At 68.8% G+C, this 44,917-nt stretch carries 43 protein-coding genes and 1 riboswitch; of the genes, 22 read left to right on the top strand and 21 right to left on the bottom strand.

Features of this window, described 5'->3' with window-relative positions; translation table 11 throughout:
- Nucleotides 1-143: 143 nt before the first annotated feature.
- Together B0E41_RS09400 and B0E41_RS09395 are read right to left on the bottom strand one after the other, a co-directional pair.
- A complete protein-coding gene (locus B0E41_RS09400) occupies nt 144-938 on the bottom strand; it encodes an MBL fold metallo-hydrolase (RefSeq protein ID WP_077330825.1) in 795 nt (264 codons plus the stop codon).
- A 17-nt stretch (nt 939-955) separates the two neighbouring features.
- Nucleotides 956-1,912: a helix-turn-helix domain-containing protein gene (locus B0E41_RS09395; protein ID WP_077330824.1), complete on the bottom strand. Its 957-nt coding sequence runs from the start codon at nt 1,910-1,912 to the stop codon at nt 956-958.
- 129 nt (nt 1,913-2,041) lie between these two features.
- On the opposite strand from B0E41_RS09395, the gene tynA reads away from it, so the two are divergent.
- From tynA to add, 5 genes are all read left to right on the top strand, one after another.
- Entirely contained in the window at nt 2,042-4,318 is a 2,277-nt protein-coding gene (tynA, locus tag B0E41_RS09390; RefSeq protein WP_077330823.1) for a primary-amine oxidase, read from the top strand.
- Nucleotides 4,319-4,421: 103 nt separating this feature from the next.
- Nucleotides 4,422-4,973, top strand: coding sequence for a glycine zipper 2TM domain-containing protein (locus B0E41_RS09385; RefSeq protein ID WP_077330822.1), 552 nt, complete (start codon nt 4,422-4,424; stop codon nt 4,971-4,973).
- A 210-nt stretch (nt 4,974-5,183) separates the two neighbouring features.
- A complete protein-coding gene (locus B0E41_RS09380; RefSeq protein ID WP_077330821.1) occupies nt 5,184-7,478 on the top strand; it encodes a hypothetical protein in 2,295 nt (764 codons plus the stop codon).
- A 114-nt stretch (nt 7,479-7,592) separates the two neighbouring features.
- A complete protein-coding gene (locus B0E41_RS09375) occupies nt 7,593-8,273 on the top strand; it encodes a DUF4286 family protein (protein ID WP_077330820.1) in 681 nt (226 codons plus the stop codon).
- A gap of 124 nt (nt 8,274-8,397) precedes the next feature.
- On the top strand, nt 8,398-9,405 hold the full coding sequence (gene add, locus B0E41_RS09370; protein WP_077330819.1) for an adenosine deaminase: 1,008 nt from the start codon (nt 8,398-8,400) through the stop codon (nt 9,403-9,405).
- Nucleotides 9,406-9,421: 16 nt separating this feature from the next.
- On the opposite strand, the gene B0E41_RS09365 is transcribed toward add, so the two are convergent.
- The 8 genes from B0E41_RS09365 to B0E41_RS09330 all read right to left on the bottom strand — a co-directional run bounded on the left by B0E41_RS09365 (nt 9,422) and on the right by B0E41_RS09330 (nt 16,302).
- Nucleotides 9,422-10,186, bottom strand: a complete 765-nt coding sequence (locus B0E41_RS09365) for a hypothetical protein (protein WP_077330818.1) — start codon at nt 10,184-10,186, stop codon at nt 9,422-9,424.
- Complete coding sequence (locus B0E41_RS09360; RefSeq protein ID WP_077330817.1) at nt 10,183-10,839, bottom strand: isochorismatase family cysteine hydrolase; 657 nt, start codon at nt 10,837-10,839, stop codon at nt 10,183-10,185. The genes B0E41_RS09365 and B0E41_RS09360 overlap by 4 nt, the downstream gene beginning before the upstream one ends.
- Nucleotides 10,840-10,852: 13 nt before the next feature.
- Nucleotides 10,853-11,644 carry a creatininase gene (locus B0E41_RS09355; protein WP_077330816.1) on the bottom strand — a complete coding sequence of 264 codons (792 nt, stop codon included), beginning with the start codon at nt 11,642-11,644 and terminating at the stop codon, nt 10,853-10,855.
- Between the two features lie 13 nt (nt 11,645-11,657).
- Nucleotides 11,658-12,608 carry a DMT family transporter gene (locus B0E41_RS09350; RefSeq protein ID WP_077330815.1) on the bottom strand — a complete coding sequence of 317 codons (951 nt, stop codon included), beginning with the start codon at nt 12,606-12,608 and terminating at the stop codon, nt 11,658-11,660.
- The gene (locus B0E41_RS09345) at nt 12,605-13,369 is read right to left on the bottom strand and encodes a 3-oxoacyl-ACP reductase family protein (protein WP_077330814.1); all 765 of its coding nucleotides are present in this window, start codon (nt 13,367-13,369) and stop codon (nt 12,605-12,607) included. Before B0E41_RS09345 ends, B0E41_RS09350 begins: the two co-directional genes overlap by 4 nt.
- Nucleotides 13,370-13,374: 5 nt before the next feature.
- On the bottom strand, nt 13,375-14,175 hold the full coding sequence (locus B0E41_RS09340) for an SDR family oxidoreductase (protein ID WP_077330813.1): 801 nt from the start codon (nt 14,173-14,175) through the stop codon (nt 13,375-13,377).
- A gap of 1 nt (nt 14,176) precedes the next feature.
- Nucleotides 14,177-15,187 carry a fatty acid desaturase gene (locus B0E41_RS09335; protein WP_077330812.1) on the bottom strand — a complete coding sequence of 337 codons (1,011 nt, stop codon included), beginning with the start codon at nt 15,185-15,187 and terminating at the stop codon, nt 14,177-14,179.
- A gap of 86 nt (nt 15,188-15,273) precedes the next feature.
- Nucleotides 15,274-16,302 carry an ABC transporter substrate-binding protein gene (locus tag B0E41_RS09330; protein WP_077330811.1) on the bottom strand — a complete coding sequence of 343 codons (1,029 nt, stop codon included), beginning with the start codon at nt 16,300-16,302 and terminating at the stop codon, nt 15,274-15,276.
- 52 nt (nt 16,303-16,354) lie between these two features.
- Nucleotides 16,355-16,457, bottom strand: a riboswitch (guanidine-I (ykkC/yxkD leader).
- Nucleotides 16,458-16,749: 292 nt separating this feature from the next.
- Between B0E41_RS09330 and otnI the strand changes: the two genes are divergently transcribed.
- Together otnI and B0E41_RS09320 are read left to right on the top strand one after the other, a co-directional pair.
- Nucleotides 16,750-17,559, top strand: a complete 810-nt coding sequence (gene otnI / locus B0E41_RS09325) for a 2-oxo-tetronate isomerase (protein WP_077330810.1) — start codon at nt 16,750-16,752, stop codon at nt 17,557-17,559.
- 120 nt (nt 17,560-17,679) lie between these two features.
- A complete protein-coding gene (locus B0E41_RS09320; RefSeq protein WP_077330809.1) occupies nt 17,680-19,005 on the top strand; it encodes an NAD(P)-binding protein in 1,326 nt (441 codons plus the stop codon).
- 61 nt (nt 19,006-19,066) lie between these two features.
- On the opposite strand, the gene B0E41_RS09315 is transcribed toward B0E41_RS09320, so the two are convergent.
- The gene (locus B0E41_RS09315; RefSeq protein WP_253194729.1) at nt 19,067-20,572 is read right to left on the bottom strand and encodes a hypothetical protein; all 1,506 of its coding nucleotides are present in this window, start codon (nt 20,570-20,572) and stop codon (nt 19,067-19,069) included.
- A 2-nt stretch (nt 20,573-20,574) separates the two neighbouring features.
- Nucleotides 20,575-21,861, bottom strand: coding sequence for an SPFH domain-containing protein (locus B0E41_RS09310; protein WP_077330808.1), 1,287 nt, complete (start codon nt 21,859-21,861; stop codon nt 20,575-20,577).
- A 166-nt stretch (nt 21,862-22,027) separates the two neighbouring features.
- Between B0E41_RS09310 and B0E41_RS09305 the strand changes: the two genes are divergently transcribed.
- From B0E41_RS09305 to B0E41_RS09275, 7 genes are all read left to right on the top strand, one after another.
- Nucleotides 22,028-22,717: a response regulator gene (locus tag B0E41_RS09305; protein ID WP_077330828.1), complete on the top strand. Its 690-nt coding sequence runs from the start codon at nt 22,028-22,030 to the stop codon at nt 22,715-22,717.
- Entirely contained in the window at nt 22,714-24,846 is a 2,133-nt protein-coding gene (locus tag B0E41_RS09300; protein WP_077330807.1) for a HAMP domain-containing sensor histidine kinase, read from the top strand. The genes B0E41_RS09305 and B0E41_RS09300 overlap by 4 nt, the downstream gene beginning before the upstream one ends.
- Entirely contained in the window at nt 24,843-25,475 is a 633-nt protein-coding gene (locus tag B0E41_RS09295; protein ID WP_077330806.1) for a 3'-5' exonuclease, read from the top strand. Before B0E41_RS09300 ends, B0E41_RS09295 begins: the two co-directional genes overlap by 4 nt.
- 259 nt (nt 25,476-25,734) lie before the next feature.
- Nucleotides 25,735-27,438 (top strand): 2-isopropylmalate synthase, encoded by a 1,704-nt coding sequence (leuA, locus tag B0E41_RS09290; RefSeq protein ID WP_077330827.1) that lies wholly within the window; start codon nt 25,735-25,737, stop codon nt 27,436-27,438.
- A 55-nt stretch (nt 27,439-27,493) separates the two neighbouring features.
- Nucleotides 27,494-27,964 (top strand): C40 family peptidase, encoded by a 471-nt coding sequence (locus B0E41_RS09285; RefSeq protein WP_077330805.1) that lies wholly within the window; start codon nt 27,494-27,496, stop codon nt 27,962-27,964.
- 72 nt (nt 27,965-28,036) lie between these two features.
- A complete protein-coding gene (locus B0E41_RS09280) occupies nt 28,037-29,146 on the top strand; it encodes a 3-deoxy-7-phosphoheptulonate synthase (protein ID WP_077330804.1) in 1,110 nt (369 codons plus the stop codon).
- 135 nt (nt 29,147-29,281) lie between these two features.
- Nucleotides 29,282-30,085 (top strand): SDR family oxidoreductase, encoded by an 804-nt coding sequence (locus tag B0E41_RS09275; protein WP_077330803.1) that lies wholly within the window; start codon nt 29,282-29,284, stop codon nt 30,083-30,085.
- 32 nt (nt 30,086-30,117) lie between these two features.
- Here B0E41_RS09275 and infA read toward each other — a convergent pair whose 3' ends face one another.
- The 5 genes from infA to B0E41_RS09250 form a co-directional block, all read right to left on the bottom strand.
- Nucleotides 30,118-30,372, bottom strand: coding sequence for a translation initiation factor IF-1 (gene infA / locus B0E41_RS09270; protein ID WP_077330802.1), 255 nt, complete (start codon nt 30,370-30,372; stop codon nt 30,118-30,120).
- A 16-nt stretch (nt 30,373-30,388) separates the two neighbouring features.
- On the bottom strand, nt 30,389-30,688 hold the full coding sequence (locus B0E41_RS09265; RefSeq protein ID WP_236963028.1) for a hypothetical protein: 300 nt from the start codon (nt 30,686-30,688) through the stop codon (nt 30,389-30,391).
- A gap of 369 nt (nt 30,689-31,057) precedes the next feature.
- Nucleotides 31,058-31,816, bottom strand: a complete 759-nt coding sequence (locus B0E41_RS09260) for a hypothetical protein (protein ID WP_077330801.1) — start codon at nt 31,814-31,816, stop codon at nt 31,058-31,060.
- Nucleotides 31,817-31,943: 127 nt separating this feature from the next.
- Nucleotides 31,944-33,437 (bottom strand): M48 family metalloprotease, encoded by a 1,494-nt coding sequence (locus B0E41_RS09255; RefSeq protein ID WP_077330800.1) that lies wholly within the window; start codon nt 33,435-33,437, stop codon nt 31,944-31,946.
- Nucleotides 33,438-33,493: 56 nt separating this feature from the next.
- Complete coding sequence (locus B0E41_RS09250; RefSeq protein WP_077330799.1) at nt 33,494-35,197, bottom strand: AarF/UbiB family protein; 1,704 nt, start codon at nt 35,195-35,197, stop codon at nt 33,494-33,496.
- 189 nt (nt 35,198-35,386) lie between these two features.
- On the opposite strand from B0E41_RS09250, the gene B0E41_RS09245 reads away from it, so the two are divergent.
- The 7 genes from B0E41_RS09245 (at nt 35,387) to B0E41_RS09215 (ending at nt 41,407) form a co-directional block, all read left to right on the top strand.
- Nucleotides 35,387-35,845: an RbsD/FucU domain-containing protein gene (locus tag B0E41_RS09245; protein ID WP_077330798.1), complete on the top strand. Its 459-nt coding sequence runs from the start codon at nt 35,387-35,389 to the stop codon at nt 35,843-35,845.
- A 61-nt stretch (nt 35,846-35,906) separates the two neighbouring features.
- Entirely contained in the window at nt 35,907-36,626 is a 720-nt protein-coding gene (locus tag B0E41_RS09240; protein WP_077330797.1) for a GntR family transcriptional regulator, read from the top strand.
- Nucleotides 36,623-37,546 (top strand): dihydrodipicolinate synthase family protein, encoded by a 924-nt coding sequence (locus tag B0E41_RS09235; protein WP_077330796.1) that lies wholly within the window; start codon nt 36,623-36,625, stop codon nt 37,544-37,546. The genes B0E41_RS09240 and B0E41_RS09235 overlap by 4 nt, the downstream gene beginning before the upstream one ends.
- Before the next feature lie 47 nt (nt 37,547-37,593).
- Nucleotides 37,594-38,604: a sialic acid TRAP transporter substrate-binding protein SiaP gene (locus B0E41_RS09230; protein WP_077330795.1), complete on the top strand. Its 1,011-nt coding sequence runs from the start codon at nt 37,594-37,596 to the stop codon at nt 38,602-38,604.
- Nucleotides 38,605-38,606: 2 nt separating this feature from the next.
- Nucleotides 38,607-39,086, top strand: coding sequence for a TRAP transporter small permease (locus B0E41_RS09225; protein ID WP_077330794.1), 480 nt, complete (start codon nt 38,607-38,609; stop codon nt 39,084-39,086).
- 52 nt (nt 39,087-39,138) lie between these two features.
- On the top strand, nt 39,139-40,437 hold the full coding sequence (locus B0E41_RS09220) for a TRAP transporter large permease (protein ID WP_077330793.1): 1,299 nt from the start codon (nt 39,139-39,141) through the stop codon (nt 40,435-40,437).
- Between the two features lie 28 nt (nt 40,438-40,465).
- Nucleotides 40,466-41,407: a ribokinase gene (locus B0E41_RS09215; RefSeq protein WP_077330792.1), complete on the top strand. Its 942-nt coding sequence runs from the start codon at nt 40,466-40,468 to the stop codon at nt 41,405-41,407.
- A gap of 24 nt (nt 41,408-41,431) precedes the next feature.
- Here B0E41_RS09215 and B0E41_RS09210 read toward each other — a convergent pair whose 3' ends face one another.
- The gene (locus B0E41_RS09210; RefSeq protein WP_077330791.1) at nt 41,432-42,328 is read right to left on the bottom strand and encodes a LysR family transcriptional regulator; all 897 of its coding nucleotides are present in this window, start codon (nt 42,326-42,328) and stop codon (nt 41,432-41,434) included.
- Nucleotides 42,329-42,419: 91 nt separating this feature from the next.
- Here B0E41_RS09210 and B0E41_RS09205 point away from each other — a divergent pair, with 91 nt between their 5' ends.
- Nucleotides 42,420-42,839, top strand: coding sequence for a nuclear transport factor 2 family protein (locus B0E41_RS09205; RefSeq protein WP_077330790.1), 420 nt, complete (start codon nt 42,420-42,422; stop codon nt 42,837-42,839).
- A gap of 19 nt (nt 42,840-42,858) precedes the next feature.
- Here B0E41_RS09205 and minE read toward each other — a convergent pair whose 3' ends face one another.
- From minE to minC, 3 genes are read right to left on the bottom strand one after another with little or no spacing between them, the layout of a single operon-like run.
- Entirely contained in the window at nt 42,859-43,119 is a 261-nt protein-coding gene (gene minE / locus B0E41_RS09200) for a cell division topological specificity factor MinE (protein WP_077330789.1), read from the bottom strand.
- A gap of 2 nt (nt 43,120-43,121) precedes the next feature.
- Complete coding sequence (minD, locus tag B0E41_RS09195) at nt 43,122-43,937, bottom strand: septum site-determining protein MinD (RefSeq protein WP_077330788.1); 816 nt, start codon at nt 43,935-43,937, stop codon at nt 43,122-43,124.
- A gap of 49 nt (nt 43,938-43,986) precedes the next feature.
- Nucleotides 43,987-44,751: a septum site-determining protein MinC gene (gene minC, locus B0E41_RS09190; RefSeq protein WP_077330787.1), complete on the bottom strand. Its 765-nt coding sequence runs from the start codon at nt 44,749-44,751 to the stop codon at nt 43,987-43,989.
- Between the last annotated feature and the right edge of the window lie 166 nt (nt 44,752-44,917).

The raw sequence follows: 44,917 nt of genomic DNA, 5'->3' as shown, positions 1-44,917 counted from the left end.
GTCCATGCGAGGGGAACAAGCATGGGGCGTGCCGTGGCCGTCGCTTCGGTTGCAATGCGCCTATGCATGACCATCAAACCAACATAGATGTTGCTTTTTCATGGCACATCAAACATCTATGACGTGTCTTCGATGAACGCCGCTCAGGCCGCTCTGTCGGGTGCGTCCAGCCCGTCGAGGTACCCCCGCACCAGTTCCCGCAGCCGCTCCCGCCCGAAGCTCGGATCGTGCCCCGCGTGCACCACGCTCACAGGCAGCGCCAGCAGGCGCTCCATGGTGCGCGCGTAGGCGGCGCGGTCGGAGTGGTGCAGGTCGTCGATGAGCGGACCGTCGTAGATGGCGTCGCCGGAGAACAGCGTGCCGCTCTTCGCTTCCCACAGGCCGATGCTGCCGGGCGAGTGGCCGGGCAGGTGCAGCACCTCGAAGTGGCGGTTGCCGAGGTCAATGGCATCGCCTTCGTCGAGCCGGCGCGTGACGGTGGCCTGTTTGATCTCCCAGGCCGAGAGCTCGTAGTCGGGCGTGGGCAGGGCGGTGAGCGCGGGGCCGCCGGTGTCGTAGCCGGGCACGGCGATGTTCACCTCGTTGAGATCGAAATCGGCCAGCGTGCCGTTCGGGTCGGCCTTCGACAGCGCATCGGCTTCGAGGCGGTGGCACCAGCACTCGGCGAACTCGTGGTGGCCGCCCACGTGGTCGAGGTGCACATGGGTGGCGAGCGCGGCGATGCGCTGTCCGAAGAGGTGGCGCGAGGCGGCGTGCAGGCTGCTCACGCCGAGGCCGGTGTCGACCATGAGGTCGAGCCCGCGCCCGCGGACATGCCAGATGTTGCAGCGGAGCAGCGGGATCACGTGCGGCTCGGTGATGAGGGTGATGCCCTCGCCGAGGTCGCGGAAGTTGAACCAGTCGCCGGGGGCGACGGGCAGCGGGACGGCGGCGGGCATCACGAGACCGGCCCGGCTCAGGCAACGGCCACGGCGTGGGCGCCGCGCGTGGCCGACGGCAGCTCGCCGAACAAGGCCTTGTAGTCGCTCGCGAAGCGCGATGGGTGCCAGAAGCCCCAGCGCGCCGCCACGTCGCCCACGGGCGCCGCCCGGTTCTGGCGCAGCTCGCTGCGCACCTGGTTGAGGCGCATGGCGCGCAGGTAGGTGACGGGGCTGATCTGCATCACCTCTTCGAACGCGTACTGCAGCGCGCGGCGCGAGGTGCCGATGGCCTGGCAGAGGTCGGGCACGGCGATCACCTCTTGCGCGTGGGCCTGCATGTATTGGCGCGCGCGGGCGACGATGCGGCGCCGGCTGGCGGCCGAGGCGGGCAGCGCGCGCGCCGGCTCGCCCGCGCGCAGGCCGGTGAGCAAAGCGTCGCAGAGCGAAAGCGCGAGCATGCGGCGCGAGGCGGGGTGGGCGCTGATGTCGCCCGCGCCGTGCGCGAGGTCCAGTGCGGCGTTGAGCAACCGGCCGTATTCGGCGCAGGCCGCGCGCGAGGCGTTCAGCAGCAGGGGCACCGGGGGCAGGTCGGCGTCGGGGCCGTCCACCTGGGCCACCAGCGCGCGCAGGGCCGCCAGGTCGACCGAGAGCGCGAGGATCTGCATGTCGGCGCCGGCCACGAGATCGAACTCGCCTTGCGCAGCGACGCTGATGAGCTGCTCGCCCTGCAGGCGGTGGCCGCTGAACCAGCCGGGCGACGACGCGGCGCGCACGAGCGCGACGGCGACGCGGTCGGCGCAGACGCGGCCCGCCTGCATCACGGTCTGGTTGGCGCGTTCGGCGAACACCTGCACCGGGCCCACGCGCAGTTCGTCCACCACGCCCTCGAAGCGCCCGGCCGAGAGCTGCTCGTAGCGCTGGTCCCAGTCGTGCAGGCTGGCGGCTTGCTCGCCGGCATCGCGTGCACGTTTGTGGGAGTGATCGAAGTTCATAGGGCCTGCGATGCAAGTTATGCGCCATTGTTGGCAAGGGCGCAAATTTGCCAAATCCGGATAACCCCTTGGTGCAGGGCCGACCTACCGTCCATCCCTTGTCCGAACCCGCTTGCCAAGGAACCCACCATGCAACCCCACACCCTTCCCCTGGCACTGAGTGCCATCACCCTCGCCGCCGCCGCGCTGTGGTCCCCTCTGGCCCTGGCCCACGGCACGGCCGCGAAGATGGTGCCGCTCAAAAAAGCCGCCAAAGACTTCAACGCCACGGTGCACTGGGACAGCTACGCCCAGCTGTTCACACTCTCGCGCAACAGCACCCTGGTGCGCGTGAAGCCGGGCGCGAAGACGGCGCAGGTGAATGGCGCCACGCTGCGGCTGGGTGTGCCGGTGGTGATGCGCAAAGGCGCACCCTATGTGGCGGCCGATTTCTTCCAGCAGGTGTTTCAGTCGGGGCTGGACAAAACCTTCGTGGTCGAGCGCAAGCCCAACCCGCTGAACCCGCTCACGGCGGACGAGATCAAGGCGACGCTGGAGGTGCTGAAGGCCTCGGGCCAGTTCAAGCCCGGCCACCGCTTCACCGAAATCGTGCTCAAGGCACCACCGAAGGACCAGGTGTGGGCGCACGCGCTGGAGGGCACACCGGTGCAGGCGCCGCGCCAGGCGGCGTTCGTCATCCTCGACGGCCGCAAGCTGATCGAGGGCACGGTGGACCTGGCCTCGAAGAAGCTCTTGCAGTGGCAGCCGGTGGAGGGCGCGCACGGCATGGTGCTGATCGACGATTTCGGTGCGGTGCAGGCCGCCATCGAGGCCAGCCCGGACTACGCCAAGGCGCTGGCGCTGCGCGGCATCAACGACGTGAAGAAGGTCGTGGCCACACCGCTGACCGTGGGCTACTTCGACGGCAAGGACGGGCTGAAACAGGAAGAGCGCCTGCTCAAGGTGGTGAGCTACCTCGATGTGGGCGACAACAACTACTGGGCGCACCCGATCGAGAACCTGGTGGCGGTGGTGGACCTGGAGAAGAAACAGGTCATCAAGATCGAAGACGCGGGCGTGATCCCGGTGCCCATGAAGGCCACACCCTACGACGGCAGTGCCGGCAAGGCCAGCGCGCCGCGCAAGCCACTGCACATCACCGAGCCCGAGGGCAAGAACTACACCATCACCGGCAACACGCTGCACTGGCGCAACTGGGACTTCCACATTGGCCTGAACTCGCGCACCGGGCTCTCGCTCTCGACCGTGACCTACAACGACAAGGGCACCAAGCGCAAGGTGATGTACGAAGGCACGCTGGGCGGCATGATCGTGCCCTACGGCGACCCCGACGTGGGCTGGTACTTCAAGGCCTACCTCGACTCGGGCGAGTACGGCATGGGCACGCTCACATCGAGCATCGAGCCGGGCAAGGACGCGCCAGAAAACGCGGTCTACCTCGACGCCACCATTGCCGATTTCACCGGCGCGCCGATGGCGATCCCCAACGCCATCGCCGTGTTCGAACGCCACGCCGGCCCGGAGTACAAACACCAGGAAATGGGCAAGCCCAACGTGAGCGCCGAGCGCCGCGAGCTGGTGGTGCGCTGGATCAGCACCGTGGGCAACTACGACTACATGTTCGACTGGGTGTTCGCTGAAAACGGCACCATCGGCATCAACGCGGGTGCCACCGGCATCGAGGCGGTGAAGGGTGTGAAGAGCCGCACCATGCAGGACGCGAGCGCCGCCGACGACACGAAATACGGCACGCTGCTGGACCACCACATCGTGGGCACCACGCACCAGCACATCTACAACTTCCGCCTCGACATGGACGTGGACGGCGAGGCCAACTCGTTGACCGAGATGGACCCGGTGGTGCTGCCCAACACGGCCGGCGGCCCGCGCACCAGCACCATGCAGCTCGCGCAACGCACCGTGGCGACCGAGAAGCAGGCGGCGCAGAAGTTCGACCCGGCCACGATCCGCCTGCTGAGCAACGGCAGCAAGACCAACAAGGTGGGCAACCCGGTGTCGTACCAGCTGATCCCCTACGCGGGCGGCACGCACCCGGTGGCCAAGGGCGCCAACTTTGGCAAAGACGAGTGGATCTACCACCGCCTGAACTTCATGGACAAGCAGATCTGGGTCACGCGCTACCAGGTGGGTGAGCAGTTCCCCGAGGGCCGCTTCCCCAACCGCTCCAGCAAGGACACGGGCCTGGGCCAGTTCAGCGCCGACGACCAGCCCATCGTGAACACCGACAACGTGGTCTGGCTGACCACGGGCACCACGCACGTGGCGCGGGCCGAAGAGTGGCCGATCATGCCGACCGAGTGGGTCAACGTGCTGCTCAAGCCCTGGAACTTCTTCAACGAGACGCCGACGCTGGGGCTGGTGCAGCCAGCGAAGCCCGCGAAGTAACCCGCCTTTCAAAAAAACCACGCTGCAGCATTTGGACACCTTTGCTCATCGTCCGTTGACACAGCCTCACTACATTGCACTCCACACAAGAAGGAGTGTTCACATGGACAAGTCAATGATGAAGGGCATCGCCGTGGGCGGGCTGGCGATGGTGGTGCTCGGGGCCAGCGGCGTGACGGGCTACCAGGCGCTGACAAAACCGAAGTTTGCCGACGTGGTCGCGGTGAAGGAAGTGCGCGACACGGTGGTGACGCCGCAGGAGCGCTGCGGGTACGTGCAGACGCGCCGGCAGGTGCCGGTGAAAGACGAGAACCGCCTTGCCGGCACGGTGATCGGTGGTGTGGCGGGCGGCCTGCTGGGCAACCAGATCGGCGGCGGCAACGGCAAGAAGGTGTTGACCGTGGCCGGGGCGGTGGCCGGGGGTTACGCCGGTAACCAGGTGCAAAAGAACCTGCAGCAGAACGACGTGGTCACCACCAGCGAGCGCCGCTGCAAGACCGTGAACCTCAAGTCGCAGAAGCTGGTCGGGTACGACGTGACCTACCGGCTCGAAGGCCAGGACGGCACGGTGCGCACGTCCTTCAAACCCGGCCACACGCTGCCGGTGAAAGACGGCCAGGTGGTGACCACGCCACCAACCGATCTGCGGTCATGAACCCGGGCGCTCAACGCCCTTTTGGACCACTTTTCACACCACTTCATGCTCGAGCACCGACGGCGGCCAACGCCGGGTGCCACAACACGACCACGCTGGCGAAGCCTCCATCGCATGGAGGACATGTTCCCTCTCTTTGTTGATGCGCTCCCGCGCACCCCTTCCTAGCATGGTCACTCCACGGCACATCGCCGTCTTCAGGAGTTCACCATGGGCACCGACATTTCCAGCGTCGTCGACAAGGCCTTGTTGTCCGACGCGTGGGCCTTGAAACTGCGCGAGCAGCACCTCATCGGCCCGCACATCCTGGGCATTGAAGTGACACAAGGCATTCAGTACTTTCGCGCGTCGCGCCACCTCACCGACCCCGCCGACCGCGGCCCCAACAACTCGCTGCGGCTGGTGGCCTTCAAGACCGCCTGGGTGCGGGTCTATGTGCGCGCCGGCTGGGGCGGGGCGGTGAACCTCACCGGCCACCTGCAGGTGCGCGCAATGCGCAACAAATGGTGGCTGCCGGTGTGGACCGATGTGGGCACGCTGACGCCCCAGACACCCGGTACCGTGACGGCGCAGGCCCTGCCCGACTACGCCACCGAGCGTGGCACCACCACCGCCACGCTCAACTTCATCGTGCCGGCCGAAGACATGGCCGGCACCATGAGTTTCAAGGCCAACATCTGGCGGGCCGACGACGCCAGCGCGGCCATCGTCGACACCGAAACGGTGGAGGCCGATGTCTCGCTGTTGCAGACCTTGCGCGTGCGCGGCCTGATGGTGGCCTACAACGGCCCCAACGCCGCCGGCAATGGCACGCTCAACATCGCCGCGCCCACGGTGGGCCAGCTGCAGACCACCGCGGCGTGGTCACACACCGTGTTCCCGGTGCAGGCCGACGGGGTGTTTTCGAGCGCCGGCACCGTGACCCTCACCGTGCCGCTCACCGGCTCCCCGCCCAACCCGGGCGGTTGTTCGGCGGGCTGGATCACGCTCAACGGGCAGCTCGCGGCGGCCAAGGCCAACGACGGCAACCGCACCGACGTCGTGTACTACGGCCTGCTGCCCAACGGCGTGCCCATGGGGCCGGTGATCGGTTGCGCGAGCAACGGCGTGACATCGGGTGGCGTCAACAACGGCACCACGATGGCGCACGAGCTCGGGCACTTCGCAGGGCTGCCCCACGCGCCCTGCGGCACACCGGGCAACGCCGCCTACCCGGCCTACGAACCCTACGACCCGGCCGGCACCCCGACCGCCTCCATCGGCGAGTACGGGCTCGACATCAACAACGGCGCGATCCACCAGCCCGCCGAAAAAGACTTCATGTCCTACTGCGGTCCCCGTTGGACCTCGATCTTCACGCACCAGATGCTGATCAACAACGCCATCTTCGCCCCCACATCGGTCCATCCGCGCTTCCGCATACCAGAGCTCTACGACCCGTGGCTGTGGCCCTGGGAGTACATCCCCGACCCGGCCCCGGAACCCTGGGAACACTGGAAGCACCACATCGAGGAGCTGCGCATGCGCCCCGTCATCACCCTGATCGGCACCTTCGAGCGCGACGCCTCGATCACCATGCAGCACGTGATGCGCGTGAACGCCCAGCCGACCATCGCCACCGGCGTGCCCACCCAGATGGTGGCCGAGCTGGTGGGCGCCAACGGCGATGTGCTGGCGAGCGCGCCGGTGATGCGCATCCCGGCCGACGCCCACGGCGGTGGCTGCGGGTGCGGCGGCGGCTGTGGGGGTGACGGAGAACCGCCGGTGTACGGCTTCCAGGCCATGGTGCCCGACGTGGGCCGTGGCGCGGCGCTGCGCATCGTGCACGTCGGCGCGCTGGACGACGCAGAGGGCAAGTTGCACCGCCCGCTCACCGTGGCCTGGGAACGCAAGGCGGCCGCCCGGACGGTCAAGCTGGGCGAGATCGGCGTGAAGCCCGGCCCGCGCGGCGTGACGCTCAGCTGGAAGACCGACGGCGCGGGCGCCGACGGTGCGGTGCTGAGCTGCTCGGTGCAGTTCAGCAAAGACGGCGGGCGTTCGTGGAATGGTTGTGCGGTGGGCATCACCGAGGGCAAGGTGCAGATCCCGGCCGACACGCTGCCGAGCGGCAAGGTCCAGTTCCGCGTGCTCGCGCACGACGGTTTTGACACGGCGGTGCGCACGTCGAACGCGGTGGAGATCGCGGCGCGTGCGCCCAACGTGGCCATCATGAACCCCAGCGCCGGCGCACGCGTGGAAACCGCCACGCCGATGCGTCTCTGGGCCCACGCGCAGAGCGGTTCGGGCGAGCGCATCGACGGCGAGGCCTTCGAGTGGCGGCTGGACGGCGAGACGGTGGGGATCGGGCGCGAGCTGTGGATCATCGCGCCGAAACCCGGGCCCCACGAGGTGTCGGTGGTGGTCGCCGACGGCCACATCAAGGGCGAAGCGAGCACCGCCTTCACCACCTTCGGCCCCGACCGCGACACGCCGCCCCCGCGCAAACCCGGCAAACGTGGCCGGTAGGCCAACCCCGCTCGCGCGCCTCGACCCAAGGAAAGGGAAAGGCCATGCCCGCGAGCGGGCGCGCAGGCCCCAGTTCTGGCATTCTTGGGGCCCCTCAACGGATGGAGACCCTGAATGTCACTTCTCGGAAAGGCCTGCCTGGCCATGTGGTGGGACATGGCCCCCGACATGCGGGCCGAGTTTGAACACTGGCACTCGCACGAACATTTTCCCGAACGCCTGGCGATCCCCGGCTTTCAGCGCGCCACGCGCTTCACCAGCGCCGACGGCGGCGAGGGCATCTTCGTGATGTACGAGCTGGATGCCCACGAGGTGGTGGCTTCGCCCGCCTACCTGGCCTCACTGAACGCCCCCTCGCCCTGGTCCACCAAAATGATGCCGCACCACCGCCACATGGTGCGCAGCCAGTGCCAGGTGCTGGCCAGCCGGGGCGCGGGCGTGGCCCGCCAGGTGCTCACGCTGCGGCTCTCGCCCGCGAGCGGGCGGGCCGGCGAACTCCAGGCCTCGCTGGCCGCGCGCATGCCGCTCTGGTCGGGGCAGCTGGGGCTCGCCGGGGTCCACCTGCTGCGGCACCTCCCTCCCGCCATCGCGCAGACCACCGAGCAGAAGATTCGCGGCGGCGATCAGGCGGCCGACTGGGTGCTGGTGGTCGCTGGCTACGACGCGGCGGCGCTGGACGCATGGGCGCAAACGGCCGTGTCGGACACGGCGCTGGTGGCACTGGGCGCGCGTCCCGGGCAAGTGCGCGGGCGGTACACGCTCTCGCTCTCGGCCACGCCAGACGACATGCGCTGACAGCGCTTTGGTCGCGCCCGCCATACGCAGGCCGTGATGGGGCGCATGTGGGGGCGGGTATGCGCCGAAGTGGTGGTCGGGGCGATCATCGGTGGTCTGAAAAACCGCTCTGAAAGCGCGCACTGTGAAACCCACCACCGCCAGCCTTGACCGCCTTCGAACCCTGCCGCGCGCCGAGGTGCATGTGCACCTGGAGGGCTGCTTCGAGGCCGAGATGCTGGCGCAGTGGGCCGGCCGCTTTGGCGAGCCGCTGCCCAGGCCGCTTGAGCGCCTGTTTGAGTTCGAGGGGCTGGCGGACTTCCTGCACTTTCTCGACTGGGCCTGCGGCCTGGTGCGCACGCGCGAGGAACTGGCGGAGTCGGCCTATGGCTTCAGCCAGCGCCTTGCCGCCAGCGGCACGGGCCATGCCGACCTGATCTTCAACCCCACGCACTGGCGCCACTGGCATGGCCGTCTGCCGGCCATGGTGGACGCGCTGGACGCGGGCTTTCGCGCCGCCGAACAGGACGGTCTGCCGCCGGTGGGGCTGTGCGTGAGCCTGCTGCGCACGCAGTCGGCCGATGCCGCGGCCGAACTCGTGGATGAACTCGTTCGCCAGCGCCACCCCCGGGTGGTCGCGCTCTCGATCGACGGCAACGAGGCCGCCGCCGGGCGCACCGGGCCGCGTTTTGCCGAGGCCTTCCGTCGCGCGGGCGCGGCGGGTTTGAAGCGCACGGTGCACGCGGGCGAGTCGAGCGGGCCCGAGGGCGTGCGCGACGCCATTGAGCTGCTGGGTGCCGACCGCATCGACCACGGGGTGCGTGCGGTGGAAGACCCGGCGGTGGTGCGGCTGCTGGTGGACCGGCAGATTCCGCTGGGCATCTGCCCGAGCTCGAACCTGACCCTGGGTGTTTGCGCGTCGATGGACGAGCACCCGATCGAGCGGCTGCGCCTCGCGGGCGTGCCGGTCTCCGTCAACACCGACGACCCGGCCCTGCTGGGTACCAGCCTGGAGCGCGAGTACGCGCTGTGCGCCGAGGCCTTTGGCTGGAGCGACACCGTGCTGCGCGAGGTGGCCCGCACGTCCATCGACGCGAGCTTTGCAAACGAGGACGTGAAGGCGTCACTGCGAGCGTCGCTGGCGCGCTGGTGATGGGCCGCTCGGGTAGCTAACCGAAGCTCGGCCGTTCCTCGTCGTGCCATTCCAGCACCTGCCAGTCGCCCGCCAGCGGGCCGCGTTCCACACGGGCGCGCACCGCGTCCAGCCGGTGCAGGGCACAGGGCAGCTCGTGGCCTTCGGCCGCGGGCGCGGCGGCGCGCTCCACGCTCCACACGCCGTGCTCGAAGCGGCCGAAAGCGATGTCCACATCAAGCAACGCCTCGGTCTGCGTCGGGTGGCGCTGCAGCACGCTGGCCAGGGTCTCGTCGGGCCGCAGATCGGTGGGCCAGGGCGCCAGGCGCGGGCGGTGGTGCATGAGGAACACGCCGGCCACGAGCAGGCGCTCGGCCGTGGGTTCGCCGCCCGCGCCCAGGCGGGCGAGCGCGATGCGCCGGGCGGTGGATTCGGGCAGCCGTTCCCACACTTCGAGGTAGGTCCCGTGGATGCCGGTCTCGATCACGCGCGAAGGTGTTTCAAACACCATGTGGCCGGCGTCGGGCGTGCTGCGCGGAGGCTGCATGTCGACGCTGCGTAACCAGGTGCAGACCTCGGGCCGATCCGGGTCGGGCCGGGTGATGGCGGTGGTGCCGGCGAAGCCCTGCACCTGGGCGCGGCTTTCAGGGGTGTTGCGCGCCGCGTCGGCCGGCACCCGCAGGTCGCCGTGCCACAGGCCGGTCTGCAGCCAGCGCACCCAGGTGGTGGTGTCGCGGCCCTCGGGCGTCTCCAGCAGGGTGCGCGCCCACACGCCGTGGTAGCGCTCTGGAACGACGTTCATGCGATGACCTGCGCGTGTTGCAAAGCTTCGACGACCTCGCAGGTGCTGCACACGCGGCCGAAGATGCCGCCCTCGACACCGATCATCGCGAGCGCGGGGGCCTGCAGCTCCGGCTGGCTGGCGGCGGTCGCGTCGCCCACCGTGGTGCACACATAGCCCCGGTCCACCGCCTCGCGCAGCGTGGAGTGCACGCAGACCTCGGTGGTGACGCCGCAGAGGATGAGCCGCTGCACGGCGTGCCGCCGGAGCACGCCGCCCAGGGCCGTGTTGTGAAAGGCGCCGTAGCCCGGTTTGTCGATCACGACCTCGTCGGGCAAGGGGCACAGCTCGGACACGAAGTCGTGGCCCTGCTCGCCGCGCACCAAGAGGCGGCCGAGCGGCCCGGGGCTGCCGATGGGCGCGCCGGCCGCCACGCTGCGCGCCATCTTCGCGGGCGGACAGTCCGACAGATCGGGCAGGTGGCCTTCGCGCGTGTGCACCACCAGCAGGCCGGCGGCGCGCGCGGCGCAGAGCAGGCGCCGCACCAGACAGATCACGCCGCGCATGCGGGTGATGTCGATGCCGGCCTGGTCGGCGTAGCCACCCGGGCTGCAGAAGTCGCGCTGCATGTCGATGACGATCAGCGCGGTGGGGTAGACGGTGTCAAGGGGCATGGGGTTCAGCTTCTCAGCCCTGGGGGCGGGTGAAGCCGGTGGTGATGGCCTCGGCCATGCGGCGCGCGACCTCGTCGGCGAGCAGGCGGCCCTTGGCCGCATCGGAACCCTTGGCCGATGACAGCACGCCCGAGGGCGGCACCCAGTCGGTGCGGGGCGGGTACATGTCGTAGGGCGGGAAGTCGGCCGGGCCGTCGTCGGGCAGCAGGTCCAGACGCACCAGGCTGGGGTGGTGGTGCAGCATCATGGACGTTTCGAGCACAGCCGCGTGCTCCAGGGCGAAGCCGGGGAAGCCGTCGGGGAACACGTCGCCCAGGGTCTCTGGGGTCATGAAGTCCCAGTACTCCAGGCGCATCACCTGCAGCGCACAGGCCGGGTCGGCGGCCTTGGCGTCGCGCAGGCCGAGGTCGATGCCCTCGATCAGGAACCACTGGTTCTCAAAGTGACCGTTGACGACCACGAGCTTGGTCAGGCCGTGGCGCGCGAACTCGCGCACCGCGTCGCGCACCTGGCCAATCAGCGTGGCGGCGTCCACGCTGGTGGTGCCGCAGAAGTGCTGCCCGCCGCCGCACTTGGGCTGCGACTTGTAGCCGTAGCTGAGCGTGGGCGCGACCAGCCCGCCCACACGCGCGGCGGTGTCGGCGGCCACGGCGCTGGCGAGCAGGCCGTCGGTGCCCAGCGGCAGGTGCGGGCCGTGTTGTTCGAGCGCGCCCACGGGGAGTAGCACGGGCGGTTGCTCGGTCTGGATGCGCGCCTGGTAGTCGAGCCAGGACAGTTGGTTCATCCACACGGTGGGGGGGTTCATCGGGTCTCCGGTGTCAGGTGGTGTCATGCGGTGGTGTCTGTGGTTCGAGTGGCGGGGGTTTCGGCACCGCCCCGCCGCCCAGTGCCTCCACCCCTGCCGCTGTAGCAATGAGCGCGCCACCCGCCCAGCCCAGGGGCGTGAGGCTTTCGCCGCCGAAGGCGATGGCGGTGCCGACCGAGATCAGCAGCTCGGCCAGCAGGATCAGGCCCGCACGGCTGCTCTCCAGGTGGCTCACGCCGTACTGCCAGGTCACGGTGGCGAGCAGCATCCAGCCAAAGCCGTAGGCCAGCAGCGCCAGCCACACCAGCGGCCCCATCGCCGACAGGATGGCCGGCAAGCCCGAGCCGCCAAGGCCGGTGGCCAGGGCAGAGAGCAGGCCGCAGCCGATGAAGACGCAGAAGGTTTTGGTGCGCAGGGGCACGCGGTGCGCGGCGCGGGCGATCACGTTGTTGGCGGCGAAGGCGAAACCGGCCGAGAGCGAGAGCGCGTCGACCCAGGTGAAGGCCAGCGCAGTGGAATCGCCCAGCCCCGGCCCGCCGAGCACCATCCACAGGCCCACGATGGCCGCGACCACGGCCAGCCAGCGCGTGGGCGGTATGCGCTCCTTCAGAAACAGCCAGCCACCCAGCACCGACCACACGGGCGAGAGGTAGAACAGGAACATCACGCGCACCACGTCGCCCAGCATCAGCGCGTTGACGAACGAGGTGTTGGCCCAGCCGCCCACCAGCGTGAGCGCCAGCACCAACCCCCACTGCGCGCGCCAGGCCGCGCGGTCGCGCCAGAGCAGCGCCACCGCCAGCAGGCCCACCGAGCCGTAGGTGATCAGCGCCACCAGCGGCCCGGAGAGCCCCTGCGCGATGAAGCCTTTGAGCGGCATCCACGACAGGCCCCAGAGCGAGGCGGAGAACAGCAAGACGCCGGTGGCGAGGCGGTCAGAGGGATGGGCGGGCAGGAAGGTCATGGCATGACGGAACCGCCGTTCGGCCCGAGCACCTGGCCGGTGTAGAAGCGCGCGAGGTCGCTGGCGAGAAAGAGCGCGCTGGCCGCGATCTCTTCCGGTTCGCCCAGCCGGTGCTGCGGGATCGCGAGTTCTTTCTCGACCCACTCGGCGCTCATGTGTTCCAGCGAGACCATGGCGGTCGCCACCGGGCCGGGCGCGATGGCGTTGACGCGGATCTGCTGCGGCGCGAACTCGCGCGCCAGCGACTTGGTCAGGCCGATCACGCCGGCCTTGGCCGCGCAGTAGGGCGCGTAACGCTCGCGCCCGAGGATGCCGAGGTCGGAGGCAATGTTGACGATGGCGCCGCCGCGGCGCGCCACCATGCCGGGCAGCACGGCGCGGCACACCAGAAAGACGGATTTGAGGTCGGTGCCGAGCAGGCGGTCCCAGTCGGCCTCGGTGGTGTCGAGAAAGGCCTTCTCCTGGATGATCCCCGCGTTGTTCACGAGCACGTCGATGGTGCCGACCACCGCGAGGGCGCCGTCCACCAGGCGCTGCACGTCGGCGGCATCGCTCACGTCGGCGCTGATCGCGGTGGCCTTGCCGCCCAGGGCCTGAATGGCCTGCACCAGCGAAGCGGCTTCGGCGTCTTGCCGGAGGTGGTTCACCACCACGCGCGCGCCGGCCTGCGCGAACAGCAGCGCGGTGGCGCGGCCGATGCCGGTGGCGGCGCCGGTGATCAAGGCCGTGCGTCCCTGCAACGACAGTGTGGGCAGGGTCATGGGCGTCACAGCATCACCTCGCCGTGGCTGGGCGAGAGGCACTGGCCGGTGAGCGACGCGGCGCCATCGCTCGCGAGAAACAGGAACACGCCCGCGAGATCGTCGGGTGTGAGCATCTGCGGCACGGCCTGGCGCGACAGGATCTCGCGCTCGACCTCGGCTTCGCTTTTTCCCTGCTCCAGGGCCATGGCGGCAAGCGAACGCATCGCGGCCTCGGTGCGCACCCAGCCGGGACAAACCGCGTTGACGCGGACGCCGCGTGCCCCCAGCTCCAGTGCGAGCGAGCGCGTGAGGCCGACGACCGCGTGTTTGCTCGCGCTGTAGGCCGAGAAGCCGGCCACACCGGTGCGGCCCCAGATGGAGCTCTGGTTGATCACGCTCGCACCACGCGGCAGCAGCGGCAAGAGCGCCTGCGTGAGCCGCACCATGCTGCTCACGTTGTTGTCGAGCAGGCCGGCCCAGCGCGCCATGAAACCCGCTTCGGCCCCAGCATCTGCATCCGCCAGTGGCGTGGGGTACTCGGTGCCGGCGTTGTTCACCAACACGTCGAGCTGACCAAAGCGCTCTTTCACTTTTTCCGCCACCGCCGCCACCTGGGCATCGCTGCCCAGATCGCACACGGCGCTGTGCACCTGGTGGCTGTGCAGCGCATCGACCAGCGCGTCCAGCGGCGCGGCCGCACGGTCCAGCAGCATCAGCCGCGCGCCCTGCGCCAGAAAGGCACGCGACAGCGCGCTGCCGATGCCGCCCGCCGCGCCGGTGATGAGCACGGTTTTGCCTTGCAGGCCGTAGTGCGGCGACGTCATCTCAAACTGCCGTCAGAAAAGAAACACCCACAGCCCCGATGAACCCGTCCGCGCGGCGCGGCGCACCCGGCGGCAACACCGCGCCGTAGTCGCTGGCCAGCACGCGGGTCACGCGGTGGCGGTGGTAGGCGCGCAGCAGCTCGCCCACCGTCACCACCTGGGCATTGCCCTCGGGGTACAGCTCGCGGTGCAGCCGGGGCAGCTGGTACCAGGGCGCGACGGGCCGTTCGTGATGCGCGTTGTGGAAGCCGAAGTTGAGCCAGACCAGGTTGAGCCACTTCGCGTCCAGGCCCACCACGTCACTGAAGGTGTTGGCCTGCTCGTAGGCGCGGTCGCGCAGCTTGTCTTTGGGGATCGGCGTTTCGTCGAGGATGGGGTAGGCGTCGTAGGTGTGCTGGAAGCAGTCGGCAAAGCGCAGCAGGTGCACGAACAGCAGGTAGGCCAGCGCGTACAGTGCCAGGGCCTTGAGCGACCACCAGGCGAGCAACGCCCAGGCGGTGAGCCGCACCACGGCGACCCCGATCACGCGACCGCGCGCAGCCTTCTTGCGATCCCCCATGAAGGGCAGCGCGACCACGAAGCCGCGCATGACGAACTCGACCGCCGGGATGTGCAGCCACTCCAGCGCGAGCACCACCCGCCGCACCAGCGGGCGCGCGCGCAGGAAGCCCTGCAGGTCGAAGGTGATGACGTCGGCGCGTTCGACGTGGTGGCGCATGTGCTTGCGGCGCAGGTCGTCGAAGCTGGCGTAGGCGCTGCCGTTGATCCAGCTCATGAACACCCCCCAGCGCTGGTTGGCCTGCGGCGTGCGAAAGATGGCCTGGTGCGCGAACTCGTGGATGAAGTAGGCCGACCAGGTGAGCGAGAGCGTCACCAGCAGCACGCCGAGCACGTTGAGCGCCCAGTGCGCCTGCCCGAGCAGGGCGATGCCCAGCGGCCAGCCGAGCACGGTGAAGCTGAGGGCGGCGGTGTTGGGCCACACGCCGTCGACGTGACGAAAAAGGGATGGCATGGTTGCGGCTCCAGAGAGGAACACAGGCTTGGCGCGCCGGCCGTCGCGCGAGGCACGCGCGGGGCCGGGCGGTAAAGGCTTGGGACTTACTTGGCGAGGGCCTTGACGAGCGAGGCGTCGAAGGTGGCTTCGGTGGCCGGGGCGGTCTTGATCTGGCCCTTGGCCACCAGCAGCTGGCCGATGATCTCGCCGCTGGCGTAGTACGAGGTGGTTTCCTTGGCCTTCACGAAGGCCTTGGGCATCTCGGCCAGCGGGATGTTGTACACGCCGCTCATCTGCTCCTTGGCTTCCTTGGCGGAGACGCCCATGAACTTGCCGATGATCTTGGCCGCGTCGTCGGGCTTGGCCTTCATGTAGGCCAGGCCGTCGAGGTAGGCCTTCATGATGCCGGTGATCTCGGTCGGCTTGGCCTTGATGACCTTGTCGTCGAACACCAGCACGTCGGCGATCAGGCCGGGCGCGTCTTTCGACGAGAACACCACCTTGAACTTCTTGCCGCCGCCCTGGCCGAGCACCTGCGACAGGCTGGGTTCGTAGGTCACGCCGATGGGCAGCGCGCCCGAGGCCATCGCGGCCGGCACGGCCTCGGGCGTCATGCTCACGGGGTTGATGTCCTTCTCGCTCAGGTTCACGGTCTTGAGCGCGTAGGAGAGCAGGAAGTCACTCGGCGAGAGCGGGTTGTAGCCAACCTTCTTGCCCTTGAAATCGGTCACCTTGCTGATGCTGCCGTCGGCCACGATGGCGTCGCCGCCGTTGGAGTAGTCGATGGGCATGACCACCTTCATGGCCTTGCCGCCGGCCACCTGGCCCACCACTTGGTCGTAGGTGAGCATGCCGCCGTCGACCGCGCCCGAGGCGATGGCGGCGGGGATCAGGGCCGGGTCGCTGAAGACCTGCAGCGAGACCTTGAGCTTCTGTTTCTTGTAGAGGTCGAGCGCGTCGGCGACGTAGAACGGGCCGTAGCCGATCCAGACCACGGTCGCGATTTTCATCTGCGTCTGCGCGAAGGCCGAGGCGGTGGCCAGGGTGAGCGCCGCGCCCACGGCCGGCTTGAGCCAGCGCCCCAGCGGGGACGGCGAAACAGAAGAGGAAGAGAAGAGGCCTGCCAATGTCATGTGAAGCTCCGGTGGTGGATGAAAGGCGCAGGGAGAACACGATCAGACGTCGTTCTCCCGGGCTTTTATCCCTCCGTGGAGCCTGCGATCAGGCCGGACCACTCTCGGACCAGACCCCACGTTTGACGGTGGACGGAACCCTAGTGGACCTACGCACGAGCCGCTGCCAACCACGTGCAGACCGCTCTCCATGCTGCAACGGTCAATGCATGGAGCGTGCCAGGGCTTGAGCGCCCACTTTCGCCGGGATCGGGGCGCTCGCGCACCAAAGCGCAGCACACCGTGGCCGCACGCCCGGGTTCAAGGCCTGATGTTGGTGCGCCGCCTGCGGGTTCACCCGGGCGTTCGCGCCGTGGCCGCCGATGTCATGATTCAGATGAATCCGCACCCGCCTCCGGTGCGCGCCGGGCATCCCCGCCGATGCGTCCCTCTTCCCGCGAGAATCCCATGCCCCGCTTCGCCGCCAACCTGACCATGCTCTACAACGAGCACGCCTTCCTGGACCGTTTTGCCGCCGCGGCGGCCGACGGTTTCCAGGGGGTCGAATACCTGTTCCCCTACGCCTTTTCCGCCAGCGACATCGCCCAGCGCCTGGCCGACCAGGGCCTGCAGCAGGTGCTGTTCAACGCCCCGCCGGGCGACTGGGACGCGGGTGAGCGTGGCCTGGCCTGCCTGCCCGGGCGCGAGGCCGAGTTCCGCGCCGGTGTGGCGACAGCCCTGGACTACGCGCAAGCCCTGGACTGCCCGCGCATCCACGTCATGGCCGGCCTGGCGCCCGCCGGGGTCGAACGCGCCGCGCTGCAGGCCACCTACGAAGCCAACCTGGCCTGGGCCGCCGGGCAGGCCGCCAGCGCCGGGCGCGATGTGCTGATCGAACCCATCAACACGCGCGACATCCCGGGCTTCTTCCTCAACCGGCAAGACGAGGCGCACCGCACCGTGCAGGCCATCGGCGCGCCCAACCTGAAGGTGCAGTTCGACCTCTACCACTGCCAGATCGTCGAAGGCGACGTGGCCATGAAGATCCGCCAGTACCTGCCCACCGGCCGCGTGGGCCACTTCCAGATCGCCGGTGTGCCCATGCGCCACGAGCCCGACCTGGGCGAGCTGAACCACCCCTACCTGTTTGGCGTGATCGACGAGGTGGCCGCCGCCTGCGGCTGGCAGGGCTGGGTGGGCTGCGAGTACCGGCCAGCGCGCGGCGCGGTGCCCGGCGGCACCTCCGCCGGCCTGGGCTGGCTGAACGCAGCCGCCTGATGTTCTCGGGTGTCCCCAGGCTGCTGAAGTCGGCGTTTTTGAAGAGGGCCTGAATGCCCGAGACCGCGCAATAATGCGTTGGGTTCTGGTACTGTTCCGTCTCGCACATCCGGAGCGCCCATGGCCAACCAACACTTCGAGGTCATCATCCTGGGTGCAGGTGTCTCCGGCCTGACGGCAGCCCACGAGCTGCTGCCCTCGACGAAGCGCCTGGCCATCATCGAGGACTACCCCAGTGCCGGGGGCAACCACCTGTCGACACACATGGGGGGCTGCAGCTTCGATGTCGGCGCCATCTTTTTCTGGTCGGACAGCCCCCTGCTCCAGATGTTCCCCGGCATCGAGGCCCACTGGTCGCCCGTCAACTACAGCATCGCCCGCGTCACACCCCAGGGCGACGTGCGCGCCTACCCGTTCGACGCGCGGGGCGAGCTGGGTGCGCGGCCCTGGCGCTACCGCTTCGCGGTGCTCGCCGATGTGCTGGCCCACAAGCTGTTCCATCACCACAAGGCCTCGGCGGCGGATTTCGCCAAGGCCTACATGGGCGCCATGCTGTTCCACGACAGCGGGCTGGCGGACTACATGCGCCGCTTCTACGGTTTTTCGGCCGAGGAGATCAGCTACCCGTTCGCGCTTCGGCGCATGAAGTGGATCGCCAAGAACGCCGGCGTCGCACCGCGGGCGTTGCGCCTCGTGCGCTCGGCCGGTCAGCGGCTGGGGCTGGTGGAGCGCCCAGCGTCCCTGCGCTGTTTCGCCCGGTCACCCGAAGGTTTTCAGGGCATGTACGGCCATGCCGTGGCGTGCCTCCAGGCCTCGGGCGCCGAGGTTTTTCTGAACGCGGGCACGTCGTCGGTCCGCAAAACACCGGAAGGTTTTGAGGTTTGCACCGCTGCCGGCACGTTCACCGCCACGAGACTGATCAGCACGCTCCCGCTGGTCAACATCACGCGCCTGCTGGGGCTGGACGCCACGAACGCACCCGCGTCCACCTCGCTGGTCACGGCGTGCTTCCGGTTTCGCGGCCAGCGGAATTTCACAGCGCTGATCCTGCACAACTTTGCGGCCGACGGCCTGTGGAAGCGGTTGACGGTGCACTCCGACTACCACGGCCCGGTGGACGGGTGGGCGTTCTTCAGCGTGGAGGTGTCGGTGCGCGGCCCCTTGCCGTCGATCGACACCATCGTCACCGACTTCCGGACCACCACGGCCCGCGCCGGCCTGCTCGACGGCGAGCTGGAATGCCTGGGCAGCTTCGTGACGGACTTTGCCTACCCGGTGTACGACCAGGCGGCCGATGCGCGCAAGGCGGCGCTGTTGCAGTCGCTGACGGCGCTGGGCATTGAAAGCCTGGGCCGCCAGGGCGGCTTCGACTACATCCCGTCGACCACGGAGGCGGTGGCGCTGGCGCGAGCCCGGTTGAAGGTGGGGCCGAGCGTGGCCGCTTGATACGGCGTTGCAACGAAGTCATACGTTTGAAGGCAACGCCGCATGAGGCTGCAACGCCCGCTCAGCGCAGCGCCAGCGAATCCCGCTTCCAGGCAGCGTCGGGCCAGCGCGCGAACGGACCCAGCGCGTCGGGCTCGAAGGCGGTGCGCTGCGGGGTGAGGGTGCTCAGCTCCACCACCTCGAAGCGTCGCACCGTGCGGCCTTCAGCGATGGCCTCGCGCGCCACCAGCATCTGACGTCCGCCGGGCACCCAGCCGGCCAGCTCGGCGTAACCCAGACCGGGGTTGAGTGCGGCGGGCGGCAACACCTCGACGGTCCAGCCCTGCGCGGTTTTGCGGAACACCCAGAGCTCGCGCCAGCCGTCCACCGGCTGCACCGCGAGCGCGGCGGCGTTGCCTTCGCGGTTGACCGAGGCCGACGCGGGCCAGACCACGCCCCAGGAGCAGCGCTCGGCCAGCGGCTGGGCGTTTTTCTGGCGCGGATCGATCAGGCTGGCGCAGGTCTGGCCGTCGTCTGTCTTGCGGGTGGTGATGCTGAGTGCGGCGGCGGGCGCCACGCCGCTGCCGGCGGCCCAGCGCACGGCGTTGGCGCGCAGGGCGGCTTCGGTGTGGCGGGTGAGGTCGTCATCGGCCAGCTCGGTGCGGTCCACGCGGGCGATGGCTTGCAGCGCGCGCTCGGCGGCGCTGCGGGCGGCGGCGACGTCCCCCCGTTGGGCGCGGGCGAAAGCCAGGCCGCTCCAGACGCCGGCCTGCCGGGTGGCGAGGCGGGCGCGCCAGTGGGCGGCCAGGGTGGTGGTGGGGACGCGGTCGAGCAGGCTGGCGCGGGCCTGGTCGGCGGCCTCGCGCTCGCTGGGCCGGGCCTGGGGGTTCTGGCAGTCAGGGCGGGTCAGCGCGAGCGCGGCGCGGGCCTGCTGCTCGGCGCTGGCGGCGGGCAGGGCCAGCAGGCGGCGGTGGGCGTCGCCTTCGTAGCACAGGCGCACGCGCTCACCGTCTTCGATGCTCTGGAACGTGACGCCGTGGCGCCGGGCCACGTCGAGGTGGGCGGTCAACATCGCCTGGTCTTGCGCACGCTGCGCGCCTTGGGATGCGCGCTCGGCGAGGCGCTCGGCCTGGCGGCCGATGGCGTCGAGCACCTTGGCGCCGTCGGGGCCTTGCAGCGCGGCGGCAGGCAGGGCCTGGATCGCGGCGGCGGCGAGCGCGAGGCCCAGGGTTTCGGAACCCGGCTGTTCGCTCACGAAGCCCAGCAGCGCCAGCAGCTCGGGCGCGGCCTGCGCGCCGCTGCCCACACGCAGCAGTTGCGAGCGCTTCACGTATCCACCGCGTTCGCGCTGGTGGTCCCAGACCTGCACGAAGTCGCCGCGTTCGGCGCGGACCTCCATCACCTCGCCGCGCCAGAACACGGTCTGCGCGGCGGCGCTGTCGCGCGGGGCGGCGCGCAGGGTGACGGCGTCGCGGGTCACCAGGGCCACGGCCGCCACCGGCTCGGCGGCGCGGGCCGAGACACACACCACACCGACCAGTGCCGCCACCACCGCGGCGGCCAGCAGAAAGTTGCCAAGCTGTTTCATGCTCACTGCTCCGCGCTGTCGGCTGGCACGTCAGAAGCGGCGGTCTGCGCCCGCGCCACGCTGCCGAGCAGGTTGTTGCCGATGAAGCCGCCCTGCGAGGGCGAGGCGATGATGACCTGCACCTTGTCGCTCAGGCGGTCGGCCATGGTCTTCTGGATCAGCAGCGGGTGCTTGGTGATGAGCGCGCCTTCGGCGGCCATCTGCTCAGCGTTGGCCTTGCCCACGCGGGTGAGGCGGTAGGCCTCGGCGTCGGCGAGCTTCTGCCGCGCCTCGGCCTCGCCCGCGGCTTCGATGCGGCGTGCCTGCGCTTCGCCCTCGGCCTGCTGCACACGGCTCACGCGGTTGGCCTCGGCTTCGAGCTTGCGCTGCTCGATCTGGCGCTGCTTGAAGGGCAGCACGTGTTTCATCGCTTCTTCCTGCGCCTTGGCGGCGATCACCTGCTCACGGCCCGCGGCTTCGGCGGCGATCTCGCGGCGGGCCTTGTCGGCGCTGGCGGTGAGTTCACTTTCTTTCACCTGCTTCTCGCGCAGCTCCAGCGTGTAGCGCATCTTCTCGGCCGAGAGGCCTTCGGTCAGCAGCACCTCCATGCCGCGGCGGTAGTCCTCGGGCAGGTCGATCTTGCCGATGTGGATGGAGCGCAGCAGCAGGCCGTCGGCCGCGAGTTTGGTGCGGATCTGGCCTTCGATCTCCTGCTCGATCTGGGCGCGTTGCGACGAGAAGATCTCACGCACGGTGTGGCGCGCGATGATCTTGTAGACCGTGGACTGCACCGCCGGTTCGACGATCTGGGTGTCGAGCCGCTCGGGCAGCGACGCGGCTTTGGCGGCGGTCAGGCGCGCCGGGTCGATGGCGTAGCGCACGCTCAGGTCGAGGCCGATGGACAGCCCTTCAACCGACTGCGCGGGCGAGGGGCCGTCGGCGCTGGCCATGCTGGCGGCGTGCCAGGTCTGGTCTTGCAGCGGGTAGCGGGCCACCTGGTACAGGCCGGGCAGGGCCCACACCGGGCCGCTGCGCCAGACGGTGGTGTCGCCCGTGAGCTGGTTGGTGCGCAGCGCGAGGTGGCCGGGGGCCAGCTGCTGCACCGGCGGGTGCTTCACGATCAGGTAGCCGGCACCGAGCGCCGCCGCCGTCACGCCCAGGGTCAAAAGCAGTGGCCGCAGCGGCAGGGTGGGCAGTGGACGCCCGGAGGGCGCCGCGTCGCCGGTGGCCGCTCCGGGGGCGGCACGGCGGACCAGACGGGCCAAGGCAACACGGACGGAACGGGTCAGGGACTTGAGACGCAGCAGCATGGAATTTCTCCGGTGGTTTCTGGCCAACCCAACCGCGGGTTCGCCATGCCCTGCATCGTTCCCGGAAGGCGCGGAAGTCTCAATGCGGTCGCCGGGCGGGTTCACCGCCGGCCCCGGAAGAAAAACTCACAGCGGCCCGCGCAATGGCGCTTCGATAATGGGCGCCATGCACACCATCGCCGTCATCGAGGACGACCGCCCCACCAGCCACCAGCTCGCGGGCTGGATCAAAGCCGCACGCCCGGAGCTGACGGTGCACCAGTGGTTCGACCGCGACAGCGCCGAGGCCGCCCTGGCGCGTGAGCGCTACGACCTGGTGGTGCTGGACATCGAACTCGGCCGCGAACGGCACGCGGGTGTGGCCCTCATCAACACCATCAACAAGCTGCACCAGGGCACGCCGGTGCTGGTGGTCTCGGCCATGCCGGCCGCCATCTACCGCAGCATCATGAAGGCGCTCGACGCCTGGGACTACCTGCAGAAAACCAGCTTCGACGAGGCCGAGTTCGTCGAGACCTTTCTCGACATCCTGCGCACGGCGAAGGCGCAGAAGACGGCCGAGCCCGCGCCCGCCGCCGACGAGCTGAGCCTGGACCCGCTCTGGCAACGAAGCCCGACCTGGCGCGGACAGCGCATCAACCTGCCGCTGACCGCGCAGCGCATCCTCGCCACGCTGGTGCAAAAGAAGGGCCAAACCGTGAGCTACGAGGAGCTGTACGAGGTGGTCAAGAGCGGGCGCAACCGCGACAACGTGCGCAAGCACGTGAGCAGCATCCGCGACGCCTTCCGCGACCTCGACCCCACGTTCGACGCGATCGAGAACGTGCCCATGCGCGGCTTTCGCTGGGCACGATGAAGTTCGGCCCGCTCGACCTGCCTTCGCTGCCCGCGCTGGCGCTGCCGCGCCTGCCGCTCTCGGCCTTCCGCCGTCGCATCGTTTTTCACGGGGTGTTCCTGCTGCTGGCGCTGGCCGTGGTGGTGCTGGCGCTGACGCTGCTGGCCGAAGAGAAGCAGCGCGCCCGCGAGCGCTACGAGGCGGGTTTCCACCAGACGCTGTCGACCATGGCGGCGCAGCTGCGCCACCCGACCGGGCAGCTCGCGCTGATCAACGCCGACGCGGCGGCGCCCTCGGGCGCGGGGCTCACGCCGGTGGTGCTGCCGTTTTCAGCGCTGGACTATTCCGACCCGTTCAAGGCGCGGCAGGCGGTGGAGATGAGCGGCTGCGCGGTGCACTGGCCCGACGACGGCGGGCAGCTCTGCGTGGGCGTGGGCAACAGCGCCTACGCGGGCGGCGTGGTCTACCTCGTGGCCGATCTGGTGCTGCCGCCGGCCGTGGCGCGCGAGCCTGGCACGCTGGACCTGGGGCCGGTCAGCCACGCGGTGATCCGCGCCGACACCGCCCACGGCACGGAGCGCTGGGTGGCGCCGTTCGAGGCGCCGGGCGACGCCCCCGCACAAGACGGCGAGGGCGGCCTGCGTGGCCGCCTGACCGGTTTCCGGGGCGAAGGCGCGGCGCTGGTGAAAGGCTCGCTGCCGGTGCGTGATTTCCGGGGCTGGCTGTGGCAGGAGCCTGGCTGCGCCTTGCCCGACCAGGCCTTGCCCGGCTGCACACGCCGCACGCTGCTGTCGCTGCGCGTGCCCATCGAAACCTGGCGCCAGGCGCTGTTCACCACGCCGTCGCGCAGCTGGCCACCCGCGAACCTGAACCAGACCCGGCTGCAGCTGCAGTGGCTGGGCGCCGACGGGCGGGTGTTGTTCGACAGCGCGCGGACCGACGCGGTGTTGCCCTTTTCACTCCAGCACCTGGGCTCCACGCTGGCGGGCGGCGAGGTGCTGCGCATCGAGCGCCTGGGCAGCGGGGCGCCCCAGCTGGTGACGCAGCTGCGCGGGCAGGACAAGGGCACTGACGTGGCCGCGCCCTGGCTCACGCGCCTGATCCTGCGCCTGCCCTCGGCCGACACCCGCACGCAGGTGCAGGCGCAGGAAACGGTGGCCACCTCCAGCGGGCGTTACCAGCTCAGCCTGAGCGGTGAACTCGCGAGCGTGGACCGGGACCTGAGCGCGGGCGCCACGCGCATGAGCGGTTTCGTGGGCGCGATGCTGGCGGCCATCGTGCTGGCCTGGCTGGTCATCGAGGTCGGCCTGATCCGCCGCGTGGCCACGCTCACGAAACGCGCCGCCGCGCTGCGCTACAACATGCAGGATCCGCAGATCGAGCGCCGCCTGGGCGAGCTGGACGTGAGCGACCTGGGCGGGCGCGACGAGCTCGGCATCCTGGCCAACACGCTGGCCACGCTGCTGGAGCGCATCAAGGAGGGCGTGCGGCGCGAGCACCTGCGCAACGAACAGGAGCGCGACATGTGGCACGCCGTGGGCCACGAGATCATGTCGCCGCTGCAGTCGCTGATGGTGCTGCACGGCGACGCCGCCGACCCCAGCCACCGCTACGTGCACCGCATGCAGCAGGCGGTGCGTGTGCTCTACGGCAGCGCCTCGCCGAGCGAGGCCATCACCTCGGCCTCGGTGGAGGTGGACACGCTGGACCTGAACCAGTTTCTGCGGCACGTGGCGGCCAACGCGCCGTACGCGGGCATTCAGAACGTGGTCTTCGACGCCGCCGCTGCACCGGTGTGGGTGCAGGCCAGCGAGCACTCGCTGGAAGACGTGGTGACCCACGTGCTGCGCAACGCCGACCGCTACCGCCCGGCGGGCACGCCCATCACCCTCACGCTCGACGACCGCGGCGCCATGGCCGGATTCGCCATCCACAACACCGGCCCGGCCATCGAGCCCGAGCGGCTGGACACGATTTTTGAATACGGCGTGACCGACGCCAGCGCCCCCGGCGAGAGCCGGGGCCAGGGCCTGTTCGTGGCGCGCACCTACATGGCGAAAATGGGGGGCACGATCACCGCGGCCAACGCCGACGGCGGCATGCGCTTCGTCCTCCACCTGCCCCGCGCCACCCCACTGGCCTCCACATGAACCGCATCGCCGTCATCGACTTTGAAACCACCGGCATCTCGCCCGGCATGGGCGACCGCGCCACCGAGGTGGCCATCGTGATCAGCGAGGGCGACCGCATCGTAGACCGCTACCAGAGCCTGATGAACGCGAGCGTCTACATCCCCGGCTTCATCACGCAGCTGACCGGCATCACCAACGCCATGGTGCAGGCCGCGCCCCCCGCGACACAGGTGATGGCCGAGGCGTCGCGCTTTGTCGGCGACGTGCCGATGGTGGCGCACAACGCCTCGTTCGACCGCCGCTTCTGGCAGGCCGAGCTGGCGCTGTGCGGCCAGCCGGCGTTGCAGCCCTTTGCCTGCACGGTGCTGCTGTCGCGCCGGCTCTACCCCGAGGCGCCAAGCCACAAGCTGGGTTCGCTGGTGGACCGCTTCGGCCTGCCGCGCACGGGCCAGGCCCACCGCGCGCTGGCCGACGCCGAGATGGCCACCGAGCTGCTGCACCGCATGCGCCACGACCTGCGCACGCGCCACGGCGTGGCCAACCCCGACCACAGCTACCTGATGGGCCTGCAGCGCTGCACCAAGGCCGTCGTGGCCAAGCTGCTGGCGCGTCCCACCGTGCCAAAGGGTGCCTTGAGCGCCCGCTGACCGCCGCCCATCAGCCGACGGACCTTCGCCCGGAGGCCCGTGCTACGATTTGCGCCATGCAACGCCGCACAACCCTGTCCACCCTATCGCTAAGCCTAGTGCTCGGCCGGGGTCTGCCTGCGTTCGCCTCTCTTGTTGCCTGAAGCGCAACACCCGACTTCCCCCAGACCCCGGCCCACGAACCAGCCTCCATTGCGATGGAGGGCTGAAGGGGATGTCGCTTTTGTTTTTTCAGCCCCCCCGATTCGTGGAGCCGCTCATGATTGCCCATCCCGCCCGCAAGTACCAGGCCTTTGCCCCCGTCGAGTTGCACGACCGCACCTGGCCATCCCATTCCCTCACCCAGGCCCCCATCTGGTTGTCCACCGACCTGCGCGACGGCAACCAGGCCCTGTTCGAGCCCATGAACGTCGAGCGCAAGATGAAGCTCTTTCAGGAGCTGGTGCGCATCGGCTTCAAGGAGATCGAGGTGGGTTTTCCGGCCGCCTCACAGACCGACCACGACTTCGTGCGCCGCCTCATCGACGAAAACCTCGTGCCCGATGACGTGACGCTGATGGTGATGACGCAGTCGCGCGCCGATCTCATTGAGCGCACGGTAGACGTCATGCGCGGCGCTCCGCGCGCCATCGTGCACCTGTACAACGCCACCGCCAGGGTCTGGCGCCGCGTGGTGTTCGGCATGAACGTGACGCAGGTGATGGCCTTGGTGCAGGACCACGTGTCGCTCCTCAAGCGCCTCACCGACGCCCGGCCCGAGACACGCTGGACCCTGCAGTACTCGCCCGAGACCTTCAGCGCCACCGAGCTGGAGGTGTCGCTCAAGGCCTGCCAGACGGCCATCGCCGCCTGGGGTGCGGGCCCCGGGCGCGAGGTGATCATCAACCTGCCCAGCACGGTGGAAAACGCCACGCCCAACGTGTTCGCCGACCAGATCGAGTGGATGCACCGGCACCTGAGCCCACGCGAGCACATCGTGCTCTCGGTGCATCCGCACAACGACCGCGGCACCGGCGTGGCCGCGGCCGAGCTGGCCATGCTGGCCGGGGCACAGCGCGTGGAAGGCTGCCTGTTCGGCAACGGCGAGCGCTGCGGCAACCTCGACCTGGTCACGGTCGCGCTCAACCTCTACACCCAGGGCATCCACCCGGGCCTCGACTTCACCGACATCAACGGCGTGGCGCGCGTGGCACAGGCCTGCACGGGCCTGCCCGTCCACCCGCGCCACCCCTACGCGGGCGACCTCGTGTTCACCTCGTTCTCGGGCTCGCACCAGGACGCGATCAAGAAGGGCTTTGCGGCGCACGATCCCCAGGGCCTGTGGCAGATCCCCTACCTGCCCATCGACCCGGCCGATCTCGGCCGCACCTACGACAGCGTGATCCGCGTCAACAGCCAGTCGGGCAAAGGTGGCATCGCCTTTCTGCTGGAGCGCGAGCGCGGCGTGGTGATGCCCCGGCGCATGCAGGTGGAGTTCAGCGCGGCCGTGCAGCGCCACACCGACGCCAGCGAAACCGAGATGAGCGGCCCCGCGCTTTGGGCGCTGTTCCAGACCACCTACCTCAACCCGGGCACCGCGTTGTCAACCGTGGCACAGGCCATCACCTGCCACGCGCACCGCCTGTCGGAGGACGGCCAGGGCATCGAGCTGGACGTCACGATCGAAGGCCTGCGGCAGACGCTGCAAGGGCAGGGCAACGGCCCGATTGCCGCCACCGTGGATGCCCTGGGCCTGCCGCTGGAGGTGCACGGCTACGAGGAACGGGCCACCGGCGCGGGGGCGCAAGCACAGGCCCTGGCCATCGTGGAGGCGGGGCTCGCCGGCACCCCGGGCGCGACCTTTGGCGTGGGCCTGGACAGCAACATCGTCACCGCCTCGGTGCGAGCCGTGTTGAGCGTGGCCAACCGCCTGGTGGCGCCTCCTCGCACGGCTTCGGCGGCGGTCGCCACTGCTGAGGGCTGATCCGGTCGGGCGACACGGTGGGCCTGCGATGGCCCATCCGTTACCCTTGTCACCCATGCGCCGCGTTCTGCCCTGCCTCGCCCTGACCGCCAGCCTGCTGATCGCGGGCTGCGGCAGCGCGCCCCCGTCGCGCGGGCCGGCGTACCGCGCGCTGTCGGCCGAGCAGTCGAGCGACATCGCCATCCACGCGCTGGGGCTGGTGGGCACGCCCTACCGCTACGGCGGCAACACGCCGGACAGCGGCTTCGACTGCAGCGGCCTGATCGGCTACGTCTACAAGAGCCGCGCCGGCATCGCCCCGCCGCGCACGGTGGCGCAGCTGTCCGGCTTCGGCGAGCCGGTGGACACCGACGACCTGCGCACCGGCGACTTGGTGATCTTCGGCAGCGGCCGGCCCTTTCACGCGGGCATCTACGTGGGCGAAGGCCGCTTCGTGCACGCGCCGTCCACCGGCGGCACCGTGCGGCTGGACCGCCTCAACAACGTGTATTGGGCGCGCCAGCCCACCGCCTTCCGCCGTCCCTGAGATGGGACACCCCGCCGCGTTTCACGCGTGGCGGGTAGCTGGCCCGCGGTGGCCACGCGACAATACCGGGCTATGACCATGCACGCCCACCGCCCCGCCACTCCCTTGTCCACCCACGACACCACCCGTGTTGACGACCTGCGCATCGGCGCGGTGCGACCGCTGATCACGCCCGCCCTGCTGCAGGAATGGTTGCCGACGCCGCCGGCCGCGCAGGCGCTGGTTGAGCGGAGCCGCACCGCGCTCTCGCGTGTGCTGCACGGCCAGGATGACCGCCTGATCGTCGTGGTCGGCCCCTGCTCCATCCACGACCACGACCAGGCCATGGCCTACGCGCGCGGGCTGAAAGAACAGGCCGACGCGCTGGGCGACGCGCTGCTGATCGTCATGCGCGTGTACTTCGAAAAACCGCGCACCACGGTGGGCTGGAAGGGCTACATCAACGACCCGCACCTGGACGGCAGCTTCGCCATCAACGAAGGCCTGGAGCTGGCGCGCCAACTGCTGCTGGACGTGCTGGCCGTGGGTCTGCCGGTGGGCACCGAGTTCCTGGACCTGCTGTCGCCCCAGTTCATCAGCGACCTCGTGAGCTGGGGCGCCATCGGCGCGCGCACGACAGAAAGCCAGAGCCACCGCCAGCTGGCCAGCGGTCTCTCGTGCCCGGTGGGTTTCAAGAACGGCACCGACGGCGGCGTGAAGGTCGCGAGCGACGCCATCCAGGCCGCGCAGGCGCCCCACGCCTTCATGGGCATGACCAAGATGGGCCAGGCCGCGATCTTCGAAACCCGTGGCAACGCGGACTGTCACGTGATCCTGCGCGGGGGCAAGGCACCCAACTATTCAACCGCCGATGTCGACGCCGCCTGCGCACTGCTGAAGGCAGCCGGCCTTCGCGAGCAGGTCATGATCGATGTCTCGCACGCCAACAGCAGCAAGCAGCACCGCAAACAGATCGAGGTGGCGGCCGACGTGGCGCAGCAGATCACGGCCGGCGACGCGCGCATCACCGGCCTGATGATCGAGAGCCACCTCAATGAAGGCCGGCAGGACATCGTGCCCGGCCAGCCACTGCAACACGGCGTGAGCGTGACCGACGCCTGCATCAGCTTGGAGCAGACCGTGCCGGTGCTGCAGGGCCTGGCGGCAGCGGTGCGGGCGCGTCGGGCGCGCACACCGGGCTGACGTCCCCTCTCGCCCTGACGGGCGGCTGCGTCAATGTCTACAGGGGGTTTCACCCCCGACGCCCATGTTCTGACTAGAGTGCCGTCGGCCCAGGCATCGCCCGGGCCTTCATCCATTCAGACACAGGAGGGTTGCATGCCAGTTTTTGATCTCACGGGCCGCAGGGCATTGGTCACCGGAGGTGCCCGGGGCCTGGGCGCCGGCATGGCGGTGGCGCTGGCCGCCTCTGGGGCTGCCGTGATGATTGGCGATGTGCTGGAAGACGAGGGCCGGGACACGGCCAGCGCGCTGACCACCACCGGCGCCCAGGCGGCTTTCGTGCACCTGGACGTGACCGACGAAGCCAGCTGGCTCACGGCCGTGAGCGCCACACACGCCGTCCTGGGCGGCTTCGACATCCTGATCAACAACGCCGGCATCGAGGAGACCGCCCTGGTGACCGAGATTGAGCCCGAGGCACTGCGCCGCATGCTCGACGTCAACATCGTGGGCACGGCGCTGGGTCTCAAGCACGCCTTTCGCGTCATGCGCCCGGGCGGCCTGGCCGGGCAGGGCGGCGTGGTGGTCAACGTGTCGTCGGTGGCGGCCACCATCGCCTTCCCGGCGATCGCGGGCTATTCGGCCACCAAATCGGCGGTCGACCGGCTCACGCGCGTGGCGGCGATGGAGTCGGGCAAGCTGGGGTATGGGGTGCGGGTGAACTGCGTCTACCCGGGGCTGGTACCCACCGACATGGGCATGAAACTGGCGGGCGACGTGGTCACGGCGGGGCTCTTCGCCACGCCGGAAGAAGCCGTCGGCGCGATCATCGAACAGACGCCGCTTGGGCGCCTGGGCACCGTGAGCGAGATGGCCGACGCGGTGGTCTTCCTGTGCTCCGACGCCTCGCGCTTCATCACCGGCGTGGGCCTGCCGGTGGATGGTGGCATGGGCATGTGAGCCCAACCGCCCCTGAAGGAGCGGCACTTCGATCAGCGCGGTTTGCGCGGAACGATGGGGCCGCGGCCTTCGATGTGGCGGAAATTGATCCGACCCTTGGTCAGGTCGTAAGGCGAGAGCTCCAGAGAAACCCGGTCACCCGCGAGGATGCGGATGTGGTTCTTCTTCATCTTGCCGGCGGAGTAGGCGATCAGCTGGTGACCGTTGTCCAGCGTCACACGAAAGCGCGTGTCGGGCAGCACCTCGTTGACGATGCCCATCATGTCGATCAGTTCTTCCTTGGCCATGTGAGGCTCCTTTGCTTCAAATACAAATCTGAGGCGCCGCAGCGGCACCGGGGCGGGCGCGAGCGCGCAGTGCGTCGTTCACCCAGTCAATACCCTGCGCCACGGCGTAATCTGCCGCAGCGTCGTGGGTCGCGAAATCATCGTGGAAACGCATGACACGGGCGGTACAAGCGCTGCCGGAACCGCTGGCGATGGACACCTGAGCGGCAAAACGCCCGCTGTCCAGCGGGCGAGAGCCAGCCGCAATGCGGTACTGGCCCAAGGTGAGAGAAGAAAGACCTTGCGAAGGCGTGGTCGTGGAAATCGTATGAATCATCAAAAACATCAAAGGGCCAGGATCGCCGCCTCAGCAGCCATACCTGTTGCGCCCGAACAAACACATGTGGCAGCCCCAGGCGCCGGGGTGCCCGACTGAAAAAACCAGGAACCGCCAGGATGCAAGACAGAGCAGGCAACCCGTCGGTACCAGCGCACGACCCTCGGCAGGGGCATCGGCACAACAGCAGGGAAAGGATTTGCGACGTTACCGCCCTCGACAGAGGGAGCGGAGCAGGCGCGGCTCGCGATGGAGGGGCTGGACCGGCCACCCCTCTGCCGGGGGTGGTGCGTCAGGGCATCTTCAGACGCTTGACGTGCGCGGTCGCCCAAGGCGAACCCGGTAATGTACCACGATGTGGAAATTGTGTCAGCAATGCAAGCGGAACTGCTGATCTCTGGCGTTCTTGCGCTCAAACCGCACCCGGTCCTGTTCGCCTGGGGGCAAGGGATGCCTGGCGTAGGCGTCCAGCGCGGCGATCTCTTCCTTGAGGCGCTTGCAACGCCAGGCTTTGTCATCGGGCACCCGGGCCGCCGGGGTCACGCCGCCTTGGGGGATGGGTGGCGGGGTAAGTTCGGCCATGCGGTTGTCTGCGAACGCAATCTGGTCTGCCAGGGAAACGTCTGCCGGTACGGTGTAAGCCCGGACAACGTACGCCCCGCGGTGCTGGCAGTGCACACGTGACCAGAACTGCCCCGCCCCTTTGCAGCGGTAGAGCGTGATGCTTTTGCCGCCCGTACTGAGGGGGTCTGAGACGTCCACGCCTCGGGACTTCGATTCGACCGGGCAGGCTTGGTCGGTGTACAGCACCTGGCCTGTGTGGTCGCAGCGCTGCGGGCCGGCGGGCGAGGGGGTGGCTGACGCGGTGGGCACTGCGGTCGAAGCGACGGCGGGCAGAACGGGTGTGACGGGCGCCTTTTCAGGGGTGGCTGCCTGTGGCGGCGGAGCAATGACCGCGGCCTTCGGTGAGCCCGGCCAGTTGAACACCGCGTAAGCGCCGAACACCAGCGCCGCGAGCACGAGACCGATCGTCAGGCCACTGACCCCGTCGCTGTCCAGCGGGCGGAAGAGGTTCGCGGCGTCCAGGCCCGCTTGGCCAGCGCTTCCGTCGTCCGGCTCGGCGCTCATTGGACGACCCTCCGTGCAGGGCACTGCGGGGCTGAGCGCCTTCGGAGCGGCCGGGCGGCGCTCACTGGAGTACCTTCGCCCTGCGGGCTGCGGTGCGAGCTGGCTTGGGAACGGCCCGGCGCTGCGCTCATTCCGCCTTCACCACCTTGACCATCTGCCCCACCGGCGGGTCGCTGCGGCCGTAGGTGCCGTTGAGCAGTTGCAAGCGTTTTTCAGGCACGGCCGACTGGCGCGCGAGCTCGGCGAAGCCGCCGCGCGGGAAGGGCACGAGGTGCACAACCCACGGCCGGGCCAGCTGCTGATCGGCCGCGTTCATCGCGCGGAACGATTTTTCGGTGGCTGTCATCCCGGGCATGGCGAGCTGGCGCGCGGCCGGGTTCACCGCGAGGTAGAGCATCACGAAGGTGTTCTGCTTGGGCCCGGTCACGAGCGTGGCTTCGAGGGTCTGCGGCTGACCGTTGCTGCCTTTGCGCGCACCGACGAAGTGGGTGGCCGTGAACCCGTTGATGTGGCCGCGCGTGGTTGTGCCTTCGCTGGGCTGCAGGGCGTTGCGAATGATGTCGTCGTGCGTGTTGCCGGCGTTGGGCGGCACGGCGAGCACGCGCAGCGCGGCGTCGCCCTGCGGGCTGGCGAAGGTGAGGGCTTCCGGTTCGTTCTGGATGCGCCAGCCGGCGGGTGCGGCCATGGTGATGCCCATGGCAGGGTGGTAAAAATTCTGCCCCCGCGTGAGGCCCTGCTCGGGTGTTTCGCCGAAGCGCATGCCATGGATCACCTGCATGAAGCGCTGGCCGCCATCGGAGGCGTAGGTGCCCTGGTACTTGGCGGCGTTCTGGCTGATGGATTGCAGGCGCTGGTCGTTGCTGGGGTGGGACGAGAGCCAGCTGTCGCGTTCTGGCGCGGGCTGGCCGGCGGCGCGGGCCTCGTCGATGGCAAAAGCCTCCTGCAGTTTGAGCACGCGGATCACGTCGATCATGTGGCGCGGGTCGTACTGGCTGCGCGCAAGGTACTCGGCGCCGAGCGTGTCGGCCTGCAGCTCCTGCTCGCGGCTGTATTTCGCCACGTAGCCAGCGGCCATGCCCTGGGCCATCTGCCCGAACATCTCGGTGCCGCCGCTCACGCCGACCTTGCTTTCGAGCACGGCGCCGAGCACGGTGGCGGCGAGCACGCCCAGGCCGGCCGTCTGCTGACGGGTGGCGCGCTGGGCGCCGTGGCGGGCGGTGACGTGGCCGATTTCGTGGCCGATCACGCCGGCCATGTCAGCCTCGTTCTCCATGTAGGCCAGGATGCCGCGCGTGACGTAGACGTAGCCACCGGGCAGCGCGAAGGCGTTGATCTCCGCGCTGTCGAGCACGGTGAAGGTCCAGGGGATGTTGGCGCGGTGGGATTGTTTTGCCAGCTTCTGGCCGACCTCGTTCACATAGGCCTGCAGGCGGGCGTCCCGATAGACGCCGTATTCCTTGAGCACCTCGGCGTGGGCCTTCTTGCCCTCGGTGAGCTCGGCGGACTCGTCCATGGTGGTGCGCTCGGTCTGCCCGGTGACGGGGTTGACCACCGTGGTGCCGCAGCCGCCGACCAGCAGGCCCAGCGCCATCGCGAACGGGAGCATTCGGTTCCAGTTCATCTGCGGAAGCTCCTGATTGGGTTGTTGTGGTGGTGGGCGAGCATGGGCCGAGCCGCTCAGTCGCCGTCGGGCAGGTCGCGCCCCTTGCTGCTGCGCCAGATCGCGCGCACCAGCCACAGCCCGCCGACGAACGCGCTGGCAAAGCCGAGGAAGCCAAAGGCGGGCAGGCCAAACAGGGTGGGGCCGCCCTTGACGGTCATGACAATGGACGAGCCGATGATGAGCGCGGCGATCACCAGCGCCATGGTGAGGCGGTTGGCGGCGCGGTCGATCTGGTCGCCCACGCGCTTGAGGTGCGCGAGCTCGATGCCCACGTGCACCTTGCCACGGCGCGCGTTGCGCAGCAGGCGCGACACGTCGTGCGGCAGTTGCTCGGCCACGGCCAGCGTGCGTCGCAGCGTCTGCCAAGCGCGGCCCGCCACCACCTTCGGTTGGTAGCGCGCGCGCACCACGCGCTGGAGCATGGGCAGGGCCTCGGTGGTCATGTGGAACGTCGGGTCGAGCCCTCGGCCCATGCCTTCGAGTGTGATGAAGGCCTTGATGAGCAGGGCCATGTCGGACGGCAGACCGAGGTGGTGCTCGCGCAGGATGGTGGTGACGTCGGCCAGCATCTGGCCGAGGTTGAGCTCGGCCAGCGGTGCGCCGTGGTACTGGTCGACAAAGGTCTCGATCTCGGTTTCCAGCGCGCTCAGGTTGAGGCCGTGGTCGTCACCGGTCCAGTCGAGCAGCACGTCGGCCACGGTCTGAGGGTTGCGCTCGACCAGCCCCAGCAGCAGGTGCAGCAGCTCTTCGCGCCGGCGCGTCGAGAGCCGACCGACCATGCCGAAGTCGATGAAGGCGATGCGGTTGCCGTCGAGGTAGAACACGTTGCCGGGGTGCGGGTCGGCGTGGAAGAAGCCGTCTTCCACGATCATCTTCAGCACGGCCTGTGCGCCGCGCCGGGCGAGCAGGTTGCGGTCCAGCCCTTCGGCGTCGAGCCGGGCCAGGTCGTGACCGGCGATGCCACCCACGAAGTCCTGCACGTTGACGCGTTCTTTGGTGTGCGCCCAGTGCACCTTGGGCACCACGATCCAGGGCAGGGCCACCAGGTTGGCGGCGATGCGCTCGGCGCTGCGGCATTCGCTGGCCAGGTCGAGCTCGCGCTGCAATGAGCGCGCGAGTTCGCGCACCAGCTGCTGCGGGCGGTAGGGCTTCAAGGCCGGCAGTTCGGCCTCGGCCAGCGCGGCCAGGCGCGCGAGCAGGCGCAGGTCGGCTTCGATGATTTCGGTGATGCCGGGGCGGCGGATCTTGACGATCACTTCGCTGCCGTCGTGCAACTGCGCACGGTGCACCTGGGCGATGCTCGCCGCGGCCAGCGGTTCCACGTCAAAGCGCGCGAACACGGCTTCGGGCTCGCCGCCCAGGTCTTCGCGCAACTGGGGCCGCAGCTGCTCCAGTGGCAGGGCGGGCACGTTGCTGTGCAGCTTCTCAAACTCGGCGATGTAGTCGGGGCCGAACAGGTCGGCGCGACCGGCGAGGATCTGGCCGAGCTTGACGAAGGTGGGGCCGAGCTCTTCGAGCGTGAGGCGCAGCTGCACCGGCGGCTCCAGCCGGGCGAGGTCGGCGGCGTGGTCCCATTTGATGGCATGACCCGCTTTTTCCAGCCGATCGGCCAGGCCGAGGCGGCGCACGCTGTCGCCAAAGCCGTGGCGGATCAGCACGCCGAGGATGGCGTTGAGACGGCCCATGTCGCGGGCGGCACCCAGGGTTTCGATCAGCATGCGGCCATGATAGACCGGCCCCAGGCAGGGTTGTGGCAGGTGGAAGCGTCAGCTTGAGCAAGTGCGCGCGTGGGTGGGGTCATCAGGGTTTTCACCGGTGAACTGTTAACCAGCATCGAACTAACATGTCAGTGTGTCAGCCCATGGCCGCACCGTGATGTTCCTTAACCCGATCCGCCCGACCCACCGATGCTCAAACGCATTCCGCCCCTGTTCACCCCCGATGCCTTGCACGCGCTGGCCAGCATGGGCCATGGAGACGATCTCGCGATCGTGGACGCCAACTTCCCGGCCGCAGGGGTGGCCGCTGCCCACGGCGCGCGCCTGGTGCAACTGCCCGGCGCCGATGCGCCCGCGGTGCTGCGCGCCGTGTTGCAGCTGATGCCGGTCGACGATGTTGAAGCCGGCGCTGCGCGCCACATGGAGGTGGTGGGCGACGCCACGGCCGTGCCGCCGCCGGTGGCCGCCTTCCAGCAGCACCTGCTGGCGGCCGGTGTGCCCGCGTCGCAGGGTGTGGAGCGGCATGCGTTTTATGCGCTGGCCTCGCGGGCCTTCTTGATCCTGCGCACCGGCGAACGCCGCCCCTACGGCAACCTCCTGCTGCGCAAGGGCGTGGTGCGCGACGCCGATCTGGAGGATCTTGAATGAGCGCAGCGCCGGGCCGCCCCAAGCCCGCTCGCACCGCAGTGCGAAGCACGGAGGCTTTCGAATGAGCGCAGCGCCGGGCCGTTCCCAAGCCCGCGTGCCCAGCCTGCGCGTGCAGGCCTACGAGAATTTCCGCGAGCAGATCGTGCGGGCACAGATCCGGCCCGGGCAGTTCATCTCGCAGCGCGAGTTGATGCAGTTGCTCGGCATGCCGCTGGGTGCGGTGCGCGAACTCATCCCGCGCCTGGAGGCCGAGGGCCTGCTGCAGACCGTGCCGCAGCGAGGGCTGCAGGTGGCGCAGGTCGATCTGAAGCTGATCAGGAACGCCTTCGAGCTGCGCCTGCTGCTGGAGCGCGAATCGGCGATCCGCTTTGCGCAGGAAGCGAGCGACGCCGAGCTGGCGCGGATCGAGGACGAACACCGCGCCATCGTCGAGCGCGCCCGCACCGGCCCGATCGACGAGGGCCTGCTGGCCCGGGCGACCCAGGTCGACTGGGGTCTGCACGAACACATGATCGACGCCATGGGCAACGCGCTGATCTCCGAGATCTACCGCATCAACAGCCTGCGCGTGCGCCTGATCAAGTTTGAGAATTCCAGCCTCTCGGCCGACATCCTGCTGGCCGCGATGGAAGAACACCTGTGGTTCATCGAGGCGCTGCGCCGCCGCGACACCACGGCGGTGGCCGAACGCCTGGGTCACCACATCGAGAGCGCGCGACGCCGCGTGCTCGGACTGCCACGGCCCACGCTGCCGTGGTCCTCACAAACCGCCACGCCATGACCTCCCCCAAAAAACCCGCCTTCGTCGGCATCTGGACCGCCATGCTGACCCCGCTGGACGCGGCGCAGCAGATCGACCTCGACGCCTTCGCCGCCCATGCCAAACGCCTGCTGGCGGCGGGCTGTGGCGGTGTCACCGCCTTCGGCACCACCGGCGAGGGCCCGTCGTTTTCGGTGGCCGAACGCATGGCCGCCGTCGAAGGGCTGATCGCGCGCGGGGTGCCGGCCGAGCGCCTCATCGTGGGCACCAGTTGCACCGCCGTGCCCGAAACCGTGGCCCTCACCCGCCACGCCACCGCGCTGGGCGTGCACGGCTGCCTGGTCCTCGCGCCCTTCTATTTCAAGGGCGTGTCCGACCAGGGCATCATCGACAGCTTCCGCCAGATCCTGGACCAGTCCATGTCGCCGGAACTCGCGGTGTACCTGTACCACATCCCCCAGGTCACGGGCGTGCCCCTGTCGCACCACGTGATCCGCACCCTGTTCAACGCCTACCCGCAGCAGATCCTGGGCATCAAGGACAGCCAGTGTGACCAGGCGCACTCGCTGGCGCTGGCGGGCGCCTTCATGAAGGACCTCACGGTCTACGTGGGCTTCGAGCCCGACCTGCCCGCCCTCGGCCGCCTCGGCAGCACGGGCGCCATCAGCGGCCTCGCCAACTTCGTGCCCCGGCTGGTGCACCGCCTGGTGAGCGAACCCGACGGCCCAGGTGCGGTGCGCGACCTGCAGCGCGTCAAGGACGTGCTCGCCATGCTCGACGGCTTCTCGTTGATGCCCGCACTCAAGGCCGTGATGGCCGAGCGCGACGCCAACCACGCCTGGCTGACGGTGCGGGCACCGCTGGTGGCCGTGACCTCCTCCGAACACGCCGAGCTGCGCCGCCGCCTGCTGGCGCTGGCCTTGGACCCCCTGAAAGACTGACCCACGCTTCTCTTTCGCACCGCCACCACACCCACAAGGAGACCGACATGAGCACCCCTTCCATGATCCGCCGCGGCCTGCTGGCCACCGCCTCCGCCCTGGCCCTCGCGGGCCTGATGACCCCGATTGCGCAGGCCCAGACCAAGCTGCCACTGCGCATTTCCACGCCCGCCGTGGCCGACGACTGGCACGCCAAGATGTGGACCGTGTTCAAGGATTCGCTGGAGAAGAGCGCGCCGGGTGAATTCGACGTGCAGATCAACCTCAACGCCTCGCTGTTCAAACAAGGCACCGAGCCGGCCGCCATGGCCCGCGGCAACCTGGAGCTGTCCAGCATCTCGGCCTTTGACATCGCCAAACTGGTGCCCGAGTTCTCCATCTTCACCGCCGGCTATGTGGTCCAGGACCCGCAGCAACAGCAGAAGATCTTCAACGGCCCCATCGGCCAGGAGCTGTTCAAGACCGTGTCCGAGAAGATGGACGTGACGGTGCTGTCCACCATCTACCTGGGCACCCGCCAGGTCAACCTGCGCGAGGTGCGCAACGTGCGCACGCCGGCCGACCTCAAAGGGGTGAAGCTGCGCATGCCCGGCTCCAAGGAGTGGCTGTTCCTGGGCGAAGCGCTGGGCGCCACCGCCACCCCGCTGGCCTTTGGCGAGGTCTACCTGGGCCTGAAGTCCGGCACCATCGACGGCCAGGACAACCCGCTGCCGTCGGTGCGCTCGGCCAAGTTCTATGAAGTGACCAAGCAGATCGTGTTGACCAACCACCTGGTGGACGGCATCTTCCTGGCCATCGCCAACAAGACCTGGAACGCCCTGACCCCAGCGCAAAAGCAGAAGGTGCAGACCGCCGCCACCGCCGCGGCACTGTTCAACAACGAGAACCGCATCAAGGAAGAAGGCCAGATCATCGATTTCTTCAAGCAGCAGGGGCTGACCGTGACCACGCCGGACCAGGCCGCCTTCCGCACCCACGTGCAGCAGGTCTACCTGAACTCCGAGTACGCCAAGGTCTGGCCCAAGGGCCTGGTTGAACGCATCAACGCGGTGAAGTGAGCATGCAGCGCTGGTTCATCCGGGGGGCCAACGCCTTGGGCGGCGGCCTGTTCCTGATCATGTTCGGGGTCTTCATCGTCCAGATCGTGGCGCGCTTCGGCTTCAACCGGCCGCTGCCCTGGACCGACGAAGCCGCGGTCATCCTCTACGTGTGGGTGATCCTGTGGGGCGCGGCGGCGTTGGTGCCCGAGCGAGAGCACGTGGTCTTCGACCTGGTGTGGAACAGCGTCGGCTTGCGCACCCGCCGGGTCATGCGCATCGTGGGCCATCTGATGGTGGGCGGGCTGGCCCTGGTGGCCCTGCCCGCGAGCTGGGACTATGTGCGCTTCATGCAGCGCGAGGGCACGCCCGTGTTGGGCATTCCTTTCATGTGGGTCTTCCTGCCCTTTGTGCTGTTGATGGTCGGTCTGGTGATGCGCGCCGCGTGGGCCATCTGGACCGCCCTCCAGGGCAAAGGCCTCGACGCCGAGCTGAGCCTGTGACCCGAGACGCTCGCCGCGGCGCCTCTTTCTTGCCGTTCAAAGGGGCTGTTCGATGACACCAGGAATTTCTGTTCTCGTGGGGGTGCTCGTGCTGGGCATGCTGCTGCGCATGCCCATCGGCTTCTCGATGCTGGCCTCCGGGGTGGCCTACCTGCTGGTCAAACAGCAGGACCTGGGCCTGGTGGCCGAACAGGTGAGCAACGGCCTGTACAACAGCTACGTGCTGCTGGCGGTGCCGCTGTTCGTGTTTGCCGCCAACGTCATGAACGCGGGCACGGTGAGCGAGCGCATTTTCGATTTCTGCCGCATCCTGGTGGGCCGCATGCGGGGCGGTCTGGCGCAGGTCGACATCCTGGTGAGCGTGATCTTCTCGGGCATGAGCGGCAGCGCGATCGCGGACGCCGCCGGCCCCGGCCTGGTGACCATCCGGCAGATGCTCAAGAAGCCCGAGTACAGCCGGGGCTTTGCGGGTGCCGTGGTGGTGGCCAGTGCCACGCTGGGCCCGATCATTCCGCCGTCCATTCCCATGGTGATCTACGCGCTGGTGTCGGGCGCTTCGGTGGGCGCGCTGTTCCTGGCCGGCGTGGTGCCGGGCGTGCTGATGGCCGTGCTCATGATGACGGTGGTGCACTTCATCGCGGTCAAACGCAACATGCCGCGCGAAGACAAGATACCCCTCAAGGACTGGCCGCCCATCCTGTTTCGCGGCGCGTTGCCGCTGTCCATGCCCATCGTGCTGCTGGGCGGCATCTACTCGGGCGCCTTCACGCCCACCGAAGCGGCCGCCGTGGCCGCGCTGCACGCGCTGATCCTCGCGGGCGTGGTGTACCGCGCCCTCACTTGGCGCACGTTCTGGGGCGTGGTCATGGAGTCCACGCGCGGCAGCGCCGTGATCACGCTGATCCTGGCCGGCTCCTTCATGCTCAACTACGCCTTCACCGCCGAAGGCCTGCCCCAGGCCATGGCGCAGTGGGTCGACAGCATGCAGTTGGGCCGTATCGGCTTTTTGCTGCTGGTCAACCTCATGTTCCTGGTGCTGGGCTGTTTCCTGGACGTGTCGGTGCTGCTGCTGGTCTTCGTGCCCATGCTGCTGCCCACGGTGGCGCTGCTCGGCATCGACCTGGTGCACTTCGGCGTGCTGGTGGTGCTCAACATGATGATCGGACTGATCACGCCCCCGTTCGGCATGCTGCTGTTTGTCACCAAGGCGCTCACCGGCATTCCCATCGGCGAGATGGTGACAGAGGGCTGGATGTTCATCGCCATGCTGTTCGCGCTGCTGCTGTCCCTGACGCTGTTTCCGCAGATCGTGTTGTGGCTCCCGCAGACCATGGGCTACGGTCTGAAATGACGACCCCACACGCTTCACCATCCAGACCATGAGCCCCGCTTTGCTCCCCAAGAAGGGCCCCGATGTGGTCGTGGTGGCCAGCTGGAATGCCGACTTCAGCTCGCGGGTGGCGCGCCCGCCCGCGCGGGGCGAAACCCTGATGGGCGACGGCTTCGAGGTGAGCCCCGGAGGCAAGGGCAGCAACGCCGCGGTGGCCGCGGCGCGACAGGGTGCCCGGGTGGCCGTGCTGGCCCGCATCGGCCGCGACGACTTTGGCCGCATGGCGCTGGCGCTATGGACCGGCGAAGGCATCGACACACAGAGCGTGGAACAGGCACCGAACGAGCCCAGCGGCGTGGCCCAGATCCTCACCTACCCCGATGGCGACAACAGCATCGTGGTCAGTCCGGGTGCCAACGCCGGTCTGGGGCCGGCCCAGGTCGTGGCCGCTGCGCCGCTGTTCGGTGCCTGCCGGGTGGTCTTGGCCTCGTTTGAGGTGCCGCTGCCCGCCACGCTGGCCGCTTTCCGCCTGGCCCGCGCCGCCGGGGCGCGGACCGTGCTCAACCCCGCGCCGGCGCGTGCCCTGCCGGTCGAATTGGCGGCGCTGGTGAACGTGCTCACGCCCAATGAAACCGAGCTCGCCACCCTCAGCGGCATCGAGGGGGACCGTGATCGCGCCGCCCAGGCCCTGCTGGACCAAGGCGTGGCCGCGGTGCTGGTGACCCTGGGTGCGCAGGGCGCGGCGCTCTACCGGGCGGGCCAGCCGGTGCACACGGTGCCCGGTCATTCGATGACGGTGAAGGACACGATCGGCGCCGGAGACGCCTTCAACGGGGCGCTCGCTGCCGCGCTCGCGCGCGGTGAACCGCTGGAGGTGGCGCTGCACTGGGCCAACGCGGCCGCGGCGCTGTCGGTGCGCGCCAGGGGCGCCATCGCAGGCATGCCCTCGTTCGCCGACACCGCTGCCTTGCTCCAGGACGCGCCTCCTTGAACACCGCTATCCGGCGATTCCGGTTCAGGGGCCGGGCACCGGGGCGGCCAGCGCCAGAGACAGCTGCTGCACCACCTGCCTCACCGATTGGCGCGAACCTGCCGCCCGGAACACCCACATCTCATAGAGCGGCAAGGCCTCGCGCAGACGCAGCGGGACCAGCCGCTGCCGCGCATCCCCCGTCAGCAGCACCGGGTGCGGGATGACACCGAGCAGGTCCGAGTGCGACATCAGGTTCAGCATGCTGGCGTAGTCCGGGCAACTCACGGCCACACGGGGTGGCGTCATCCGGCGCACGGCAAATGCCTCGGTCAGCACATCCACGGGACCACGAACACTCGGCCCCACCGAGACCCATGCCGCGCCCTGCAGATCTGCCAGCGTCCGCGCCTTCGACAGGGGATGTGCGCTGCGGGCATAGACCACCGGCTGGAGCTGATAGAGCGCCTGGCAGGTCAGTCCCGTTGGGTTGAATCCACGGGGGCGAGGCGACACCACCATGTCGAACCCGTGCCGTTGCAGACCGGCCAGGAGGTGGCCCTCGTCCGCGGTTGACAGCTCCAGACGGCGGCGCCCACGCCCCTGGCACCAGGCGCTGTACAGGGCGGGCCCGCACACCAGCGCAGCCGACGGCGTGAGGCCCACGCGCAGGACCTCGGCAGCGCTCCGGTGGGGCGCCGCCGCGACCAGTGCATCCACCCGCTCCGCCAGGGCCATGCCGTCCGACGCCACGCGCAGGGCCAGTTCAGTGGGGACGCAGCGGCGCCCTGATCGCACCAGCAGTGGGGACGGGAAATGCCGCTGAAGTTGCTTGATGCCGTGGCTGATGGCGGGTTGCGAGACCCCGACCGCCTGGGCCGCGGCCGCAAAGGAGCCGTGTTCCACAACCCGCCTGAGGTATTCGAGGTAGCGGATATACATAAACACCATTGATGAATTGGCGTCCATTGTGGCTTGTCTTCGGCGGCAGTGAATGCAAAGCTCTGGCCTCGTCCAACCGAAAGGAACCCCCATGACGCAACAAGCCATTGACACCGTTCGCACTTACTTGAAGCACCTGCACGCCAGCGACACCACCGGATTGATTGCCGCGTTTGAAGACGACGGCGTGGTCCACTCCCCATTCCTGGGAACCAGGGTCGCTCGTGATTTTTTCAAGAAGCTCGAACAGGCATCAAGCCGCAGCGTGATCACGCTGATCGATCTCTTCGCCCAGGTTGAGCCCGACGCGGGAACCGTGCGTGTGGCCGCCTATTTCCGCTACGAATGGACACTCAATGATGGGCGGCAGGTGGACTTCACCTGCGTGGACGTGTTTGGCTTCCGGCCGGGCAGCGCACGGATCCAGAGCATGCACATCGTTTACGACACGCATCCGCTGCGCGAGCAGGTGGGTGACAAGTACGCCCCCACGCCGCAGAGCACGAGGTGAAGCCGCGACGGCGACCGGCCTACTTGCGGTCGGGCAACTCGATCTTGACCTCGAGCACATCCAGGTTGTCCTGGCGGTCCAGCTGGACCTTGATGTCTTCCTGGTTGATCTTGATGTACTTGCTGATGACGGCCACCAGCTCGCGCTGCAGGGCCGGCAGGTAGTCGGGTTCAGAGGCGTTTCGGCCGCTGCGCTCGTGCGCGAGGATGATCTGCAGCCGCTCCTTGGCGACGCTGGCGGTCTTCTTTTTCTCGCCCAGAAAGAAGGACAGGAACGACATGCTCATTTGCTCCCGAACAGGCGCTTGAAGAAGCCGGGCTTTTCGGCGTCGATGAAGCGCAGCGGCTTGTCGCCCCCCAGGAAGCGCTCGATCACGTCGCTGTAGGCCTCGGCCACGTCGGTGCCCTTGAGGTGGATCGCGGGCATGCCCTGGTTGGACGCGGTCAGCACGTTTTCGCTCTCGGGGATCACGCCGATCAGCTTGATGCGCAGGATGTCCTGGATGTCTTCGAGCGAGAGCATCTGCCCGTCGGCCACGCGCGTGGGGTTGTAGCGCGTGATCAGCAGGTGCTCCTTGATCGGCTCCTTGCCTTCGATGGCTCGCTTGGTCTTGCTGCCGAGCATGCCGAGGATGCGGTCGGAGTCGCGCACGCTGGAGACTTCGGGGTTGGTCACGATCAGCGCCTCATCGGCGAAGTGCATGGCCATGAGCGCGCCGGTTTCGATGCCGGCGGGGGAGTCGCAGACGATGTACTCGAAGCCCATCTCGGACAGGTCGTTCAACACCTTTTCGACGCCGTCCTGCGAGAGTGCGTCCTTGTCGCGCGTCTGGCTGGCGGCGAGCACGAACAGGTTGTCGCACTGCTTGTCTTTGATGAGCGCCTGGTTCAGGTTGGCTTCACCGTGGATGACGTTGATCAGGTCGTAGACCACGCGGCGTTCGCAGCCCATGATCAGGTCGAGGTTGCGCAGGCCGACGTCGAAGTCGATGACGGCGGTCTTGTGGCCGCGCAGGGCGAGGCCGGAGGCGAAGCTGGCGCTGGTGGTGGTTTTGCCCACGCCACCTTTGCCGGAGGTGACGACAACGATTTTGGTCATGGTGAGGGGGTCTTTCTGGATCGGGGTGGAATCGGTGGTCGGAGGCTTCTCAGACCGAAATGGCATCGACGACGAGTTTGTCGCCGTCGGGGCCGGGTGTGAGGCGCACCTGGGCGGCCTTGCCCTGCACCTCGGGGGGCAGGGGCTTTTCGCTGGTGCGGTAGATGCCGGCGATGGAAATCAGCTCGGGCGACATGGCGAGCGCGAAGATGCGCGCGTCGGCGTTGCCACGCGCGCCGGCGATGGCTTTGCCGCGCAACGGGGCGTAGACGTGGATGTGACCGTCGGCGATGACCTCGGCGCCGGGGTTGACCATGGCCATGACCACCAGGTCGCGGCCGCGCGCATAGACCTGCTGGCCAGACCGCAGGGGCTTGTCGATCACCATCGCACCCGCGGTGGGCGTCGGCGGGGCGACGGGCTCGGGCGCGGCTGGGGCCACCTCCAGCGGTGCGGCCGGGATGGGGCGATGCACGGTCGCGTCGGGCGCGGCGATCAGGCCGACCGATGCGGCCTGGGCCATCTGCTCGGCGTTGCCGCCACGAACGGCCAGCGGACTCAGGCGGTGCGCCTGCAACAGGCCGACCAGCGCGGCGAAGTCGATGGCGGCACCGGGGTCGGCGGCCTGCAGAGGGAAGAGGTCGATGACCAATGGATCGTGGTCAAAAAAATCGGGAATGTCGCCAAAGCGCTGGGCGAATTCGGTGCTCAGGCGAGCGAGGTCGGCGGATTTGAGCAGCAAGGCCACCAGAGGCAGGTTGGCGCTCTTGATTTCGAAGGCGGTGGGAGCGCTGGCGCTGAGGATGGTGGACATGTATCCGTGCGGAGGCTGGGTGACGCTGGAGACCCTCCAGCGAATGCAGCGGGCAGTTTACCAGCCACCCCCTCTGCCGTTGAACCCGGCGCGTGTCCACATGTGACGGTGGTCAGCGCCGGTGCGTGCACCCGACAAACGTCAAGGCACGCGACCGCCGTGATGC

Source organism: Hydrogenophaga sp. A37, assembly GCF_002001205.1.
Classification (GTDB): Bacteria; Pseudomonadota; Gammaproteobacteria; order Burkholderiales; family Burkholderiaceae_C; genus Hydrogenophaga.
The sequence above is the reverse complement of the archived record's forward strand: the minus strand, read 5'-3'. Positions and strand labels throughout refer to the sequence as shown.

Coding starts and splice junctions, on each gene's coding strand:
- B0E41_RS09250 (WP_077330799.1), bottom strand. CDS start 35,197: ATGCTGATCGAAACCCTGGGTGCCGCCCGCGACATGGGCCGTCTCAAC.
- B0E41_RS09255 (WP_077330800.1), bottom strand. CDS start 33,437: ATGAACTGGAACCGAATGCTCCCGTTCGCGATGGCGCTGGGCCTGCTG.
- B0E41_RS09365 (WP_077330818.1), bottom strand. CDS start 10,186: ATGAACGTCGTTCCAGAGCGCTACCACGGCGTGTGGGCGCGCACCCTG.
- B0E41_RS09355 (WP_077330816.1), bottom strand. CDS start 11,644: ATGAACCCCCCCACCGTGTGGATGAACCAACTGTCCTGGCTCGACTAC.
- otnI (WP_077330810.1), top strand. CDS start 16,750: ATGCCCCGCTTCGCCGCCAACCTGACCATGCTCTACAACGAGCACGCC.
- B0E41_RS09295 (WP_077330806.1), top strand. CDS start 24,843: ATGAACCGCATCGCCGTCATCGACTTTGAAACCACCGGCATCTCGCCC.
- B0E41_RS09385 (WP_077330822.1), top strand. CDS start 4,422: ATGGACAAGTCAATGATGAAGGGCATCGCCGTGGGCGGGCTGGCGATG.
- B0E41_RS09350 (WP_077330815.1), bottom strand. CDS start 12,608: ATGACCTTCCTGCCCGCCCATCCCTCTGACCGCCTCGCCACCGGCGTC.
- B0E41_RS09375 (WP_077330820.1), top strand. CDS start 7,593: ATGTCACTTCTCGGAAAGGCCTGCCTGGCCATGTGGTGGGACATGGCC.
- B0E41_RS09315 (WP_253194729.1), bottom strand. CDS start 20,572: ATGAAACAGCTTGGCAACTTTCTGCTGGCCGCCGCGGTGGTGGCGGCA.
- B0E41_RS09330 (WP_077330811.1), bottom strand. CDS start 16,302: ATGACATTGGCAGGCCTCTTCTCTTCCTCTTCTGTTTCGCCGTCCCCG.
- B0E41_RS09215 (WP_077330792.1), top strand. CDS start 40,466: ATGAGCCCCGCTTTGCTCCCCAAGAAGGGCCCCGATGTGGTCGTGGTG.
- B0E41_RS09275 (WP_077330803.1), top strand. CDS start 29,282: ATGCCAGTTTTTGATCTCACGGGCCGCAGGGCATTGGTCACCGGAGGT.
- B0E41_RS09335 (WP_077330812.1), bottom strand. CDS start 15,187: ATGCCATCCCTTTTTCGTCACGTCGACGGCGTGTGGCCCAACACCGCC.
- minE (WP_077330789.1), bottom strand. CDS start 43,119: ATGTCGTTCCTGTCCTTCTTTCTGGGCGAGAAAAAGAAGACCGCCAGC.
- B0E41_RS09380 (WP_077330821.1), top strand. CDS start 5,184: ATGGGCACCGACATTTCCAGCGTCGTCGACAAGGCCTTGTTGTCCGAC.
- B0E41_RS09320 (WP_077330809.1), top strand. CDS start 17,680: ATGGCCAACCAACACTTCGAGGTCATCATCCTGGGTGCAGGTGTCTCC.
- B0E41_RS09230 (WP_077330795.1), top strand. CDS start 37,594: ATGAGCACCCCTTCCATGATCCGCCGCGGCCTGCTGGCCACCGCCTCC.
- B0E41_RS09310 (WP_077330808.1), bottom strand. CDS start 21,861: ATGCTGCTGCGTCTCAAGTCCCTGACCCGTTCCGTCCGTGTTGCCTTG.
- B0E41_RS09305 (WP_077330828.1), top strand. CDS start 22,028: ATGCACACCATCGCCGTCATCGAGGACGACCGCCCCACCAGCCACCAG.
- minD (WP_077330788.1), bottom strand. CDS start 43,937: ATGACCAAAATCGTTGTCGTCACCTCCGGCAAAGGTGGCGTGGGCAAA.
- B0E41_RS09345 (WP_077330814.1), bottom strand. CDS start 13,369: ATGACCCTGCCCACACTGTCGTTGCAGGGACGCACGGCCTTGATCACC.
- minC (WP_077330787.1), bottom strand. CDS start 44,751: ATGTCCACCATCCTCAGCGCCAGCGCTCCCACCGCCTTCGAAATCAAG.
- B0E41_RS09285 (WP_077330805.1), top strand. CDS start 27,494: ATGCGCCGCGTTCTGCCCTGCCTCGCCCTGACCGCCAGCCTGCTGATC.
- B0E41_RS09210 (WP_077330791.1), bottom strand. CDS start 42,328: ATGTATATCCGCTACCTCGAATACCTCAGGCGGGTTGTGGAACACGGC.
- B0E41_RS09225 (WP_077330794.1), top strand. CDS start 38,607: ATGCAGCGCTGGTTCATCCGGGGGGCCAACGCCTTGGGCGGCGGCCTG.
- B0E41_RS09205 (WP_077330790.1), top strand. CDS start 42,420: ATGACGCAACAAGCCATTGACACCGTTCGCACTTACTTGAAGCACCTG.
- B0E41_RS09400 (WP_077330825.1), bottom strand. CDS start 938: ATGCCCGCCGCCGTCCCGCTGCCCGTCGCCCCCGGCGACTGGTTCAAC.
- B0E41_RS09220 (WP_077330793.1), top strand. CDS start 39,139: ATGACACCAGGAATTTCTGTTCTCGTGGGGGTGCTCGTGCTGGGCATG.
- infA (WP_077330802.1), bottom strand. CDS start 30,372: ATGGCCAAGGAAGAACTGATCGACATGATGGGCATCGTCAACGAGGTG.
- B0E41_RS09245 (WP_077330798.1), top strand. CDS start 35,387: ATGCTCAAACGCATTCCGCCCCTGTTCACCCCCGATGCCTTGCACGCG.
- B0E41_RS09280 (WP_077330804.1), top strand. CDS start 28,037: ATGACCATGCACGCCCACCGCCCCGCCACTCCCTTGTCCACCCACGAC.
- tynA (WP_077330823.1), top strand. CDS start 2,042: ATGCAACCCCACACCCTTCCCCTGGCACTGAGTGCCATCACCCTCGCC.
- B0E41_RS09235 (WP_077330796.1), top strand. CDS start 36,623: ATGACCTCCCCCAAAAAACCCGCCTTCGTCGGCATCTGGACCGCCATG.
- B0E41_RS09240 (WP_077330797.1), top strand. CDS start 35,907: ATGAGCGCAGCGCCGGGCCGTTCCCAAGCCCGCGTGCCCAGCCTGCGC.
- B0E41_RS09395 (WP_077330824.1), bottom strand. CDS start 1,912: ATGAACTTCGATCACTCCCACAAACGTGCACGCGATGCCGGCGAGCAA.
- leuA (WP_077330827.1), top strand. CDS start 25,735: ATGATTGCCCATCCCGCCCGCAAGTACCAGGCCTTTGCCCCCGTCGAG.
- B0E41_RS09300 (WP_077330807.1), top strand. CDS start 22,714: ATGAAGTTCGGCCCGCTCGACCTGCCTTCGCTGCCCGCGCTGGCGCTG.
- B0E41_RS09340 (WP_077330813.1), bottom strand. CDS start 14,175: ATGACGTCGCCGCACTACGGCCTGCAAGGCAAAACCGTGCTCATCACC.
- B0E41_RS09360 (WP_077330817.1), bottom strand. CDS start 10,839: ATGCCCCTTGACACCGTCTACCCCACCGCGCTGATCGTCATCGACATG.
- B0E41_RS09260 (WP_077330801.1), bottom strand. CDS start 31,816: ATGAGCGCCGAGCCGGACGACGGAAGCGCTGGCCAAGCGGGCCTGGAC.
- B0E41_RS09265 (WP_236963028.1), bottom strand. CDS start 30,688: ATGATTCATACGATTTCCACGACCACGCCTTCGCAAGGTCTTTCTTCT.